Source organism: Pseudomonas sp. BP01 (genome assembly GCF_022760795.1).
GTDB classification, from domain to species: domain Bacteria; phylum Pseudomonadota; class Gammaproteobacteria; order Pseudomonadales; family Pseudomonadaceae; genus Aquipseudomonas; species Aquipseudomonas putida_Q.
In genome coordinates, this window is sequence record NZ_JAFBKA010000040.1 from 1 (window position 1) to 56,147 (window position 56,147).

General features: G+C 61.7%; 51 protein-coding genes, 1 tRNA gene and 1 pseudogene. 32 read left to right on the forward strand and 21 right to left on the reverse strand.

Annotated elements, in window-relative coordinates; all coding sequences use genetic code 11:
• Window positions 1-205: 205 nt before the first annotated feature.
• From JOY50_RS25475 to JOY50_RS25490, 4 genes are all read right to left on the reverse strand, one after another.
• Window positions 206-281, reverse strand: a tRNA-Phe gene (locus tag JOY50_RS25475).
• A gap of 90 nt (window positions 282-371) precedes the next feature.
• Window positions 372-644: an oxidative damage protection protein gene (locus JOY50_RS25480; protein ID WP_016484501.1), complete on the reverse strand. Its 273-nt coding sequence runs from the start codon at window positions 642-644 to the stop codon at window positions 372-374.
• Window positions 641-1,708 carry an A/G-specific adenine glycosylase gene (gene mutY / locus JOY50_RS25485; protein WP_243056046.1) on the reverse strand — a complete coding sequence of 356 codons (1,068 nt, stop codon included), beginning with the start codon at window positions 1,706-1,708 and terminating at the stop codon, window positions 641-643. The genes JOY50_RS25480 and mutY overlap by 4 nt, the downstream gene beginning before the upstream one ends.
• A complete protein-coding gene (locus JOY50_RS25490) occupies window positions 1,705-3,957 on the reverse strand; it encodes an AsmA family protein (protein WP_243056047.1) in 2,253 nt (750 codons plus the stop codon). Before JOY50_RS25490 ends, mutY begins: the two co-directional genes overlap by 4 nt.
• 286 nt (window positions 3,958-4,243) lie before the next feature.
• Between JOY50_RS25490 and JOY50_RS25495 the strand changes: the two genes are divergently transcribed.
• The 6 genes from JOY50_RS25495 (at window position 4,244) to hisF (ending at window position 9,248) form a co-directional block, all read left to right on the forward strand.
• On the forward strand, window positions 4,244-5,905 hold the full coding sequence (locus JOY50_RS25495; RefSeq protein ID WP_132842899.1) for an OFA family MFS transporter: 1,662 nt from the start codon (window positions 4,244-4,246) through the stop codon (window positions 5,903-5,905).
• A gap of 303 nt (window positions 5,906-6,208) precedes the next feature.
• Window positions 6,209-6,802, forward strand: a complete 594-nt coding sequence (gene hisB / locus JOY50_RS25500) for an imidazoleglycerol-phosphate dehydratase HisB (protein ID WP_023532883.1) — start codon at window positions 6,209-6,211, stop codon at window positions 6,800-6,802.
• The gene (gene hisH, locus JOY50_RS25505) at window positions 6,803-7,441 is read left to right on the forward strand and encodes an imidazole glycerol phosphate synthase subunit HisH (protein ID WP_138736476.1); all 639 of its coding nucleotides are present in this window, start codon (window positions 6,803-6,805) and stop codon (window positions 7,439-7,441) included.
• A complete protein-coding gene (locus JOY50_RS25510) occupies window positions 7,442-7,702 on the forward strand; it encodes a DUF2164 domain-containing protein (protein ID WP_138736477.1) in 261 nt (86 codons plus the stop codon). It begins immediately after the preceding gene.
• A 27-nt stretch (window positions 7,703-7,729) separates the two neighbouring features.
• Window positions 7,730-8,467, forward strand: a complete 738-nt coding sequence (hisA, locus tag JOY50_RS25515; RefSeq protein WP_016484508.1) for a 1-(5-phosphoribosyl)-5-[(5-phosphoribosylamino)methylideneamino]imidazole-4-carboxamide isomerase — start codon at window positions 7,730-7,732, stop codon at window positions 8,465-8,467.
• A 10-nt stretch (window positions 8,468-8,477) separates the two neighbouring features.
• Entirely contained in the window at window positions 8,478-9,248 is a 771-nt protein-coding gene (gene hisF / locus JOY50_RS25520) for an imidazole glycerol phosphate synthase subunit HisF (RefSeq protein WP_008091498.1), read from the forward strand.
• A gap of 117 nt (window positions 9,249-9,365) precedes the next feature.
• Here hisF and choV read toward each other — a convergent pair whose 3' ends face one another.
• The 3 genes from choV to JOY50_RS25535 all read right to left on the reverse strand — a co-directional run bounded on the left by choV (window position 9,366) and on the right by JOY50_RS25535 (window position 12,418).
• Window positions 9,366-10,544 carry a choline ABC transporter ATP-binding protein gene (gene choV / locus JOY50_RS25525; protein WP_243056048.1) on the reverse strand — a complete coding sequence of 393 codons (1,179 nt, stop codon included), beginning with the start codon at window positions 10,542-10,544 and terminating at the stop codon, window positions 9,366-9,368.
• Window positions 10,541-11,389 carry a choline ABC transporter permease subunit gene (gene choW / locus JOY50_RS25530; RefSeq protein WP_169725175.1) on the reverse strand — a complete coding sequence of 283 codons (849 nt, stop codon included), beginning with the start codon at window positions 11,387-11,389 and terminating at the stop codon, window positions 10,541-10,543. The genes choV and choW overlap by 4 nt, the downstream gene beginning before the upstream one ends.
• 81 nt (window positions 11,390-11,470) lie before the next feature.
• On the reverse strand, window positions 11,471-12,418 hold the full coding sequence (locus tag JOY50_RS25535) for a choline ABC transporter substrate-binding protein (protein WP_063423977.1): 948 nt from the start codon (window positions 12,416-12,418) through the stop codon (window positions 11,471-11,473).
• Window positions 12,419-12,871: 453 nt separating this feature from the next.
• Here JOY50_RS25535 and JOY50_RS25540 point away from each other — a divergent pair, with 453 nt between their 5' ends.
• The 4 genes from JOY50_RS25540 to JOY50_RS25555 all read left to right on the forward strand — a co-directional run bounded on the left by JOY50_RS25540 (window position 12,872) and on the right by JOY50_RS25555 (window position 16,603).
• Window positions 12,872-14,248 carry an L-serine ammonia-lyase gene (locus tag JOY50_RS25540; protein ID WP_243056049.1) on the forward strand — a complete coding sequence of 459 codons (1,377 nt, stop codon included), beginning with the start codon at window positions 12,872-12,874 and terminating at the stop codon, window positions 14,246-14,248.
• A 492-nt stretch (window positions 14,249-14,740) separates the two neighbouring features.
• Window positions 14,741-15,847, forward strand: a complete 1,107-nt coding sequence (locus JOY50_RS25545; protein ID WP_016484513.1) for a GlxA family transcriptional regulator — start codon at window positions 14,741-14,743, stop codon at window positions 15,845-15,847.
• Window positions 15,848-16,038: 191 nt separating this feature from the next.
• Window positions 16,039-16,353 (forward strand): sigma factor, encoded by a 315-nt coding sequence (locus JOY50_RS25550; RefSeq protein WP_405046013.1) that lies wholly within the window; start codon window positions 16,039-16,041, stop codon window positions 16,351-16,353.
• A complete protein-coding gene (locus JOY50_RS25555) occupies window positions 16,283-16,603 on the forward strand; it encodes an ATP-binding cassette domain-containing protein (protein ID WP_274089785.1) in 321 nt (106 codons plus the stop codon). The genes JOY50_RS25550 and JOY50_RS25555 overlap by 71 nt, the downstream gene beginning before the upstream one ends.
• Window positions 16,604-16,801: 198 nt before the next feature.
• Here JOY50_RS25555 and JOY50_RS25560 read toward each other — a convergent pair whose 3' ends face one another.
• Window positions 16,802-17,059: a hypothetical protein gene (locus JOY50_RS25560; protein WP_012316666.1), complete on the reverse strand. Its 258-nt coding sequence runs from the start codon at window positions 17,057-17,059 to the stop codon at window positions 16,802-16,804.
• Window positions 17,060-17,431: 372 nt separating this feature from the next.
• Here JOY50_RS25560 and JOY50_RS25565 point away from each other — a divergent pair, with 372 nt between their 5' ends.
• A complete protein-coding gene (locus JOY50_RS25565; RefSeq protein WP_243056050.1) occupies window positions 17,432-19,024 on the forward strand; it encodes a reprolysin-like metallopeptidase in 1,593 nt (530 codons plus the stop codon).
• A gap of 81 nt (window positions 19,025-19,105) precedes the next feature.
• Here JOY50_RS25565 and JOY50_RS25570 read toward each other — a convergent pair whose 3' ends face one another.
• The 4 genes from JOY50_RS25570 to choX all read right to left on the reverse strand — a co-directional run bounded on the left by JOY50_RS25570 (window position 19,106) and on the right by choX (window position 22,526).
• Window positions 19,106-19,579 carry a thioesterase family protein gene (locus tag JOY50_RS25570; RefSeq protein ID WP_138736479.1) on the reverse strand — a complete coding sequence of 158 codons (474 nt, stop codon included), beginning with the start codon at window positions 19,577-19,579 and terminating at the stop codon, window positions 19,106-19,108.
• 10 nt (window positions 19,580-19,589) lie between these two features.
• Window positions 19,590-20,555: an L-carnitine dehydrogenase gene (locus JOY50_RS25575; protein ID WP_243056051.1), complete on the reverse strand. Its 966-nt coding sequence runs from the start codon at window positions 20,553-20,555 to the stop codon at window positions 19,590-19,592.
• A gap of 18 nt (window positions 20,556-20,573) precedes the next feature.
• On the reverse strand, window positions 20,574-21,458 hold the full coding sequence (locus JOY50_RS25580) for a 3-keto-5-aminohexanoate cleavage protein (protein WP_132842916.1): 885 nt from the start codon (window positions 21,456-21,458) through the stop codon (window positions 20,574-20,576).
• A 123-nt stretch (window positions 21,459-21,581) separates the two neighbouring features.
• Window positions 21,582-22,526, reverse strand: a complete 945-nt coding sequence (choX, locus tag JOY50_RS25585) for a choline ABC transporter substrate-binding protein (protein WP_243056052.1) — start codon at window positions 22,524-22,526, stop codon at window positions 21,582-21,584.
• Window positions 22,527-22,672: 146 nt separating this feature from the next.
• Here choX and JOY50_RS25590 point away from each other — a divergent pair, with 146 nt between their 5' ends.
• Entirely contained in the window at window positions 22,673-23,617 is a 945-nt protein-coding gene (locus tag JOY50_RS25590) for a GlxA family transcriptional regulator (RefSeq protein ID WP_132842924.1), read from the forward strand.
• A gap of 127 nt (window positions 23,618-23,744) precedes the next feature.
• Here JOY50_RS25590 and JOY50_RS25595 read toward each other — a convergent pair whose 3' ends face one another.
• The gene (locus tag JOY50_RS25595) at window positions 23,745-24,146 is read right to left on the reverse strand and encodes a lysozyme inhibitor LprI family protein (RefSeq protein WP_132842927.1); all 402 of its coding nucleotides are present in this window, start codon (window positions 24,144-24,146) and stop codon (window positions 23,745-23,747) included.
• A gap of 283 nt (window positions 24,147-24,429) precedes the next feature.
• Here JOY50_RS25595 and JOY50_RS25600 point away from each other — a divergent pair, with 283 nt between their 5' ends.
• From JOY50_RS25600 to JOY50_RS25630, 7 genes are all read left to right on the forward strand, one after another.
• Window positions 24,430-25,407, forward strand: coding sequence for a dipeptidase (locus tag JOY50_RS25600; protein WP_019470203.1), 978 nt, complete (start codon window positions 24,430-24,432; stop codon window positions 25,405-25,407).
• Window positions 25,408-25,484: 77 nt separating this feature from the next.
• Complete coding sequence (locus tag JOY50_RS25605; protein WP_019470202.1) at window positions 25,485-26,015, forward strand: DUF5943 domain-containing protein; 531 nt, start codon at window positions 25,485-25,487, stop codon at window positions 26,013-26,015.
• Between the two features lie 15 nt (window positions 26,016-26,030).
• A complete protein-coding gene (gene dgcA, locus JOY50_RS25610; RefSeq protein WP_016484521.1) occupies window positions 26,031-28,091 on the forward strand; it encodes a dimethylglycine demethylation protein DgcA in 2,061 nt (686 codons plus the stop codon).
• A gap of 164 nt (window positions 28,092-28,255) precedes the next feature.
• Window positions 28,256-30,208 carry a dimethylglycine demethylation protein DgcB gene (gene dgcB / locus JOY50_RS25615; protein WP_243056053.1) on the forward strand — a complete coding sequence of 651 codons (1,953 nt, stop codon included), beginning with the start codon at window positions 28,256-28,258 and terminating at the stop codon, window positions 30,206-30,208.
• On the forward strand, window positions 30,208-31,440 hold the full coding sequence (locus tag JOY50_RS25620) for an electron transfer flavoprotein subunit alpha/FixB family protein (protein WP_243056054.1): 1,233 nt from the start codon (window positions 30,208-30,210) through the stop codon (window positions 31,438-31,440). Before dgcB ends, JOY50_RS25620 begins: the two co-directional genes overlap by 1 nt.
• A gap of 10 nt (window positions 31,441-31,450) precedes the next feature.
• Complete coding sequence (locus JOY50_RS25625) at window positions 31,451-32,221, forward strand: electron transfer flavoprotein subunit beta (RefSeq protein WP_132842933.1); 771 nt, start codon at window positions 31,451-31,453, stop codon at window positions 32,219-32,221.
• Window positions 32,222-33,154: 933 nt separating this feature from the next.
• Entirely contained in the window at window positions 33,155-33,991 is an 837-nt protein-coding gene (locus JOY50_RS25630) for an RHS repeat-associated core domain-containing protein (RefSeq protein ID WP_132842937.1), read from the forward strand.
• 82 nt (window positions 33,992-34,073) lie between these two features.
• Here JOY50_RS25630 and gbcA read toward each other — a convergent pair whose 3' ends face one another.
• Window positions 34,074-35,366 (reverse strand): glycine-betaine demethylase subunit GbcA, encoded by a 1,293-nt coding sequence (gene gbcA, locus JOY50_RS25635; protein WP_016484527.1) that lies wholly within the window; start codon window positions 35,364-35,366, stop codon window positions 34,074-34,076.
• A 308-nt stretch (window positions 35,367-35,674) separates the two neighbouring features.
• On the opposite strand from gbcA, the gene gbcB reads away from it, so the two are divergent.
• Window positions 35,675-36,775: a glycine-betaine demethylase subunit GbcB gene (gene gbcB, locus JOY50_RS25640; RefSeq protein ID WP_019470196.1), complete on the forward strand. Its 1,101-nt coding sequence runs from the start codon at window positions 35,675-35,677 to the stop codon at window positions 36,773-36,775.
• 131 nt (window positions 36,776-36,906) lie between these two features.
• On the opposite strand, the gene JOY50_RS29375 is transcribed toward gbcB, so the two are convergent.
• The gene (locus tag JOY50_RS29375; RefSeq protein WP_404943662.1) at window positions 36,907-37,779 is read right to left on the reverse strand and encodes a methyl-accepting chemotaxis protein; all 873 of its coding nucleotides are present in this window, start codon (window positions 37,777-37,779) and stop codon (window positions 36,907-36,909) included.
• A pseudogene (locus tag JOY50_RS29380) lies at window positions 37,762-38,532 on the reverse strand (MCP four helix bundle domain-containing protein); the annotation flags it as partial. The pseudogene JOY50_RS29380 and the gene JOY50_RS29375, both read right to left, overlap by 18 nt.
• A gap of 276 nt (window positions 38,533-38,808) precedes the next feature.
• Here JOY50_RS29380 and JOY50_RS25650 point away from each other — a divergent pair.
• The 3 genes from JOY50_RS25650 to mcpH all read left to right on the forward strand — a co-directional run bounded on the left by JOY50_RS25650 (window position 38,809) and on the right by mcpH (window position 41,462).
• Window positions 38,809-39,039 (forward strand): hypothetical protein, encoded by a 231-nt coding sequence (locus JOY50_RS25650; RefSeq protein ID WP_019470193.1) that lies wholly within the window; start codon window positions 38,809-38,811, stop codon window positions 39,037-39,039.
• Window positions 39,036-39,338, forward strand: a complete 303-nt coding sequence (locus JOY50_RS25655) for a cell division protein ZapA (RefSeq protein ID WP_016484532.1) — start codon at window positions 39,036-39,038, stop codon at window positions 39,336-39,338. The genes JOY50_RS25650 and JOY50_RS25655 overlap by 4 nt, the downstream gene beginning before the upstream one ends.
• Window positions 39,339-39,524: 186 nt before the next feature.
• Window positions 39,525-41,462, forward strand: coding sequence for a methyl-accepting chemotaxis protein McpH (gene mcpH, locus JOY50_RS25660; RefSeq protein WP_132842942.1), 1,938 nt, complete (start codon window positions 39,525-39,527; stop codon window positions 41,460-41,462).
• A gap of 105 nt (window positions 41,463-41,567) precedes the next feature.
• On the opposite strand, the gene JOY50_RS25665 is transcribed toward mcpH, so the two are convergent.
• Window positions 41,568-42,608: a low specificity L-threonine aldolase gene (locus JOY50_RS25665; RefSeq protein ID WP_019470190.1), complete on the reverse strand. Its 1,041-nt coding sequence runs from the start codon at window positions 42,606-42,608 to the stop codon at window positions 41,568-41,570.
• A 339-nt stretch (window positions 42,609-42,947) separates the two neighbouring features.
• Between JOY50_RS25665 and JOY50_RS25670 the strand changes: the two genes are divergently transcribed.
• From JOY50_RS25670 to purU, 6 genes are all read left to right on the forward strand, one after another.
• Window positions 42,948-44,201, forward strand: a complete 1,254-nt coding sequence (locus JOY50_RS25670; protein ID WP_138736484.1) for a serine hydroxymethyltransferase — start codon at window positions 42,948-42,950, stop codon at window positions 44,199-44,201.
• 15 nt (window positions 44,202-44,216) lie between these two features.
• Window positions 44,217-45,467, forward strand: a complete 1,251-nt coding sequence (locus JOY50_RS25675) for a sarcosine oxidase subunit beta family protein (RefSeq protein WP_016484536.1) — start codon at window positions 44,217-44,219, stop codon at window positions 45,465-45,467.
• A 14-nt stretch (window positions 45,468-45,481) separates the two neighbouring features.
• Entirely contained in the window at window positions 45,482-45,817 is a 336-nt protein-coding gene (locus JOY50_RS25680) for a sarcosine oxidase subunit delta (protein WP_016484537.1), read from the forward strand.
• Window positions 45,814-48,828: a sarcosine oxidase subunit alpha gene (locus JOY50_RS25685; RefSeq protein ID WP_016497630.1), complete on the forward strand. Its 3,015-nt coding sequence runs from the start codon at window positions 45,814-45,816 to the stop codon at window positions 48,826-48,828. Before JOY50_RS25680 ends, JOY50_RS25685 begins: the two co-directional genes overlap by 4 nt.
• Before the next feature lie 178 nt (window positions 48,829-49,006).
• Entirely contained in the window at window positions 49,007-49,639 is a 633-nt protein-coding gene (locus tag JOY50_RS25690; RefSeq protein WP_016484539.1) for a sarcosine oxidase subunit gamma, read from the forward strand.
• A 12-nt stretch (window positions 49,640-49,651) separates the two neighbouring features.
• Window positions 49,652-50,509 (forward strand): formyltetrahydrofolate deformylase, encoded by an 858-nt coding sequence (gene purU / locus JOY50_RS25695; protein ID WP_016484540.1) that lies wholly within the window; start codon window positions 49,652-49,654, stop codon window positions 50,507-50,509.
• Between the two features lie 31 nt (window positions 50,510-50,540).
• Here purU and JOY50_RS25700 read toward each other — a convergent pair whose 3' ends face one another.
• Window positions 50,541-50,891: a hypothetical protein gene (locus JOY50_RS25700; RefSeq protein WP_243056055.1), complete on the reverse strand. Its 351-nt coding sequence runs from the start codon at window positions 50,889-50,891 to the stop codon at window positions 50,541-50,543.
• A 181-nt stretch (window positions 50,892-51,072) separates the two neighbouring features.
• Window positions 51,073-51,954: an RHS repeat-associated core domain-containing protein gene (locus JOY50_RS29385; protein WP_405046014.1), complete on the reverse strand. Its 882-nt coding sequence runs from the start codon at window positions 51,952-51,954 to the stop codon at window positions 51,073-51,075.
• Between JOY50_RS29385 and JOY50_RS25705 the strand changes: the two genes are divergently transcribed.
• The gene (locus JOY50_RS25705; protein WP_238342123.1) at window positions 51,859-52,062 is read left to right on the forward strand and encodes a hypothetical protein; all 204 of its coding nucleotides are present in this window, start codon (window positions 51,859-51,861) and stop codon (window positions 52,060-52,062) included. The two genes, JOY50_RS29385 and JOY50_RS25705, sit on opposite strands and share 96 nt — an antisense overlap.
• 400 nt (window positions 52,063-52,462) lie before the next feature.
• Entirely contained in the window at window positions 52,463-53,662 is a 1,200-nt protein-coding gene (gene fdhA, locus JOY50_RS25710; RefSeq protein ID WP_016497631.1) for a formaldehyde dehydrogenase, glutathione-independent, read from the forward strand.
• 252 nt (window positions 53,663-53,914) lie between these two features.
• Here the strand turns inward: fdhA and JOY50_RS25715 are convergent, their stop codons facing one another.
• Window positions 53,915-54,616 carry an RHS repeat-associated core domain-containing protein gene (locus JOY50_RS25715; protein ID WP_243056056.1) on the reverse strand — a complete coding sequence of 234 codons (702 nt, stop codon included), beginning with the start codon at window positions 54,614-54,616 and terminating at the stop codon, window positions 53,915-53,917.
• A gap of 213 nt (window positions 54,617-54,829) precedes the next feature.
• On the opposite strand from JOY50_RS25715, the gene JOY50_RS25720 reads away from it, so the two are divergent.
• Window positions 54,830-55,405 (forward strand): DUF2780 domain-containing protein, encoded by a 576-nt coding sequence (locus JOY50_RS25720; protein WP_243056057.1) that lies wholly within the window; start codon window positions 54,830-54,832, stop codon window positions 55,403-55,405.
• 9 nt (window positions 55,406-55,414) lie between these two features.
• Here JOY50_RS25720 and JOY50_RS25725 read toward each other — a convergent pair whose 3' ends face one another.
• On the reverse strand, window positions 55,415-56,059 hold the full coding sequence (locus JOY50_RS25725) for an RHS repeat-associated core domain-containing protein (protein ID WP_405046015.1): 645 nt from the start codon (window positions 56,057-56,059) through the stop codon (window positions 55,415-55,417).
• Window positions 56,060-56,147: the final 88 nt, after the last annotated feature.

The window sequence follows — 56,147 nt, forward strand, 5'->3', positions numbered from 1 at the left end:
TCGTGGGCTCGGAGTTGTGTATAAGAGACAGCTCATGGAGGTCCTTGCTAGTCGATACGGATGTCCGTCTTCGATTATGAAGGTGAGCGAGTGATGGCTATTTGATGCTGGTCAATGAGCAAAAATCACAGACAACAAAAAACCCGCACTAGGCGGGTTTCTTGTTGTCGCTTCGGGTAACTTTGCAACCACCAGAAGCTGAAGGTGGTGCCCAGAGACGGAGTCGAACCGCCGACACGAGGATTTTCAATCCTCTGCTCTACCGACTGAGCTATCTGGGCGACGAGGTGAATTAAATAGATTTCCGGACCGCTCGTCAACGACTTTTTGAAAAAATTTTAAATTAATTCCGTCGCTTACGATTTTTGGGGTCATTCGGCCGGTGGAACGTAGCCTTCCGCCTGGGCGTATTCTTCGCCGGCGAAAAACTTGTCCATCTCTGCCTGAAGGAATTTGCGGTCCTCGGCGTTCATCATGTTCAGGCGCTTTTCATTGATCAGCATGGTCTGGTGCTTCTGCCAGTCGGCCCAGGCTTGCTGCGAGATGTGTTCGAAGATGTCCTGGCCCTTGGCGCCGGGGTAGGGCGGGCGCTCCAGGCCTGGCAGTTCTTCTTTGTACTTGCGGCACATCACGGTGCGGGTCATCGGGCGTCTCCTGCAATCAGTTCGTCGGCCGCGCGTTCAAGCAGCTTTTTCACCGGGGCAGCAAGGCCCAGGCGCGGCGGGGTGGCGAGGTTATACCAGAGCCAGTCGGCCTCGGCCACGTGCTCGCCGACCAAGTCGACGTGCACCAGCCAGGGCTCGATGGCCAGCTGGAAGTGGCTGAAGGTATGGGTCAGGCCTGCCATGGCCCGGCTGCCTGCCAGGCGCAGGCCGTGCTGATAGGCCAGGTCGTCGAGCTGTGCCAGGTCGTCCAGCTCCGGCAGGCTCCACAAACCACCCCAGAGGCCGCTGGATGGGCGGCGATAAAGCAGGATGGCGCCTTCGTGGTTGGCCAGCAGTGGCATCAGCGTGCGCCGTTGCGGCAGCGACTTGCGCGGCTTGGGCTCTGGGTAGCGGGTTTCTTCGCCGTGCAGGTGCGCCTCGCAGCCGCGCTGCAACGGGCAGATCAGGCAACTGGGCTTGCTGCGGGTGCACAGCGTGGCACCCATGTCCATCATGGCCTGGGTGTAATGGTTGGCGCGCTGCAGCGGTGTAAAACGCTCGGCCGTGGCCCACAGCTGGTTGGCCACCTTGGGCTCGCCAGGGTAGCCGGCCTGGGCGGTGTAGCGGGCCAGCACGCGCTTGACGTTACCGTCCAGGATCGGCGCGCGAATGCCCATGCTGATGCTGGCGATGGCGCCGGCGGTGGAGCGGCCGATGCCGGGCAACTCGGTGAGCTTCTCGACACTGAGCGGGAATTCGCCGCCATGTTGCTCGACGACGATCTTTGCAGCCTTTTGCAGGTTACGTGCGCGGGTGTAGTAGCCCAGCCCCGTCCACAGGTGCAGCACTTCGTCCTCCGGCGCCTCGGCCAGGGCCTGCACGGTCGGCAGGGCCTGCATGAACCGGTCGAAGTAGTTGAGCACGGTGCTGACCTGGGTCTGCTGCAACATGATTTCCGACACCCACACCCGGTACGGGGTGATGCCCTGTTGCCAGGGCAGGTCGTGCCGGCCGTGCTCGTCATACCAGTCCAGCACAGCGCTGGAGAACTGCTCGGGGCTCATCGCTTGAACAGCCCCTTGAGTGCGTCTTTTATTTCCGGGCTCACTTTGTCTCCGAGTTTCTCTTCGAGCTTTTCATCGATCTTGTCTTTCAGGCGGTCGCCAGCCAGCTTGGCGGCAACCTTACCCATACCGCCCTGGTCCAGGCGGCAGGCCTTGGCGCCGAGTTCCAGCGGGCCACGGCAGCGCAGGGGCACTTCAACACCCACATAGCGTTCGTTGACCTGGCAGGCCGGGTCCGGCATGGCGCGCTGGTCGCCTTCAACGATCACGCCGACGTTGTAGTCCATGCCCAGCACGCGCAGGTCGAGGTCGCCATGGCCGTTGACGGTCAGGCCCGGGATGCGCGCCTTGAGGTCTGGGTTGCTGGCAACGCCATTACGCACCACCAGGCTGCCGCGCAGTTCCTGGAACGGGGTGTCCTTGCCGCGTGGCTCGCCGCTCAGGGTCTTGCGGTTAAGGGTGGCGATGGCCTGGCACAGTTGCTGTTCCAGGTTGGCGTTGACCAGCACACCGTCATTGATGGTGAAGTTGGCGCTCCCGTTGAGGGTGTCGACCAGGGCTTTCTGGCTGTTGCCGGTGGCGGTCAGGTCGCTGGTCAGGGTCAGCAGGCCTTTCACCGGTGGTACCTGGTCCTTGCCTTCGGTCTTGATGAAGTGCTCTACCGGCACGCGCTGGATGTTGGTGTTCACACCCAGTTGCGGTACGGCAGGGCGCACGTCGACCGTGCCCTTGGCCTCGAAGGTGCCGTTGTACAGCTCGCCACGCAGGGTTTGCAGGGTCAGCAGGCCGCCCTGGCCGAGGGCCTTGAGCTGGGCGTCTGCGATCGGCAGCTTGTTCAGGGTCAGCGAGCCAAAGGCCAGGTCGGCTTGCAGGTCGAGAACGCGCAGGCGGTCGACCGGCAGCAGCTTGTCGTCGCTCCAGGCTACCTGCGTCGGGGCGTTGGGCAACGGTGTGGTGCCGGCACCGGCACCGGCCACGGCGCTGGCCTCTTGCTGCTTGACCTCGGCCTGGCGCGCGGCAGTGGCGCCCTTGGCCTCTTCGCTCTTGGCTGGCAGGTAGCGGTCTGCGTCGAAGGTATCGCCCTTCAGCTGCAGGCGCAGGGCCTGCTTGGCAAAGTCATCCACGGCCACACGGCCACTGAAGGTACTGTCGTCCAGCTTCACGGCCAGGTCTTCCAGGGCCAGGCTGTTGGCTGTGCCTTGCAGGCGGGTGACCAGCTCCAGCTTGGCGAAGGCTGCCGGGTCGTGGGTGGCAGGCAGCGGGCGGCCAATGCTGTCGAGGAAGGTGCGCAGGTTGAACTGGGCGATGGACAGGCCACCGCTCAGCTGTGGTGCCTTGTCCAGGTCACGCACATTCAGCTCGCCCAGGGCGCGCAGCTGGTTGGCCGAGACTTTCAGGCCGTTCCACGAGGCGACATTGGCGGCCAGGTCGACCAGTAGCTGGCCCTGGGCAGCGAAGGTCACCGTCTTGCCGCCGGTTGGCTCACCCGACGTTTCGCCCGACAGGCGCATGTCTTCGAAGTTGTAGCGCTTGAGTTTGCGGTCGAAGCGCAGCTCGCCGGCCAGCTCGGTGCGGGCCTTTACATTCGGCTCGCTGGCGCTGATGAAGGCGCTGGCCTTGAGCGGAATGTTCGCGCCTTCATGGACCGGGCCAGTGCTCAGCTGGATGCTCTCGGCGCTGTAGCTGTGGCCGGTCTTGGCATCGGTGTACTGCACACGGGCGTTGTTCACGGTCAGGCTGTCGATGTCCAGCTTGATGGCGCGGTCGTTGCTGTCGGCGGTGGCAGGCTTCTGCTCGGCAGGTGCCTGTACGGGTGCATCGGCGCTTGCACCGTTCTGCGCGGGCAGCGGTTTGCCGATGTCTTCCCAGTTGCCATGGCCCTGTTCGTCGCGGGCCAGGGTCAGGTTCAAGCCTTCGACGCGCACGTCGCTCATCTGCACTTCGCGGCGTAGCAGCGGCAGCACACGCACGGACAGGCCGAGCATTTGCAGGTCGGCGAACGGCTCCTTGGGTTTGGCCAAGGTGGCGATGCTTGCTTCGTGCAACTCCAGGCCCAGCCACGGGAACAGGCTCCAGCCGATGTCACCGTTAAGGGTCAGCTCGACGTGAGCCTTGTCCCGTGCCAGCTGGCGAATCTCGTCTTTGTAGTCGTTGGGATCAAAGAGGTGGGTCAGGGCGAAGCCCAGCGCCACGATGATCAGCAGCAACCCGAGAAGCCCCAGCCCCAGGATTTTGCCGAACGCTTTCATGGGCGAGTCCTTGTAGTCCGATAGTGAATTCACGCGGCAGAGTATAACGCCGCGGTGGTTGTCCCTGCTTATTCGACTAGAGATACAGGGCATTTCCTACGGTTGAAGCAGAGGGTACGGCTTTCGACAGCCAGGATTTTGCCAGTTCCGAATGTATGGCCGGTACAGCGAACATGACCGTTTCAGCCGAGCAAAAAATCACGATATCAGATTGCTTTCACGCCACTTGGCTCTGCTAATCTTGCGCCGCTTTGCGAGCACCCACCCTATAAGAAGGATCAGATCCATGACCAGTACCGTCGCGGCGGGGGCCTTGGCCAGTGCGCCAGGCTTCCTGTCGAAGGAGCGCATCATCGCCCGCCCGGGCTTCAACCGCTGGCTGGTCCCGCCAGCCGCCCTGGCCATCCACCTGTGCATCGGCATGGCCTACGGCTTTTCGGTGTTCTGGCTGCCTTTGTCGCAAGCCCTCGGTATTACCGCCCCCGTCGCCTGTGCGCCAGACATGGGCTTCATGGCCCGGATGTTCAGCGCCGAATGCGACTGGCCGATCTCGATGCTGAGCTGGATCTACACCCTGTTCTTCGTCTTCCTTGGCTGCTCGGCGGCGGTGCTGGGCGGTTGGCTGGAGCACGCCGGCCCACGCAAGGCCGGCCTGGTTTCGGCTTTGTGCTGGTGCGGCGGCATGCTGATCTCGGCCATTGGTGTAAAAACCCACCAACTGTGGCTGATGTGGCTGGGCTCCGGCGTGATCGGCGGTATCGGCCTGGGCCTGGGCTATATCTCGCCCGTGTCCACGCTGATCAAGTGGTTCCCGGACAAACGCGGCATGGCCACCGGCATGGCGATCATGGGCTTTGGCGGCGGGGCCATGGTGGGTGCACCGCTGGCCACCGCGCTGATGGGGCATTTTGGCAACGCGCACGAAGTGGGCGTATGGCAGAGCTTCGTCGCGATGGCGGCGATCTACTTCGTGTTCATGACGGCCGGCGCCCTGGCTTACCGCGTACCGCCGACCGGCTGGAAGCCCGAAGGCTGGACCGCCCCGGCGAAAAAAGCCGGTAACACCATGGTCACCGACCGCCATGTACACGTCAGTGTGGCGTGGAAAACCCCCCAGTTCGCGCTGATCTGGCTGGTGCTGTGCCTGAACGTGTCGGCGGGTATCGGTATTCTCGGCATGGCGTCGCCCCTGCTGCAGGAAGTGTTCGCCGGCAAATTGCTGGGTAACGAACTGACCTTCAGCCAGCTGAATGCTGCCCAGCTGGCGCAGATTGCCGCGATCGCCGCCGGCTTCACGGGCCTGTTGAGCCTGTTCAACATTGGCGGGCGGTTCTTCTGGGCGTCGTTCTCCGACTACATCGGGCGCAAGAACACCTACTTCGCCTTCTTCGCCCTGGGCGTTGGCCTTTACAGCCTGGTGCCGAACATGGGGCACCTGGGTAACGTGGCGCTGTTCGTGGCCGCGTTCTGCATCATCCTGTCGATGTATGGCGGCGGTTTCGCGACCGTGCCGGCGTACCTGGCTGACCTGTTCGGCACGCAGATGGTCGGCGCCATTCATGGTCGCCTGCTGACCGCCTGGGCAGCGGCGGGGGTGCTGGGCCCGGTATTGATCACTTACCTGCGCGAGTCTCAGCTGGCAGCGGGGGTAGAGCGCGCAGCGGCTTACGACATGACCTTGTACATCCTCGCCGGCCTGCTGGTACTGGGCTTTATCTGCAACATGCTGGTGCGCCCTGTGGCCGACAAGCACTTCATGAGCGATGCCGAGCTGGCGGCCGAGCGGGCGTTGAGCCATGACAAGGGCGCCGATGGGGCGCGGTCGCTGGAGTGGAAGGCGGCCCCGGGCAGCCTGGCGCTGGTGCTGCTGGCCTGGGCGGTGGTGGTCGTGCCGCTGGCCTGGGGTGTGTGGGTTACCTTGCAGAAGACCGCAGTGCTGTTCCATTGATGGGTGATATGGCCGGTTCCTGAAGGTCACTCGATCAGTTGTAGGAGCGGCCTTGTGTCGCGATGGGCTGCGCAGCAGCCCCAGCGTTTCAGCGTTTATGCATGGATCGCCGGGGCTGCTGCGCAGCCCATCGCGACACAAGGCCGCTCCTACAAAAAGCACCAAATGCACGGTTGTATAGACCTGTAGCGGCATCCAGCCCCCGTAATTGCTTGCTTTGCCATATGTCATCCGCGTTTCAAGCTGGCGCGTTCTGGGCCTATAATGGAGCCCTTTTCGCCCAATGATTTTGCGGAGCTGGTGATGGTCGAACGTAAGGCTTCCGTCGAGCGCAATACCCTGGAAACCCAGGTCAAGTGCTCGATCAACCTCGATGGCAGTGGCAAGGCCCGATTTGATATCGGTGTGCCTTTCCTTGAACACATGCTGGACCAGATTGCCCGCCATGGGCTGATCGATCTGGATATCGAGTGCAAGGGTGACCTGCATATCGACGATCACCATACCGTCGAGGACGTCGGTATTACCCTGGGCATGGCATTCGCCCAGGCCATCGGTGATAAGAAAGGTATCTTCCGTTACGGCCACGCCTACGTGCCGCTGGACGAAGCGCTGTCGCGCGTGGTCATCGACTTCTCCGGCCGCCCCGGCCTGCAGATGCACGTGCCGTATACCCGTGCCAGCGTTGGCGGCTTCGATGTCGACCTGTTCCAGGAGTTCTTCCAGGGCTTCGTCAACCACGCATTGGTAACGCTGCACATCGACAACCTGCGTGGCCACAACACCCACCACCAGATCGAAACCGTGTTCAAGGCATTCGGCCGCGCGCTGCGCATGGCTGTCACCCTCGACGAGCGCATGGCCGGGCAGATGCCGTCGACCAAAGGGTGCCTGTAAATGCAGACGGTAGCCGTAATCGACTATGGCATGGGCAACCTGCACTCGGTGGCCAAGGCGCTCGAGCACGTCGGTGCCGGCAAGGTGCTGGTCACCAGCGACGCTGCTGTCATCCGTGAAGCTGACCGCGTGGTATTCCCGGGTGTGGGCGCAATCCGCGACTGCATGGCCGAAATCCGCCGCCTGGGCTTCGACAGCCTGGTGCGCGAAGTAAGCCAGGACCGCCCGTTTCTCGGTATTTGCGTGGGCATGCAGGCGCTGCTTGACCACAGCGAGGAAAACGCCGGTGTCGACTGCATCGGCATGTTCCCAGGCCAGGTGCGTTTCTTCGGCAAAGACCTGCAAGAAGACGGCGAGCACCTGAAGGTGCCGCACATGGGCTGGAACGAAGTCAGCCAGACCATCCACCACCCGCTGTGGCACGACATCCCCGACCAGGCGCGTTTCTACTTCGTGCACAGCTACTACATCAATGCCGGCAAGCCGGGCCAGGTGGTCGGCCGCGGCCACTATGGCGTCGATTTTGCCGCTGCGCTGGCGGACGGCTCGCGCTTTGCCGTGCAGTTCCACCCGGAGAAGAGCCATACCCATGGCCTGCAGTTGCTGCAGAACTTCGTCGCCTGGGACGGGCGCTGGTAAATGAGCAGGTCGAAAGCCAAGGCCCCGGTCCTCACGTTGGCCCCCGAGCAGGAGCGCGATGCGCTCGACACGCTCAAGCGCTTCCTCGAAGACCGTTTCGAGCTGGAGCTGGGGTCGTTCGAGGTGGCCGAGGTGCTTGAGCTGTTCAGCAAAGAAATTGCACCCCTTTACTACAACAGGGCGATTGCCGATGTTCAGCTGCACCTCAAGGAGCGGTTCGAGAGCATCGAAAGCGATCTGTGGGCGCTCGAAAAGCCCTGAAACCCCAAGAACAGACAGGTTCCCAAGATGCTGATTATCCCCGCTATCGATCTGAAGGACGGTGCTTGCGTGCGCCTGCGCCAGGGCCGCATGGAAGACTCCACGGTATTTTCCGACGACCCGGTGAGCATGGCCGCCAAGTGGGTCGAGGGTGGCTGCCGCCGCCTGCACCTGGTCGACCTCAACGGCGCCTTCGAAGGCCAGCCGGTCAATGGTGAAGTGGTTACCGCCATCGCCAAGCGCTACCCCACCCTGCCGATCCAGATCGGCGGTGGCATCCGTTCGCTGGAAACCATCGAGCACTACGTCAAGGCTGGCGTCAGCTACGTGATCATCGGCACCAAGGCGGTCAAGCAGCCGGAGTTCGTGGCCGAAGCGTGCAAGGCCTTCCCGGGCAAGGTCATCGTTGGCCTGGATGCCAAGGACGGCTTCGTCGCCACCGACGGCTGGGCCGAAGTGAGCACCGTGCAGGTCATCGACCTGGCCAAGCGTTTCGAGGCCGATGGCGTCTCGGCGATCGTCTACACCGACATCGCCAAGGACGGCATGATGCAGGGCTGCAACGTGCCTTTCACCAAGGCACTGGCTGAAGCCACCCGCATTCCGGTCATCGCCTCGGGCGGCATCCACAACCTGGGCGACATCAAGGCCCTGCTGGACGCCAAGGCACCCGGCATCATCGGCGCCATCACCGGCCGTGCCATCTACGAAGGCACCCTCGATGTCGCCGAGGCCCAGGCCTTCTGCGACAACTACCAAGGCTGAGGACTGAACCATGGCACTGGCCAAGCGCATCATCCCTTGCCTGGACGTGGACAACGGCCGGGTGGTCAAGGGCGTCAAGTTCGAGAACATCCGTGATGCCGGCGACCCGGTGGAAATTGCCCGTCGCTACAACGAGCAGGGTGCCGACGAAATCACCTTCCTCGACATCACCGCCAGCGTCGATGGCCGCGACACCACCTTGCATACCGTCGAGCGCATGGCCAGCCAGGTGTTCATCCCGCTGACCGTGGGCGGTGGCGTGCGCACCGTGCAGGACATTCGCAACCTGCTCAATGCCGGTGCCGACAAGGTTTCGATCAACACCGCTGCGGTGTTCAACCCGGAGTTTGTGGGCGAGGCGGCGGACCGTTTCGGTTCGCAGTGCATCGTTGTCGCCATCGATGCCAAGAAGGTGTCCGGGCCAGGTGAAACGCCACGCTGGGAAATCTTCACCCACGGCGGGCGCAAGCCGACCGGGCTGGATGCAGTCGAGTGGGCGAAGAAGATGGAGGGCCTGGGCGCTGGCGAGATCCTGCTGACCAGCATGGACCAGGACGGCATGAAGAACGGCTTCGACCTGGGTGTTACCCGCGCCATCAGTGATGCGCTGGGCATTCCGGTGATTGCCTCGGGGGGTGTGGGTAACCTGCAGCACCTGGCTGACGGCATTCTGGAAGGGCATGCCAGCGCGGTGCTGGCGGCCAGTATCTTCCACTTTGGCGAGTACACGGTGCCGGAGGCCAAGGCCTACATGGCATCGCGCGGCATCGTCGTTCGCTGATCCATTGATTGGGGCTGCTTTGCAGCCCTTCGCGGGCACGCCCGCTCCCACAGGGATCTCTCCAAACCTGTGGGAGCGGGCGTGCCCGCGAAGGGCCGCAACGCGGCCCCAATTGCCTCAACCGTGGTTCTTGCCGAGCAACGCGTGATACAGCTCGGTATCCCCAAGAATCCCCACCACCCTGTCGTTATCCTGCAGCACCAGCTTGTTGCCGGTCTGATAACGAATCTGCAGCGCCTCGCGCATGCCGATGTCGGCGTGCACCACGGTCGGCCTGCGCTCCAGCAGCTCCACATCCTGCCCCGGTGCCCAGTTCTGCATGTCCAGCCCGTTCTGGCCCTGGCGTGCACGCTTGAGCGCGCCACCTTCGCCCAGGTCCAGCCACGAATCGATACCCGGGTCCAGGCACACCGAGCCATTGACCCGCTTGCACTTGTCCAGGCTGCGCATCAGGCTGCGGCCGCACAGCACGTTCAGCGGGTTGGTGTGGGCGACGAAGGTACGCACGTACTCGTCGGCCGGGTTGAGCACGATCTCTTCCGGCTTGCTGTACTGGATGATCCGCCCGTCCTTCATGATCGCAATGCGGGTACCCAGCTTCAGTGCCTCGTCCAGGTCGTGGCTGACGAACACGATGGTCTTGCTCAGCTTGGCCTGCAGGCCCAGCAGCTCGTCTTGCAGGCCCTGGCGGATTAGCGGGTCCAGTGCCGAGAACGGTTCGTCCATCAGCAGGATGTCGGCATCCATCGCCAGCGCCCGGGCCAGGCCCACGCGTTGCTGCATGCCGCCAGACAGCTCGTCCGGCTTCTTGTTGCGCCACTGGGTCAGGCCCACCAGCTCAAGCTTCTCGTCCACCAGCTTGCGCCGTTCCTTTTCCGGGCGGCCCTGCATTTCCAGGCCAAAGCTGATGTTCTCGCGCACCGTCAGCCAGGGCATCAGGGCAAACTTCTGGAACACCATGGCAATGCGCTTGGTGCGCATCATCTTCAGCTCGGCCGGGGTGCAGTGGGCAATGTCGATATGCTTGCCTTCGTGCTCGACAAACAGCTTGCCGCGGCTGACCGTGTTGAGGCCGTTGATGCACCGCAGCAGGCTCGACTTGCCCGAGCCGGACAAGCCCATCAGCACGCAGATCTCGCCCTTGTTGATATCGAGGTTGGCCTTTTCGACGCCGACCACCAGGCCCGTCTGCTTGAGGATCTGTTCGCGGGTCTTGCCCTGGTCCAGCAGCGACAGTGCCTCGCGCGGCTTGTTGGAGAAAATGACGTCGACGTCTTCGAAACGAATGATGCTCATGCCTCACCCCTTACCGGCAGTTCCGGTTGCTTGCAGATACGGTCGAGCATGATTGCCAGCAGCACGATCGCCAGGCCCGCTTCGAAGCCCAGGGAAATATCGGCGGTATTCAGTGCGTTGACCACAGGTTTGCCCAGGCCGTCGGCGCCCACCAGGGCGGCGATCACCACCATCGACAGCGACAGCATGATGCACTGGGTGACGCCGGCGGCGATGCTGGGCATCGCATGCGGCAGTTCGATACGGGTCAGCAGTTGGCGCCGCGAGCAGCCAAACGCCTTGCCGGCGTCCATCAGCTCTTGCGGGACGTCGCAGATGCCCAGGTAGGTGAGGCGGATTGGCGCCGCAATGGCGAACACCACGGTAGAGATCAGCCCCGGTACCACGCCCAGGCCGAACAGGGTCAGGGTAGGGATCAGGTAGACAAAAGTGGGCACCGTCTGCATCAAGTCGAGTACCGGGCGCATGGCGGTATAGAACATCGGTTTGTGCGCAGCGAGGATGCCTAGCGGCACGCCAATCACCACGCACACCACCGTGGCGAAGGTCACCTGCGCCAGGGTTTCCATGGTTTCCTGCCAGTAACCCAGGTTGAAGATAAGCAGGAATGACAGGGCAACGAATGCGGTCAGCCCCCACTTGCGCTGGATCAGGTGCGCCAAGCCGGCGAACAGGGCGATGAGGACGAAAGGGTTGAACCAGGTCAGGGCACTGGTGACGCCATGGATCATGAATTCCAGGCCTTGCGCGATGGCGTCGAAGTAATTCGCGCCGTTCTGGGTCAGCCACTCGACGAACGACGCGATGTACTGGCCCAGGGGTATTTTCTGATCGATAAGCATGATAGCGAGCTTCCACCTGCATAGATTGAAATCAACCCGGGGCAGGCACGGTCCTGCCCCGAGGTAGCGCTATTGCGTGGTGCGTTATTGCGCCAGCTTGGCCTTGGCCGCCTCAAGGCCGGGTTTGCCATCAACAGTGGTAACGCCGGCAAGCCAGGTGTCCAGCTTGCCGGGGTTGTCTTTAAGCCACTTCTTGGCGGCTGCTTCGGGTTTCATCTTGTCGTCCAGGACATAGCCCATCATGGTGCTTTCATCCTTGAGCTCGAACGACAGGTTCTTGAGCAGTTGGCCAACGTTGCTGCATTCCTGCGCGTAGCCCTTGCGGGTATTGGTCAATACGGTCGCCTTGCCGAAATCGGGGCCGAAGAACTCATCCCCGCCGGTCAGGTACTGCATCTTGAAGCGGGTGTTCATCGGGTGCGGTTCCCAGCCCAGGAACACGACCGACTCGCCACGTTTCTGCGCGCGGTCGACCTGCGACAGCATGCCGGCCTCGCTCGATTGCACAATCTTGAAACCGGCGTCCTTCAGGCCGAAGGCGTTCTTGTCGATCATGCTCTGGATGGTGCGGTTGCCATCGTTGCCAGGTTCGATGCCGTAGATCTTGCCGTCCAGTTCCTGCTTGAACTTGGGAATGTCGGCAAAATCCTTCAGGCCCTTGTCGTACAACGCCTGGGGCACGGCCAGGGTGTACTTGGCGTTTTCCAGGTTGGCGCGCACCGTTTCTACGGTGCCGGCGTCGCGGTACTGCTTGATGTCGTTCTCCATGGTCGGCATCCAGTTGCCGAGAAACACGTCCAGGTCCTTGCCGGTGGCCAGCGACTTGTAGGTCACTGGTACCGAGATCATGGTGGTGTGGGTCTTGTAACCCAGGGCTTCGAGCACAACGCTGGTGGTCGCGGTCGTGACTGTGATGTCGGTCCAGCCGACGTCGGAGAAACGTACCGTCTGACACTGCTCGGGTTCGGCGGCCTGGGCCAGCAAGGGCGTGGACAGCAACGCAACCAGCAACAGCGAGGGTGAACCTTTCATGGATGGACTCCTGAGATATTGTCTTCGGGTTCGCGTGGGTCGCCGGGCTTTCTGAGGGTCCGGTCGACCAGGCCTGCAGAGGGCAGGATGCGTGGCCGTGCTTTACGAGTCGCTTTCGATAATCCTCCAGCGCCGGGCAATCGCCTACTGGTAGGGTCGTATCCAGTACGGAACGGGTCGTATCCAGTAAGGGCGATGTCGCTTATGGGTTTATCCACCCCCTCGGCCGCATTTTTGCGTCACCTGGCCGCCGGAAAGCGGCGTGGCGAGGGCCGCTCGTTGAGCAAAAACAGCGCGGCGCGGCTGGACAAAAGTACGTCGGTTGCAGACGGCGAGGGGTGGGGTAAAAGCCCGATGATGCTGGCATTCAAGGCGGCCCGCTGTTTGAGCCTAGCAGTTGCCCCGCCCTGCGCATGGCGCGCAGAGACAAGCCCAGCAAGAGGTGATTCGACAATGGCCATCAGCGTGTTCGACCTGTTCAAGATCGGTGTCGGGCCCTCCAGCTCCCACACCGTCGGCCCCATGTGTGCTGGCGCCCTGTTTGTTCAGGGCCTGCGCGAACGCGGCGAGCTGGAACGTGTGAAACGGATCGAGGTGCGCCTGTATGGCTCGCTGTCGGCCACCGGTATCGGTCACGGCACCGACAACGCCACCATCATGGGCTTGATGGGCGAGTGGCCTGACGCCATTGACCCGACCCAGATCGTGCCGCGTATTGCCGACCTGCGCGAAACCAACACCCTGCAGCTGGACAGCCGCTTGCCCATCGAATTCGTCTGGGCCCGCGACATGCTGCTGCTGGACGAAAACCTGCCGTACCACCCCAACGCCATGACCCTGGTTGCCGAAGGCGAGCAGGGCGAGTTGCACCGCGACACCTACTACTCGGTGGGTGGCGGCTTTGTGGTCGATGCCGCCCAGGCCGCCAGCGGTGTGCTGGATGCCGACCAGACGGTGCTGCCGTACGATTTCAACAGCGCTGCCGAACTGCTACGCCTGTGCAAGCAAAACGACCTCAGCGTGTCGCAATTGATGATGGCCAACGAGAAGGTCTGGCGCAGCGAGGAAGAGATCCGCGCCGGCCTGCACAAGCTCTGGGAAGCCATGCAGGAATGCGTCAACAATGGCCTTAAATACGAAGGCACGCTGCCCGGCGGGCTGAACGTGCGCCGCCGCGCCGCCAAGCTGCACCGCAGCCTGCAAGAGATCGGCAAGCCCAACGTGATCGGCTCGACGATGAGCGCCATGGAATGGGTCAACCTGTTCGCCCTGGCGGTCAACGAAGAGAACGCCGCCGGTGGCCGCATGGTTACCGCGCCCACCAATGGCGCAGCCGGCATCATTCCGGCGGTGTTGCACTACTACATGCGCTTCAGCGATGAGGTGAACGAGTCCAGCATTGTCGATTACTTCCTGGCCGCGGCTGCCGTGGGCATCCTGTGCAAGAAGAACGCGTCGATTTCCGGTGCCGAAGTGGGCTGCCAGGGTGAAGTCGGCTCAGCCTGCGCCATGGCCGCGGCGGGCCTTGCCGAAGTGCTCGGTGCCACCCCGCCACAGGTAGAGAACGCCGCCGAGATTGCCCTGGAGCACAACCTTGGCCTGACCTGCGACCCGGTCGGCGGGCTGGTGCAGGTGCCATGCATCGAGCGCAACGCGATTGCTGCGGTAAAAGCCATCAACGCGGTGCAGATGGCGCTGCGCGGTGATGGCGAGCACTTCATCTCCCTCGACCAGGTGATCCGCACCATGCGCGATACCGGTGCCGACATGCACGACAAGTACAAAGAGACCTCGCGCGGTGGCTTGGCGGTCAGCGCTATCGAGTGCTGATTTCTACCAGGTTTGCTGGCCCCTTCGCGGGTGAACCCGCTCCCACAGGAGTTACGCAGTGCCTGTGGGAGCGGGTTCACCCGCGAAGGGGCCTTGGAAGGTTGAAGCAGGTGCAACACAACCACCAATGCCTCCTTATGGTGCGCCCGCCGCCTACCGATCGTCGGGTGTCGCTATCAGTGTGGGCATTGTCGGTGACACTCAAGAGTGTCGTTTCTGGGCAACTTACACTGCACGTGTCACCAAATTGCTCAGCCGTTACACGCACGGCGCCTAGCACGCCTGTTTTGCGACTATCAGCCAACTCGGCCGAAGCACCTGATTTGCCTGATGAAGGTGTCGTTTTCAGGTTTTTTTGGATAGCCGTTCAATTTCAGGCACGGCGTTTGCGTTGAGATTGGCAACCTACCCCCGGAAAATGACCGAGGGGTCATAACAAGAAATCAGTGCCCGCCTGAGGCACACCCTGCATTTGTGTGAGGAGAAATCGCGATGACGTCGTACACCTCCGGGACCCCAACCCAGAACCGCACAGCACCCCAGTCCATCGGGTTTCTTCTACTGGACAATTTCACCCTGATTTCCCTGGCATCGGCGGTCGAGCCGCTGCGTATGGCCAACCAGCTTTCCGGCCGCGAGCTGTATCGCTGGCACACCCTGACGGTGGACGGCGGCCAGGTCTGGGCCAGCGACGGCCTGCAGATCACCCCCGATGCGGCCATGCACAGCGCGCCGCCCATCGATACCGTGATCGTCTGCGGTGGCGTGGGCATCCAGCGCACGGTTACCCGCGAGCATGTCACCTGGCTGCAGGCCCAGGCCCGTCAGTCGCGCCGCCTGGGCGCGGTGTGTACCGGCAGCTGGGCCCTGGCGTGCGCCGGCCTGCTCGACGGTTTTGATTGCAGTGTGCACTGGGAGTGCCTGGCGGCCATGCAGGAGGCCTACCCGCGAGTGAACATGAGCACCCGCCTGTTCACCCTCGACCGTAACCGCTTCACCAGCTCCGGCGGCACTGCGCCGCTGGACATGATGTTGCACCTGATCAGCCGCGACCATGGCCGCGAGCTGTCGGCGGCCATCTCCGAGATGTTCGTCTACGAGCGCATCCGCAACGAGCAGGACCACCAGCGCGTGCCGCTCAAGCATATGCTGGGTACCAACCAGCCAAAGTTGCAGGAAATCGTCGCGCTGATGGAGGCCAACCTCGAAGAGCCGATCGACCTGGACGAACTGGCGGTGTACGTGTCGGTGTCGCGACGCCAGCTTGAGCGGTTGTTCCAGAAGTACCTGCACTGCTCGCCATCGCGCTACTACCTGAAACTGCGCCTGATCCGTGCGCGGCAGTTGTTGAAGCAAACGCCGATGTCGATCATCGAAGTGGCGTCGGTGTGCGGCTTTGTGTCTACCCCTCACTTCTCCAAGTGCTACCGCGAGTACTTCGGCATTCCGCCGCGTGACGAGCGCGTGGGTTCCAACACCGCGCAGCAGGTAGCGATGATGCCGATTCCGCAGGCCATGACCCTGTCGCCACACAGCGGGCCGATGGCGGCGCTGAGCCAGGCGCGCAACGAGTCGACCTTTGCCAGCGTAAGGCTCTGACACCGCGCCGGCCTCTTCGCGGGCACGCCCGCTCCCACAGGTACTGCGCATGGCTTGATGGCGATGCGGTCAATGTGGGAGCGGGCGTGCCCGCGAAAAGGCCGGCACTGGCAATAAAAATCCACCTGTTGATAATGATTCTCGACTACAGGTAGCATCGCCGCCCCCGAAACCCTCTGGCATACCACCCCGTGGCGGACGAAAAACTCCAGTTCTACCTGGCCCACCGGGCGGCATTGCTTGACTATGCCGCGCCGATCGTCGGCTGCCGCGCCCGCGCCGAAGACGTGGTGCAGGAGGCGTGGCTGCGCTTCAGCCGCCAGCAGGACGATGCCGACATTCGCCACCCGGCCAGCTACCTGTACCGCATCGTGCGCAACCTGGCCCTCGACCAGACCCGCCGTACCGCCACCGAAAAAGCCCAACCCAGACGACGTGCAGTTGATCGGTGTGCTGGGCAAGGTGGGGCTGGGAGCCCTGGTTGGGCAACTGGACAAGCAGGCTGAGTGGGAACGCTTGCTCTCCGGCGGGGAGCAGCAGCGGTTGAGCCTGGCGCGGGCGTTGCTGTACCGGCCGGATACCTTGTACCTGGATGAGGCGGCCAGCCAGCTGGATCTGGGCAGTGCCCGGGGTTTGATGGAAATGCTCAGGCGGGAGTTGCCGCGGTGTACGGTGGTGGGGGTGACACACCAGGAAGGGCTGGCACGGCTGTTTGACCGGACTGCAGAACTGGAGAAGCTGGCTGAGCCTGTGTAAGGCAGGCCTGGCCCTATCGCCGGCAAGCCAGCTCCCACAGGTACTGCACAGGCCTGGGGGCTTGAGTAATTCCTTTAAGGCAGGCCTGGCCCTATCGCCGGCAAGCCAGCTCCCACAGGTATTGCACAGGCCTCGGGCTTTGTGTAATCACTGTGGGAGCTGGCTTGCCGGCGATAGGGGCAGTACAGGAAAAATGAATCAGGCCCGCTTGTTGAAACTCGCCAGCGCTGGCAACAGCTGCTTGTCGATGGCCTGGCGCACCGCCGGCAGAATCGTCGCACTCCCGGTATACATCTGCTCGACCATACCCTTCAGCGCCCGCGCATTAGGCTCTGTCAGCCCACGTACCACCGCTTCGCAAGCCTGCTCGGCACTGGCGCCCGCCGGAATCTCGAACCCGCGTGCGCGCAGGTGGCCTGCCAGGTCGTCCTGATCAATCAAATCCGCATGCATCATGGCTGTTGTCCCTTTTATCGCTAAGAGAGTGCTGCTGTGATTTACGACCGATTCTGTGGCGACCGCGACATGCCCGCAACAACAAGATGTCGCCATGACTGCTTTGGCTAAGAACAGGTCGTTTACGGCTAAATCGCCTACCCGGCAAGCCAGCACACTGAAGCCATTCACGGTACCAGAGGGTTTGGTCACCCTCGCTCATGCACAGTGGATGTTGCTCGCTCTTGGCCCCGGACGCTCACGGCTTTCCGGGGCTATTTTTATTCCGCTTATTCCACCTGTACAACCATACACCTAGCATTTTTGCCAGATGACGGGCTGCAGAATTTTTTGCTCTTCTGTAGGGGATTGAATTCCAACGGAGCGGAAAGCGTGAATAAGAATATCTGTAAGGTCTTAGTGCTCGGGGCAATTTTGACCATGGCCTCGGCGTGCTCGTCATTGACCTCGTCGGACAATGGCACTTCAAGCGCGGTGCAGCAACTGTTTACGCTTGAACCAACGCCTGATCGCAATGCACTTCAGAAAACGGCCACAGGATACCTGGCTACTGTACTGGCTGATCCATCAACCCAAGAGATTACCTGGATCAAGGTAAACCCAGCGCTCGTCAGCAATGAAACTCAAGCGTTGGCAGTAACGCTATCAAACGGCAAAACGGCCGCGTTCAACCTTCGTGACTTCAATACCCTCACGGCGGGTATTGAAGGCTGGGTTGGTTACACGCCATCCACCTGGAAACAGACGCATGCGCCAGCGAGCTCTGCAGAGATGGACAACGACCCGTTTTATTACTTATCTATTGCCAAACAAGGCAGTCGTATAGTGGGCAATCTTGTAGTCGAAGGGCAGCGCTATCGAATTGACCCTGTCGGCGAGGGGCAATATGCACTGGTCAAAGTTGACGAGTCAAAGTTACCGCCGGAGGGTGAGCCCATCAGGGCTATCGAGGGATCAATCAAGGCCAGCCCAGCTTCGAGCGCGCCCGCCTCTACACACAGCATCATTAGGGTGCTTTTTGTCTCGACTAATCAATCGCGTACCAAGTATCCGGACTATCGGTTGCGCGTAGCGCAAGCGCTGCAGGATGCCAATCAATACCTAAGAAATAGTCAAGTTGAAGTTACCTATCAGTTGGCCGGATATTATGACGCAAACTACAACGAAACCGGTAGTTACGGCGCGCAGCTTGGTGAATTGAAGGGTGCCAATACCGACTTGGGCAGAGCTGTCTATCTGCAACGGGACGCGTTGAGGGCTGATCTTGTTTCAATGCTTTCGACATTCAGCGAAGTATGCGGTGTAGCTTATCAGCCCGCTTCCGGCAAGCAACTTGGTTACTCGGTATTCAGTTGCATAGGCGGCACGTTGGCGCATGAGCTAGGACATAACCTGGACGGGGGGCATGGGCTTGCAGGAACAGACCCGAGCAAAGGCTACAACCATGGTTATGAGCACGCTTCTCCGAAATTCCACACCATTATGCGGACATCCCACGGTGCGATCCCTTATTTTTCCAACCCGCGCATACAGCATCAAGGTGTAGCGATTGGTACCGTGCAAAACCATGACAATGCTCGCCGTTTCAACGAGTATCGGGAAACGGTGGCAAATTTTTACCCAGATCCTAGTCCTGAAATTCGCTTGCAGTTATATGGGACGAATGGCCGGGGTTGCTCCGTCCGTCTGAGTCCGGGTGGTAGCATTCTTCTCACATGGTTTACCGAATGCAAGGACAATGACGTGAATCCGGTAAGGGTTGAAGTGCGCGACTTTTACAGTGGTTCCACGCCCAGAAAACTATGTTTTGCGAATATTTTGTATACTGTAAATAGTTGCTATGAAGGAAGCAATTTTTCTGGAGATTTTGTTATCACTGATGTGCACTCCGGCAGTGGTAGGCCTGAGGGTTTTAGCTTTACAAAGAGACTGACAGGGCCAGTGTCTAGAGTGTCGTATGAGTGACTGATAGGGCTGTCCATGTCTGCCTCTAACAAATAAGGTGCCATGGTTCACCGCGTAGGTATGCACCATGGCGTCCAATAATTATTTACTCAAGGGAAGTCGTATGGTGCGTCCCAGATATTGAGGCGCACCCCCGTGCTGTTGTTCGACCAAGTATTTCAATTGTGCAATTGTTGTATTCCCAAAAGGCGCTGAGTGCGGGCCCGCCAGGTCCACGTGCAATAGCATCATCTCGCTAGCCGCCATCGCCTCAGTGAATCCCGCACGGTGCAGGCTGTGATAGACGTGAAGGCGTTTTCGATCAAAGCCGATGATTTGCGTCTGTACCCACACCTCGGTGCCGAGCTTTACCTCATGCAGGTAATTGATGTGGGCCTCCAGCGTGAACAATGAATGCCCACTCTGCCCACGGCTGTCGGCATCCAGGCCGATGCGTTCCATCAGCGCATCGGTGGCATAGCTGAAGATCAGCAGGTAATAGGCATCGCGCAGATGCCCGTTGTAGTCCACCCAGTCCTTCTGGACTTGGGTGCGGTAGGTGACAAGTGCGGGCATTGCTTGCTCCTCAATCGCCAAAGGCCATGCCGTGTTTGGCCTTGCTGGTCTTCACTGCCTCCAGCACCGCCAGCAGGGTGTCATCACGATAGCGCTCCAGCGCGGCGATGCTGCGTTCGCCCAGTTGCTCGGAGGTGCCGTCCACCACATCGTCGATCAACTTGTCGGTTAGCTCCGGCGCCGGCAGGTAGGTCCAGGGCAGCTTGAGGGCTGGCCCGAACTGCGACATGAAGTGGCGCATGCCCGCATCGCCACCGGCCAGGGTGTAGGTGAGGAAGGTGCCCATGAACGACCAGCGCAGGCCTGCGCCGAAGCGGATAGCATCGTCGATCTCGCCGGTGGTCGCCACGCCGTCGTTGACCAGGTGCAGGGCCTCGCGCCAGAGCGCTTCGAGCAGGCGGTCGGCGATGAAACCGGGCACTTCCTTGCGCACATGCAGCGGGCGCATACCCAGTGCGGTGTAGATGGTTTTTGCCGCCTCGATGGCTTCAGGCGCAGTACGGTTGCCGCCGACGATCTCGACCAGCGGCAGCAAGTACACCGGGTTGAACGGGTGGCCGACCACGCAGCGTTCGGGGTGGGTAGCCGACTCGTAGAATTCGCTGGGCAGCAGGCCTGAAGTGCTGGAACCGATGATGGCCTCGGGCTTGGCGGCGGCGCTGATTTTCGCGTGCAGGTCGAGCTTGAGGTCCAGCCGCTCCGGTGCGCTTTCCTGGATGAAATCGGCGTCGCGCACGCATTCTTCGATGGTGCTGACGAACTTCAGCCGGTTTTGTGATGCACCTTGCGCCAGGCCTTTTTTTTCCAGCGCTGGCCAAGCGTTGGCAATGCGCTTGCGCAGCGCTTGCTCGGCACCGGGCGCCGGGTCCCAGGCGACCACGTCCAGGCCGTGGGCAAGGGCGCGGGCAACCCAGCCGCTGCCGATTACGCCGCTACCCAAAGCGGCGAAGGTCTTGATCTCGGTGATGAAGGGCATATCAGTCTCCTGAAGTGATCAGCGGCGCTTGAGGTTCATTTTTTCCCGGCCTTCTGCCGGGGACAGGATGCGGCCACCCATGCGGGTGATGATCTCGCTCGCCCGTTCGACCAGTTGGCCGTTGCTGGCCAGCACGCCGCGGTCCAGGTACAGGTTGTCTTCCAGGCCGACCCGCACGTTGCCGCCGAGTAACACAGCTTGTGCAGCCATCGGCATTTGCATGCGGCCGATGCCAAAGCCGGCCCAGGTGACGTTGGCCGGCAGGTTGTCGACCATCGCCTTCATGGTGGTGGTGTCGGCCGGTGCGCCCCATGGAATGCCCAGGCACAGCTGGAACAGCGGGTCTTCGAGCAGGCCTTCCTTGATCATCTGCTTGGCGAACCACAGGTGGCCGGTGTCGAAGATTTCCAGTTCGGCTTTCACGCCCAGTTCGGTGATGCGTTTGGCGCCGGCGCGCAGTTGCGCCGGGGTGGAGACATAAATCGAATTGCCGTCGCCGAAGTTGAGCGTGCCGCAGTCTAGGGTGCAGATTTCTGGCAGCAGCGCCTCGACATGGGCCAGGCGTTCCAGCGGGCCGATCAGGTCGGTGCCCGGGCCGAACTCTAGGGGCGTTTCGCCCGGGCCGATTTCCAGGTCACCACCCATGCCGGCGGTGAGGTTGACGATGATGTCCACATCGGCTTCGCGGATGCGTTCCATGACTTCGCGGTAGAGGTTTACGTCGCGGCTGAAACGGCCGGTTTGCGGGTCGCGAACGTGGCAGTGGACCACGGTGGCGCCGGCTTTGGCAGCTTCGACGGCGGCTTCGGCGATCTGCTTGGGGGTGACCGGGACCAGGTGGCTTTTCGAGGCGGTGTCACCGGCGCCGGTGAGGGCGCAGGTGATGATGACGTCGTGGTTCATGGCGGGGTTCCTTGTGTTGTCTGTGCTGGCCCTATCGCCGGCAAGCCAGCTCCCACAGGGTTCGCGTGAACCCTGGGCGTAGGGAGAACCTGTGGGAGCGGGCGTGCCCGCGAAAGGGCCGGATCAGTTGGCAGTAAGCTTGAGGTTGTCCGCAGCCGGCTTGCCATCGAAGGTGGTCACACCCTCAAGCCAGCGCGCCTTGTCATCGGGGTGGTCTTTCAGCCACTGGCGGGCCGATTCCAGCGCATCCTTGTGGTCGAGCAGCGGCTGCATCATGCGGCTCTCGTCCTCGGCGCTGAAGTTCAGGTTGGCCAGCAAGCGGTGCGCATTGGGGCAGCGTTGGGCATAGTCCGGCGCGGTCACCGTCCACACCGTTGCGCGGCCTTCGTCCGGCCCCAGGGCGTCCTGGCTCTCGCCCAGGTAGGCCATGTCGATGTTCACATTCATCGGGTGCGGCGCCCAGCCGAAGAACACCACGGCCTCCTTGCGGCGCACGGCGCGGTCGACGGCAGCGAGCATGCCGGCCTCGCTGGACTCGACCAGCTGGAACTTGCCCAGGCCGAACTGGTTCTTGGTGATCATGGCCTTGATCTGGGTGTTGGCGCCGGAGCCGGGCTCGATGCCGTAGATCTTGCCGCCCAGCTCCTTCTCGAATTTGTGGATGTCGGCGAAGGTCTTCAGGCCTTTGTCATACAGGTACTTCGGCACTGCCAGGGTCGCCCGGGCATCTTCCAGGCTGGGCTTTTCCAGCACCTTCACCTGCTTGGCATCGATGAATGGGGTGATGGTCTGGGTCATGATCGGGTTCCAGTAACCCAAGAACATGTCCAGGCGCTTGTCGCGGATACCGGCGAAGATGATCTGCTGCGAGGCGCTGGTCTGTTTGGTCTGGTAGCCCAGGCCGTCGAGCAGCACCTGGGCCATGGCGCTGGTGGCGATGACGTCGGTCCAGTTGACCACGCCCAGGCGGACGTTCTTGCAGGCCGCATGCTCTGCGGCGAAAAGCGGGGAAGTGGCGATGCTGCTAAGGGCAAGGGTCAACAGGCTGCGGCGGATCAAGCTGTGCATGGTGGCTCTCCATCGGCAGTGCATATTGTTATGGGGTTCGGTCTCTCTGGGCCGTGTGAACACGCTACGCTGCACGCAGGGTGAAAAATCGCACCCTGGCGACCAACACTTGCACGGAGGCGACCACCTTTGCCGTGGAGCATGCAATGCTGCAAAACATTCACTTTCTGCTGTTGCCCGGGTTCTCGGCCATGGGCTTCATCAGTGCCCTGGAGCCGCTACGGGTAGCCAACCGGTTCAAGGGGCCGTCGTACCGCTGGCAGGTACTGAGCCTGGATGGCGGTGCGGTGCAGGCCAGCAACGGCATGTCGGTAAACGCCGATGCGGCCCTGGCCGCGGGCGAGCCTGCCGGCATTCTGCTGATCGTGGCCGGTTTCGATCCCCTGGCCTGTTATGGCCCGGCGCTGCAACAGGCGCTACGCCGCCTGGATCATGAAGGGGTGATATTGGGCGGCATCGATACCGGCGCCGTTGTACTGGCCGAGGCCGGCCTGCTCGACGGCCACCGCGCCACTGTGCACTGGGAGGCGCTGGAGGCGTTCAAGGAAAACTACCCGAGCCTGCAGGCCACCCAGGAACTGTTCGAGATCGACCGGAGGCGCATCACCTGCGCTGGGGGTACGGCGTCGATCGACCTGATGCTTGACCTGATTGCACAGGCTCACGGCAGCGAGCTGGCAGTGCAGGTGTCGGAACAATTCGTGCTCGGGCGTATCCGCCAGCGACAGGACCATCAGCGCATGCAGATTGCCAGCCGCTATGGCATCAGCAACAAGAAGCTGGTGAAGGTGATTGGCGAAATGGAGCGCAACACCGAGCAGCCGCTCAATACCCAGGTGCTGGCAGAAGCGGTGCAGGTGACCCGGCGCCAGCTGGAGCGGCTGTTTCGCGTGCACCTGGACGACACGCCCAGTGGGTTCTATTTGCGGCTGCGGCTGGACAAGGCACGGCAGTTGTTGCGCCAGACCGACATGAGTGTGCTGGAGGTGGGGGTGGCTTGCGGGTTCGAGTCGGCTTCGTACTTTACCCGCTGTTACCGGGCGCGGTACCAGCGTTGCCCGCGGGAGGACAGGTTGGCCAGGGCAGTTTGATTTCCTCTTGCACAGGCCCTATCGCCGGCAAGCCAGCTCCCACAGGTATTGCACAGGTTTTGAATGCTGTGGGGTACCTGTGGGAGCTGGCTTGCCGGCGATAGGGCCTGTGCAGGAAACAGGGATTTCACTGCTGGCCAATGGACTGAAGGTACTCCGACCGGTCATCACTGCGCTGCGCCACGCAAGTATCCCACGCCGCCTGGAACGCCTTGCTCCCCGCCTTTTCGGCATAGGTTTCGACCTTGCAATCGGCATCGCGCAACTGCGTCCACAGCTTTTCGGCTGCATCCATGCGCCCGATCAGGGCAGTGGCCTGGTCGCCTTCGTCGGCATATTGATCGCGGATGCGCTGGATCAAGTCATCGTAAGCCGACTTCAACTCCCGCTCGGCCGTCTGCTTGTTGAACGCCGCGCAGGCGTAGGTCTGCTGGTCGGTCTCGACGTTGTCGCACGGGGTGCTTTCTTCCTCGCCGGCCTGGGCGCCGGATACGACGGCCAGCAATACCAGCCATGCCAATAATTTCATCCCTTTTCTCCTCAACAGGCTGACGAATCGCAGGGATTCTCGCTCAGACGAAGGCGCGGTGGTAGCCACCTGTCCAAATGTTCATAAAGCAGCCAGAAATGTCGTTATCGAGACTGTCTCTCATCGCCAGAAGGCGTGCCAGAGGGCGTGTTGTCGCGCATTGACGCTTTCGGCAAACCCCCTGTCGTTTTTGCATCGGGGCGCCTTTGGGCACAGGCATATGCTGGCCCCAAAGCGCCGACACAAGGTTTGGCGCCAACATTCAATAAAAGGGGACAGCCTGATGAGCCCAGCCGAACTTCACGCCGACAGCATCGTCATCGACGGCCTGATCATTGCCAAATGGAACCGCGAGCTGTTCGAGGACATGCGCAAAGGCGGGCTGACTGCGGCCAACTGCACGGTGTCGGTCTGGGAAGGCTTCAAGGCAACCGTCGACCAGATCGCCGCCAGCCAGAAGCTGATCCGCGACAACGGCGACCTGGTGATGCCGGTGCGCACCACCGCCGACATCCGCAAGGCCAAGGAACTGGGCAAGACCGGCATCCTGTTCGGCTTCCAGAACGCCCATGCATTCGAAGACCAGATCGCCTACGTGGATGTGTTCAAGCAGCTGGGCGTGGGCATCGTGCAGATGTGCTACAACACCCAGAACCTGGTAGGCACCGGTTGCTACGAGCGTGACGGCGGCTTGTCGGGCTTCGGCCGCGAGATCGTGGCGGAAATGAACCGCGTCGGCATCATGTGCGACCTGTCCCACGTCGGCTCCAAGACCTCCGAAGAGGTCATCCTCGAATCGAAAAAACCGGTCTGCTACTCCCACTGCCTGCCGTCGGGCCTTAAAGAGCACCCGCGCAACAAGTCGGACGCAGAGCTGAAGTTCATCGCCGACCACGGCGGCTTCGTCGGCGTGACCATGTTCGCGCCGTTCCTTGCCAAAGGCATCGACTCGACCATCGACGACTACGCCGAAGCCATCGAGTACACCATGAACATCGTCGGTGAAGACGCCATCGGTATCGGCACCGACTTCACCCAGGGCCATGGCCAGGAGTTCTTCGAGTACCTGACCCATGACAAGGGCTACGCCCGTCGCCTGACCAACTTCGGCAAGATCATCAACCCGCTGGGCATCCGCACCGTGGGCGAATTCCCCAACCTCACCGAAACCTTGCTCAAGCGCGGCCACTCCGAGCGTGTGGTGCGCAAGATCATGGGCGAGAACTGGGTCAACGTCCTCAAGGACGTCTGGGGCGAGTAAGCCGCTCTCCAAGCCTGATAGCCCCTGCCAGCAACGCCGGGGCACCCACATAAAAATTTGTATGGAGTTGAGTTTCCATGGCCAAGATCGCCCCGCAATTGCCAATCGAAGTCGACAGCGAGACCGGTGTCTGGACCAGCGACGCCTTGCCGATGCTGTACGTGCCGCGCCATTTCTTCGTCAACAACCACATGGGCATCGAGGAAGTGCTGGGCGCCGACGCCTACGCCGAGATCCTCTACAAGGCCGGCTACAAGTCCGCCTGGCACTGGTGTGAGAAAGAAGCCGAGTGCCATGGCCTGGAAGGCGTGGCGGTGTTCGAGCACTACATGAAGCGCCTGTCCCAGCGTGGCTGGGGCCTGTTCGAGATCCAGGACATCGACCTGGACAAAGGCACCTGCAGCGTCAAGCTCAAGCATTCGGCGTTCGTGTACGTGTACGGCAAGGTTGGCCGCAAGGTCGACTACATGTTCACCGGCTGGTTCGCCGGCGCAATGGACCAGATTCTCGCTGCCCGTGGCAGCTCGATCCGCACCGTGGCCGAACAAGTCTACGGTGGGTCGGAAGAAGGCCACGAAGATGGCCTGTTCGTTACAAAGCCGTTGTAAGCCGGAGATAGCGTCATGGCATTCGAAGCAATGTTCCAGCCGATCCAGATCGGCAAACTGACCATCCGCAACCGCGTGCTCAGCACCGCGCACGCCGAGGTCTACGCCACTGACGGCGGCATGACGACCGACCGCTACGTGAAGTACTACGAAGAGAAGGCCAAGGGCGGCATCGGCCTGGCGATCTGCGGCGGCTCGTCCGTCGTCGCCATCGACAGCCCGCAGGAATGGTGGGCGTCGGTCAACCTGTCGACCGACCGCATCATCCCGCACTTCCAGAACCTGGCCGACGCCATGCACAAGCATGGCGCCAAGATCATGATCCAGATTACCCACATGGGCCGTCGCTCGCGCTGGGACGGCTTCAACTGGCCTACCCTGATGTCGCCGTCGGGCATCCGCGAACCGGTGCACCGCGCCACCTGCAAGACCATCGAGGTGGAAGAGATCTGGCGCGTCATCGGCAACTACGCGCAGGCTGCGCGGCGTGCTAAAGAGGGCGGGCTGGACGGCGTGGAACTGTCGGCGGTGCACCAGCACATGATCGACCAGTTCTGGAGCCCGCGGGTCAACAAGCGTACCGACGAATGGGGCGGCACGTTTGAAGGCCGCATGAAGTTCGGCCTGGAAGTATTGAAAGCCGTGCGCGCCGAAGTGGGCGACGACTTCTGCGTGGGCATGCGTATCTGTGGCGACGAGTTCCACCCGGATGGCCTCAGCCACGAGGACATGAAGCAGATTGCCGCCTACTACGACGGCACCGGCATGCTCGACTTCATTGGCGTGGTTGGTTCGGGTTGCGACACCCACAACACCCTGGCCAACGTCATCCCCAACATGAGCTACCCGCCAGAGCCGTTCCTGCACCTGGCGGCCGGCATCAAGGAAGTGGTCAAGGTCCCGGTGCTGCACGCGCAGAACATCAAGGACCCGAACCAGGCCACGCGCATCCTTGAAGGCGGCTACGTGGACATGGTCGGCATGACCCGTGCGCACATGGCCGACCCGCACCTGATTGCCAAGATCAAGATGGGCCAGATTGACCAGATCAAGCAGTGCGTTGGTGCCAACTACTGCATCGACCGCCAGTACCAGGGCCTGGATGTACTGTGCATCCAGAACGCCGCGACCTCCCGTGAATACATGGGTGTGCCGCACATCATCGAGAAGACCACCGGCGTCAAACGCAAGGTGGTGGTGGTTGGCGCAGGCCCGGCCGGCATGGAAGCAGCCCGCGTGGCCGCCGAACGTGGCCACGATGTGACCCTGTTCGAGAAGAAAGACCAGATCGGCGGGCAGATCACCATTGCCGCCAAGGCACCGCAGCGTGACCAGATCGCCGGCATCACCCGCTGGTATCAGCTGGAGCTGGCGCGCCTGAAAGTGGACCTGCGCCTGGGTACCGCTGCCAGCGTGGACGCCATCCAGGACCTGCGCCCGGACGTTATCGTGCTGGCGGTGGGCGGCCATCCGTTCGTCGAGCAGAACGAGCACTGGGGCGCTGCCGAAGGGCTGGTGGTCAGCAGCTGGGATGTGCTCGACGGCAAGGTTGCGCCGGGCAAGAACGTGCTGGTGTACGACACCATTTGTGAATTCACCGGCATGTCGGCAGCAGACTACATTGCCGACAAAGGCAGCCAGGTAGAAATCGTCACCGACGACATCAAGCCGGGCGTGGCCATGGGCGGCACGACCTTCCCGACCTACTACCGCAGCATGTACCCGAAGGAAGTGATCATGACCGGCGACATGATGCTGGAAAAGGTCTACCGCGAAGGCGACAAGCTAGTGGCGGTGCTGGAGAACGAATACACCGGCGCCAAGGAAGAACGCGTGGTCGACCAGGTGGTGATCGAGAACGGCGTGCGGCCTGATGAAGCGCTGTACTACGCGCTGAAGGACGGCTCGCGCAACAAGGGCCAGATCGATGTGGAGGCGCTGTTCGCCATCAAGCCGCAGCCGATCCTCAGCCAGCCGGGCGAAGGCTACCTGCTGTATCGCATCGGCGACTGCGTGGCCCAGCGCAACGTGCATGCGGCGATCTACGACGCCTTGCGGCTGTGCAAGGATTTCTGATCCAGCGCGCCTAAACGCCGTAGACCCCTGTGGGAGCGGGCTTGCCCCGCGAATGCGTCAGCACCAACAACGATGTTGTCAGGCCGGACGTCTTCGCGGGACAAGCCCGCTCCCACAAGGGGCATAGCGGCGCAAGAATTCAGCTGTTGTTGTGGGAGCCTCCCATGTTGAACACCCTTCTACCTATTCTGCTGTTCGCTGCCCTTGGCCTGGCGGTGCTCGGCGCCCTGCGCCGGGTGCGCATGTGGCGGCGTGGCCGGCCGTCCAAGGTCAACCTGATCGGCGGCCTGCTGGCCATGCCGCGCCGCTACCTGGTGGATCTGCACCACGTGGTCGAGCGCGACAAATACATGTCCAAGACCCACGTGGCCACCGCAGGCGGCTTCGTACTGTCAGCCGCGCTGGCCATTCTGGTGCACGGTTTCGGCCTGCAGAGCAAGATCCTTGGCTACGCGCTGCTGGTCGCCACGGTGATCATGTTCAGCGGTGCCATCTTCGTCTTCAAACGTCGGCTCAATCCGCCTTCGCGCCTGTCCAAAGGCCCGTGGATGCGCCTGCCGAAAAGCCTGCTGGTGTTTGCGGCAAGCTTCTTCATTGCCACTTTGCCGGTTGCCGGCATCCTGCCTGCCAACACCGGTGGCTGGGTGATGGTCGCGGTACTTGGCCTGGGCGTGCTGTGGGGCGTGTCGGAACTGTTCTTCGGCATGACCTGGGGCGGCCCTATGAAGCACGCCTTCGCCGGTGCCCTGCACCTGGCCTGGCACCGCCGTGCCGAGCGCTTCGGCGGCGGCCGTTCCACCGGCCTCAAGCCGCTGGACCTGGAAGACCCCAACGCACCGCTAGGCGTGGAAAAGCCGGCGGACTTCACCTGGAACCAGCTGCTGGGCTTCGACGCCTGCGTGCAGTGCGGTAAATGTGAAGCCATGTGCCCGGCCTTTGCCGCTGGCCAGCCGCTGAACCCGAAAAAGCTCATTCAGGACATGGTCATCGGCCTGGCCGGTGGCACGGACGCCAAGTTTGCCGGCAGCCCTTACCCGGGCCAGCCGATCGGTGAACATGGCGGTCATCCGCACCAGCCGATCGTCAATGGCCTGGTCGACGCTGAAACGCTGTGGTCGTGCACCACCTGCCGTGCCTGCGTCGAGGAATGCCCGATGATGATCGAGCACGTCGATGCCATCGTAGACATGCGCCGTCACCTCACCCTGGAAAAGGGCGCCACCCCGAACAAGGGCGCCGAGGTGCTGGATAACCTGATCGCCACCGACAACCCCGGCGGCTTCGCCCCCGGCGGTCGCATGAACTGGGCAGCCGACCTCAACCTGAAACTGCTGTCGGAGGTGAAAACCACCGAGGTGCTGTTCTGGGTTGGCGATGGTGCCTTCGACATGCGCAACCAGCGCACGCTGCGTTCGTTTGTCAAAGTACTGAAGGCCTCGGGCGTGGACTTTGCCGTGCTCGGGCTGGAAGAACGCGACAGTGGCGACGTTGCCCGCCGCCTGGGCGACGAAGCGACCTTCCAGCAACTGGCCAAACGCAACATCCAGACCCTGGCCAAGTACAAGTTCCAGCGCATCGTCACCTGCGACCCGCACAGCTTCCATGTGCTGAAGAACGAGTACGGCGCATTGGGCGGCGAGTACCAGGTGCAGCACCACAGCACCTACATTGCCGAACTGATCGCGGCCAACAAGCTCAACCTCGGCCAGCACAAGGGCGGCAGCGTCACCTACCACGACCCGTGCTACCTGGGCCGCTACAACGGTGAGTACGAAGCGCCGCGTGAAGTGCTCAAGGCGCTGGGTATCGAAGTGCGCGAGATGCAGCGCTCGGGCTTCCGTTCCCGTTGCTGCGGCGGTGGCGGCGGTGCGCCGATCACCGACATCCCGGGCAAGCAGCGTATCCCCGACATGCGCATGGACGACATTCGCGAAACCGAGGCCGAGTTGGTGGCCGTGGGTTGCCCGCAGTGCACCGCCATGCTCGAAGGCGTGGTCGAGCCGCGCCCGCAGATCAAGGACCTGGCCGAACTGGTGGCCGACGTGCTGATCGAAGAGGACGCGCCGTCTGCCGCAAAGCCGCAAACGGCTAAACGTGAACCTGCGGAGGTGCACTGATGAGCGACATTATCCGCCGCGACCCACGCGCCGAGTGGATCGCCCGTAACCGCCTGCATCCGCTGCACGCGGCCATGCAGACGCAACAGACCAGCTGGATGGGGCCCAACGGCCTCATTCGCAAGAACCCCCATGCGATTGCCGCAGGCTTCATCGGCCCGGCCGGCATCAAGCGCATCGACCGCAGCGGCGCCCAGCAGGGCACGGGTGTGGGCGGGCGGCGCACGGCGGCGGCGGAGGTCAAGCTGCCGCTGCACCAGGTGCTGGCGCCGGCGTTCTACATCGCCGTGGTGCCGGACATGGTCGGTGGCCGCCTGAGCAGCCACGACCGCGACTTGCTCGGCCTGGCCCACAGCCTGGCCGGCAGTGACGGCGCGGTGCTGGCGGTAGTCTTTAACGAGCACAAGGAAAGCAACTTTTCCACAGCCGGCGTCGACCGCCTGCTGGTCATCGAAGGCGAGGCCTTCGAGGGTTATGCACCGGAGCAACTGGTGCAGGGCCTGCGGGCTGTGGATAACCAGTTCACCCCGCGCCACTGGCTGCTGCCCGACAGCCGCAGCGGTGGCGGCGAACTGGGCCGACGCCTGGGCGCGGCGCTGGGCGAGCGCCCGGCCACGCGGGTGTGGCAGGTCAAGGACGGCCAGTGCATCGGCCGCGCCGGTGCCGGCCAGCAAGACCTGCAACGTGCCGTGCCGCGCCTGATCCTGGCGGCGGCCGAGTGCGCCGAGCCGGTCAGCGAAACCCGCCACGAAGCGTTGCCGGTGGAGTTGTCCACAGGCGTAGCGCGCAGCCTGTCGCGCATCGAAGACCTGGGCTCGGTGGCCGTGGACCCGGCCACCATTGCCATGGCCGAGGCCGAGTTCATCATCTCGGGCGGCAACGGGGTCAAGGACTGGGACCTGTACCACCAGGCCACCGCAGCCCTTGGCGCCACCGAAGGCGCCTCGCGGGTGGCGGTGGACGACGGCTTCATGCCGCGCAACCGCCAGGTGGGCGCCACCGGCACCTGGGTCACCGCACGCGTGTACGTGGCTGTGGGTATCTCGGGTGCCATCCAGCACCTGCAGGGTATCGGCGCTTGCGACAAGGTGGTGGCGATCAACATGGACCCGGGTTGCGACATGATCAAACGGGCCGACCTGTCGGTGATTGGCGACAGCTCGGCGATTCTCAAGGCATTGATCGAGGCTGTGGACAACTACCGCAGCGGCGGCCAGCGCGACGCGGCATAAGGGCACGAGCATGAGTACGAAAGTGATCAGCCTGGTTTCCATCGGTGCCCACCCAAGCTCTGGCCGCGCCCGCCGCGCCGAGCAGGATGCCCGCGCTGTGGAGCTGGGTTTGCAGCTGGCTGGGGATAACTTGCAGGTGGTGCATGCCGGCAACCCACAGGAAGAAGCATTGCGCGCCTACCTGGGCATGGGCCTGGACCATCTTGACGTGCTGGAGCAGCCGGCCGGTGCCGATGTGCTGGGCGTGCTGGGGGATTACCTGCGCGACGCCGGAGCACAGCTGGTGCTGACCGGTAGCCAGGCCGAGACGGGTGAAGGGTCGGGCATGTTGCCATTTCTGCTGGCCGAAAAACTCGGTTGGCCGTTGATCGTGGGTTTGGCCGAAGTGGAGTCGATAGAAAACGGCACCGCCCAGGTATTGCAGGCCTTGCCGCGGGGTCAGCGGCGCCGGCTGAAAGTGCGCCTGCCGTTGCTGGCGACTGTGGATAACGCTGCGCCCAAGCCGCGCCAGAGCGCATTCGGGCCCGCGCGACGTGGTGTGCTGGCGGCGCGTAATGTGGCCATTGTCGAAGATGAGTTGTTGGCCGATGCCGAGTTGCAACCGGCCCGTCCTCGGCCCAAGCGCCTGAAGGTGATCAAGGCCAAGAGCGGTGCGGACCGCATGAAAGCAGCAACGGCCAAGGCCAGTGGCGGCGGTGGCAAGGTGCTGAAGGATGTTTCGCCACAGGAAGGCGCCGAGGCCATCCTCAAGCTGCTGGTGGACGAAGGCGTGCTGCGCTAAGGCCTTTACTGGCCTCATCGCCGGCAAGCCAGCTCCCACAGGATCACCACTGCCTACGGGTTCAGTGCAATACCTGTGGGAGCTGGCTTGCCGGCGATTGGCCCTGACAGGCTAATGTTGTTCCCTGACCACATTGAACGCCCAGCAGCCCAATGCCTCGGTCACAGGATTGAATGACACCCGCATCCCCCTCGACAACCCCACATTCACCGCTGCGCAGCGTAGAACCAGGAATTCCCGGGTTTGACCTTCGACGCTGATCACCCCAATCCCCCGCCCTTCGTCGAACCACTTCACAGTGCCCTCCTGGCAGCTGTGCATAAGTCACTCCTGGATAATGCCAAAGTAGTAGCCATTACCCCATCACATCGCTGCATTTCACGAAACTGGCAGAAATATCAGGTACGCCTGTGTTTTGCCCACGGAATCTGTTCGCCAAGGTGTGGATAAAGTGTTGGTGCATGGCTAGGGGCCATATATGACGTGGCTTACAGAGTTTTGATCATAAACTGATCAGCTCCGAGCTGGCTCCTCAGACACAAATATGCGTACCTCTGGCTGGTTTTGCCCACAATGGCTGTTAGCGGGTCTGTGGATAATCTGTTCGGCACTACCTGAAAGCCGCGCAGGTCATGGCTTGTGAGGAGTTGATTAAAAAATGATCAAATTGGGGCGAATACCTCCTGATCCATGATTATCAAGGCCTTGAATCGCTTATCCACAGAACAAAGGCTGCATTGCCGCGTTTTGCTCACAAACTCTGTTAGTGGCTCTGTGGACAAGGTGTATGAACATCGCTGTAGCCCAGAAAGCGCGGAGCCTTGACGGGATTGGTTGAATAGTGACCAGTTGCCGGCCTGTTATTTTTGCCAGTACGCAAACGCAACGTCCCTCATTACCCTGTCCACACGCTCCCGTGAATTGTGGATAACCATGACGACATTCCTGCTAAGCATCGACCGCCAGCACTCTGTATTGGGTAGGGGACGTCACGAGGCGCGCGCTTTTTCGCCTTACGGTGCCTTGAGCACCGCACTACTACCAGGGCTGGCTTTCTGTGGTCAGCATCCGGATCCGCTGACCGGCTGTTATCCGCTGGGCAATGGTCGCCGCTTCTACAGTCCGAGCCTGAGGCGGTTCATCAGCTCTGACTCGCTAAGCCCGTTCGGCAAGGGAGGTATCCAGGCATACGCCTATTGTGGTGGCGATCCCGTGAATCGCCATGACCCGAGCGGGGCCTTCTGGGGTGTCGTGCTCAGAATCGTTGGCGTGGCGTCCAGCGGTGCTACGTTGTTCGGCTCGTTGGCACGTACTGCCAAGAATGTAGTGGGGCGCAGGGCCGCTTTCCGGGCCAACAATAACCCTGCGGGGGGAGGCGGGCATGTGCCCTCCGTGCACCATCAGGAGCTGCCTCATGCATCCAGGGTCTCGAATCAGCAGTTTTTCATAACCGGGAGCGCTGGGGTAGCTGGGCAGTTGGCTGCTGCGATCTCTGGTGTGACGCCTGCCTTCCAGACAGCGACAGATGTATTGGGCGTGGTGAATTCAGTCACCAACCTGAGCGGCGGTTCGATAGGTAACTTTGCTGCAGCACGTGAGGTTGCGAGTTACTTGTGGGCAAACCCGCGTGAAATTCCCGTGGTCGCTCTGGAGACTTTCATGGATGTGACGATGGTGGAGGAGATGTTCGCTAACGCGGGCAGGGGGTTTACAGCAGTAGCGGCAAGGATAAGGTCAGCGCGCCCGACCCCGCATGACGTCCCCGTGTAGCGGCAGGCCAAGGTATCCAAACGTCGGCTGACGCGCTCCAACTCGCCAGGCAAGTGGAGCGCGGCAGGCTAACGCTAAATACTCACTGCGCCTTCACCTCTTTCAGGTATGGAGCAGGCTCTGCGCCCAAATTGGCCAACACGCGGTCACTGTACCAATCAATGAAGTTCACCACACCAAACTCGTAGGTCTTCGAGTAAGGCCCAGGCTGGTACGCCGTGGAGTTGATCCCACGCTGGTTCTCTTCCGCCAAACGGCGGTCCTGGTCGTTGGTGGCGTCCCACACCTTGCGCATGCGCTCAGGGTCGTAGTCGACACCTTCCACGGCGTCCTTGTGCACCAGCCACTTGGTGGTGACCATGGTTTCCTGGGCGCTGATCGGCCACACGGTGAACACGATCATGTGGTCGCCCATACAGTGGTTCCAAGAGTGCGGCAGGTGCAGGATGCGCATCGAGCCCAGGTCAGGGTTCTTGATGCGGCCCATCAGCTTCTGGCAGGCCTGCTTGCCGTCCATGGTCATCGATACCGTGCCTTTTAGCAGCGGCATGCGCACGATACGGTTACGCAGGCCGTGGCTCTTGTGCAGGTACGGGATTTTTTCGGCTTCCCAGGCGGCGGCCGAAGCGGCCACGTGGTCCTTGAATTCCTGGCTGGCGCGCGGGTCGTTGGTGTCGTCCCACTCCAGCAGGGTTTGCAGCAACTCCGGGTGCGAACCGCTGCAGTGGTAGCACTCGCGGTTGTTTTCCAGCACCAGCTTCCAGTTGGCCTTTTCCATCAAGGTGGTGTGCACCGCCACCTTGGTGTTCTCCATGTCGTACGGTTCCATATAGTGTTCCAGGGTGGCCAGGAACTCGTCGATGGCAGGCGGGTTTTCTGCCAGGCTGATGAAGATGTAGCCGCCGGCCACCTTCACGTGTACCGGCTTCAGGCCGTATTCCTTCATGTCGAAGTCGGCGCCCATTTCGGTGCCGGCGAACAGCAGGCGGCCGTCCAGTTCATACGTCCACTGGTGGTAATGGCAGACCAGCTTGGCCACTTTGCCTTTGTCGCTTACGCACAAACGCGAACCACGGTGGCGGCAGACGTTATGGAAGGCGTGCACCTTACCTTCGGCACCCCGTACCACCAGGATCGGATTCTTGCCGATCTGCAGGGTTATGTAGTTACCTTTCGCCGGAATTTCGCAAGTCATGCCGGCGATCAACCATTCTTTCTGGAAGATCTCCTGCATGTCGATCTGGAACAGACGCTCGTCGGTGTAGAAAGGCTGGGGCAGCGAGTAGGTGCGCTCGCGGGTCTGCAGCATCTCGGCGGTCGCCTTGCGTGCAGGTTCAAGTGGATCGCCCAGGCTCAGGGTTGCGGTGACGTCCATCGTGTATTCCTCGGGGCCGTGTGCGGCCGGCAAAAGGTGGCTAATCGTTGTTGTTGCCGCAAGGCTGTTTTCAGCGGCTCTTTGTTTAAACAGCTGGCGTGTTTATTTGCCGTGGAGTGTGCGTCCGAAGCTGCTACGAACCGTATCCATGGGCGACATGGCCGATTTGAATTACGACGCGCCAGCCCTTGTAGTGCGGGGCTGGTCGCGATAAGCACGCCGATGTCGCTGGCAGGAATGTATGCAGTCGCAAGCTTGCGCATTATCCGAGCCATAAAAAGCCCAATAGTCGGCTGCTGGAGATGAACATGTCCGATACCTTCCTCAATCCGGTCACCACCCAGACCTGGGCCAACGGCCGCCACATCGTGCGCTGCGTCAAGGTCATCCAGGAGACCTGGGACGTGCGCACTTTCTGCTTCATGGCCGATCAGCCGATCATGTTCTTCTTCAAGCCCGGGCAGTTCGTCACCCTGGAGCTGGAGATCGAAGGCAAGCCGGTGATGCGTTCCTACACCATTTCCAGTTCGCCGTCGGTGCCGTACAGCTTCTCGATCACCGTCAAGCGCGTGCCGGGCGGCCTGGTGTCCAACTTCCTGCACGACACCATGCACGAAGGCGCCGAGCTGCCGGTGCACGGCCCGGTGGGGTTGTTCAACGCCATCGACTTCCCGGCGGGCAAGGCGCTGTACCTGTCGGGCGGTGTGGGCATTACCCCGGTCATGTCGATGGCGCGCTGGTTCTACGACACCAACGCCAATGTCGACATGGTGTTCGTGCACAGCGCCCGTTCACCGAAAGACATCATCTACCACCGCGAGCTGGAACAGATGGCTTCGCGCATCCCCAACTTCAGCCTGCATATCATTTGCGAGAAGCATGGCCTGGGCGAACCATGGGCGGGGTACCGCGGTTACCTGAACCAGCGGCTGATGGAGCTGATTGCCCCTGACTACATGGAGCGCGTGGTGTTCTGCTGCGGCCCGACGCCTTACATGACGGCGGTCAAGCGCATGCTCGAAGCGGTCGGTTTCGACATGAAGAACTACCACGAGGAGTCGTTCGGCGCGACGCCACCTGAGGCCAAGGCCGATGCAGTGGAGCACGCCGAGCAGGCGGCCGATGCACCGGAGCTGGATGTTTCCGACCTCAACCTGGTGGAGTTCATCGGCAGCGACAAGAGCATCCGCATCGCCCCGGGCGAGACCGTGCATGCGGCGGCGGCCAAGGTTGGCCTGATGATCCCGAAAGCTTGCGGCATGGGCATCTGCGGCACTTGCAAGGTGCTGAAGCTGGGTGGCGAAGTGGAGATGGAGCACAACGGCGGCATTACCGAAGAGGATGAAGCCGAGGGCTACATCCTGTCGTGCTGCAGCGTGCCGAAAGGGGATGTGCGGATCGATTACTGATCCACTGATCCGAGATTGCAGGGGGCTGCTTCGCAGCCCATCGCCGGCAAGCCAGCTCCCACAGGTACTGCACACGCGGTCGATGTGGGAGCTGGCTTGCCTGCGATGGGCCGCAAAGCGGCCCCAACTTTTCAGGTGCGGAAACGGGCTACCAGACCATTAAGGTCAACCGCCAGGCGCGACAGCTCAGCACTCGCCGCACTGGTCTGATGCGCCCCGGTAGCACTCTGCACCGACAGGTCATTGATGTTCACCAGGTTGCGGTCCACTTCCCGCGCCACTTGTGCCTGCTCTTCCGCCGCGCTGGCAATCACCAGGTTACGCTCGTTGATCTGCGCCACTGCCCCGGCAATGGTATCCAGCGCCATGCCCGCGCCACGGGCGATGTTCAGCGTCGACTCGGCACGTTCGGTGCTGGTGCGCATCGATTCCACCGCCTCTTCCGTACCGCCTTGAATGCTGCCGATCATCCGTTCGATCTCGCTGGTCGACTGCTGGGTACGGTGCGCCAGTGCGCGCACCTCGTCCGCCACCACGGCAAAGCCACGGCCTGCTTCACCGGCACGGGCTGCCTCGATCGCGGCGTTGAGTGCCAACAGGTTGGTCTGGTCCGCAAGGCCACGGATCACATCCAGCACTTTGCCGATGTCACGCGACTGTTCGGCCAGGTGCGTGATCAACTTGGCAGTGGCCTGCACATCACCGCTCATGCGCTCGATGGCGCCCACGGTCTCCATCACCAGGTCACGACCGTCGCCAGTAGAACGGCTGGCTTCACTGGAGGCTTCCGAGGTGCTCACGGCATTGCGCGCCACCTCTTCCACAGCGCTGGTCATTTCAGTGACGGCAGTGGCGGCCTGTTCAATCTCGTTGTTCTGCTGTTGCAGGCCACGGGCACTTTCGTCGGTGACGGCATTCAGCTCTTCGGCGGCTGAGGCCAGCTGGGTGGCAGAGCCTGCGATCTGCTGCAGGGTGTCGCGCAGCTTGTCCTGCATGCGGGCCATGGCGCGCAGCAGGCGCGCGGCTTCGTCGGTACCTTCGGCGCGGATGACATGGGTCAGGTCACCATCGGCGACTTGCTCTGCGCACTTGAGTGCCTCATCGATCGGCTTGACGATGCTGCGGGTCAGCAGGAAGGCGCAGGCGAAGGTCAGCACGGTAGCCGCAACCAGCAGGCCGATCACCAGGGCAAAGGCCGCAGCGTATTGGCTGGCGGCTTTCTCGTTGGTGGCGCGGGTCTGGTCGGTGTTGATGCGCACCAGCGTGTCCATGACCTTGTTGATCTGTTCGGAATTGGCCAGCAGGTCGCGGTTGAGCAGGTCGCGCAGTTCGTCGACGCGGTCGGCCTGGCTCAGGCTGCGCATGCGCGATTCCAGTTGGCGGTACTGCTCAAGCAACTGGCCGTACTGTTCGAACGCGGCCTGTTCGTCGGCGGCGCCGATCATTGGCAGGTAGGCCTGGCGTGCGCGGTCGATCTGGCTGTTGCGCTGGGCCAGCAGGTTGAGGGTATCGCTTTGGATTGCAGGCTCGCGGTTGGTCAGCAGGCGGTAGGAGAGGGTGCGCATGCGCAGGTTGAGCGCGGTGATTTCGTCGAGGATCTTGATACTGGGCACACTGACTTGCTCGATGGCCACGCCCGCCTGGCGGATGTTGCCCATCTGCACCAGCGAGAAGATACCGAGGCCGAGCATCAGCAGGCCGATAAGCGCGAAGCCGAGCAGCGCGCGCGGGGCGATATTCATGTTACGTAAAGACATGGAGAGGAGGATCCAGGCAAGGGATAAAGAGTGCGCAAAGTGCGACAAAACATGACTTGCCGGGCTATCGGTCGTGACTGGTCAGTCTTGAGTGCAACCCGCAAAAATTGTGAGGTAGCTAACCTTTTCCTGACCGGCGGTTGACCCAGGTCGGAACAAGGGGGTGATTACCCTGTCAATCTGCGGGCCAGACACCTTGTGAATCCGATTTTTAATGGCGATGGGCCGCGCTTTTCTTTATCGTGTGCGCCCCTCGCAACAACCTGAGATAGACCCATGCTGGAAGCTTCCCTGAATCAAATCGAGCAACTGGTCAGCGACCTGATGCAGAAAAACGCTCAACTCACCGAGCAGAACGCTGCCCTCGGCACGCAACTGGCCCAGGCAAAGGAAGAGAACGAAACCCTGCAGCTGTCGCTGATGGAGCAGGAAGAGAAGAACGGCAGCACCGCCGCCCGCCTGCAAGCCCTGGTTGATCGCGCCAGCGCTGGCGTTGTTGGCGCATGAGATTGCAAGAGCAGCCGGTCAATGTGGTGTCGATTCTCGGCATCGACTATTCGATCAAGGCGCCCGAAGGCCAGGAAGAAACCCTGGCCCAGGCGGTGCGGATGCTCAACACCGCCCTGAACGAAACCAAGCGTCAGTACCCGACCCTGATCGGGGACAAGCTGCTGGTGCTGGCTGCCCTTAACCTGTGCTCCAAACAGGTTGAACTGCAGAAAGAACATCAGCAGACCCTTGCGCGTACCCAGGCGCAGATCGACGCCACGGTGGACGCCATCGTTCGGACCATTGCAGAGTCCTGATCGATAGCTGAAAGGCCCAAGGCCGCTCCTCCAAGGGTTATGCGTTCCCCTGTAGGAGCGGCCTTGTGTCGCGATGGGCTGCGCAGCAGCCCCAAAGCCCCAACTCATTGTTCCAGGTCACTGGATTAACTGGATACGCAAGTGTATACACTTCACCCAAAACAATAATGTGCGGGGGAGTAGGGCATGCGTATCTGGCGTAAAAGCATCCAGTGGCAGTTGATCACCAGCATGGGCGCCGCCTTGCTGGCCAGCATCCTGGTGGTGGTCATCATTTTCACCGTGGCGCTCAACCGCCTTACCGACCGCTACCTGGTCGACACTGCCCTGCCCGCCAGTGTCGAGGCCATCCGCAATGACATCGAGCGCATGCTCGGCCAGCCACTGGTGGCTGCGGCGGACATTGCCGGCAACACCCTGCTACGCGACTGGCTGGCGGCCGGTGAAGACCCCGCGCACGCTGCAGCATTCATCGAATACCTGGACGCCGCCAAACAGCGCAACCGAGCCTTCACCACCTTGTTTGCCTCGACCGAAACCGGCCACTACTACAACGAGAATGGCCTGGACCGCACCCTCAGCCGTAGTAACCCCAAGGACAAGTGGTTCTACGGCTACATCGACAGCGGCGCCGAACGGTTTATCAATATCGACATTGACGGTGCCACCGGGGAGCTGGCGCTGTTCATCGATTACCGCGTGGAAAAAAATGGTCAACTGGTGGGCGTGGCCGGCATGGGCCTGCGCATGACCGAGCTGTCGAAGCTGATTCACGACTTCAGCTTTGGCGAGCATGGCAAGGTCTTCCTGGTACGTAACGACGGCCTGATCCAGGTGCACCCGGACGCAGCTTTCAGCGGTAAGCGCCAGCTCACCGAGCAGCTCGGTACGGACGCTGCCAAGGCCGTGATGACGGGCGGCGAGGGCCTGCGCAGCAGCCGTTTCAGCCGTGACGGCGAGCGTTACCTGGCTCTCGGCCTGCCCCTGCGCGACCTCAACTGGACCCTGGTAGCCGAGGTGCCGGAGTCGGAAATCTACGCACAAATGCATCAGGCGGTATGGCTGACCAGCCTGATCGGTGGCGCCGTGGCCCTGGTGTCGCTGCTGCTGGTGGTGCTGCTGGCGCGGGGCCTGGTGCGCCCTGTGCGCCGCGTCACCGCTGCGCTGGTACAGATTGGCAGTGGCGCAGGCGACCTCAGCCACCGCCTGGATGATTCGCGCGAGGACGAACTGGGTGACCTGGCCCGGGGTTTCAACCGCTTTCTCGACAGCCAGCGCAGCCTGATTGGCGAGGTGTTGCAGACTTCCGAACGGCTGCATCGGGCGGTTGAGCAGGTGACCCAGGTGGTGGACAACACGGCAGAACGCTCAGGGCGGCAGCAGGAAATGACCGAAATGGTTGCCACTGCCGTACACGAAATGGGCCTGACTGTGCAGGACATTGCCCGCAATGCCGGTGATGCGGCGCAGGCCTCGCAGTCGGCACGGGATGAGGCCTTGCAGGCGCGCGAGGTGGTACGGCGTTCGATTCAGGGCATCGAGGGCATGTCGGGCGACATCGGCAAGGCAGCCGATGCAGTCAGCCAGTTGGCCGACGAAGTCGCCTCTATCGATGAGGTTCTGGCGGTTATTCGCAGCATTTCCGAACAAACCAATTTGCTGGCACTGAACGCCGCCATCGAGGCTGCGCGGGCAGGGGAAATGGGACGCGGGTTTGCTGTGGTGGCCGACGAAGTGCGCACGCTGGCGCGGCGCACTCAGCTGTCCACCGACGAAGTGCAACAGATGATCCAACGCTTGAAGCAGGGCGCGGGTTCGGCGGTGAGCTCGATGCAGGCGGGGCAGCAGGCGACCGGCAGTGGCGTTGAATCGAGCCAGCGCACCGGGGCGTCGCTGGGTGCGATTACCGACCAGGTGGAACACATCAGCGACATGAACCATCAGGTGGCCACGGCGACCGAGGAGCAGTCGGCGGTGACCGAAGAGATCAACCGCACGGTGCAGGGCATCTCTGACCTGGCGCGGGAGACGGCGGCAGAGGTGCAGGGCTGCCGCGAGGAGTGCCAGGCGTTGCGTGGTTTGGCTGATGACCTGGCGCGGCAGATGGGTGGGTTCAGGCTCTAGATCGGTGTGGGCTTCATCGCCGGCAAGCCAGCTCCTACAGGATCACCACAGGCCTGAGCGTTGTGTGGTCCATGTTGGAGCTGGCTTGCCGGCGATTGGGGCCTGTCAGGCGGTGATGATGCTGCGGATATCCGCCGCCAGCTCGCGCACCCGCTCTTCCTCGGTATCCCAGGAACACATGAACCGTGCCCCGCCGCTGCCGATAAAGGTATAGAACCGCCACCCCTTGCCGCGCAGCGCTTCAATCGCAGGCTCCGGCATTTGCAGGAACACCCCGTTGGCCTCCACCGGGAACATCAGCTCCACCCCCGGCAAGTCACTCACCAGCGACGCCAGCAGCTGCGCGCAATGGTTGGCGTGGTTGCCATGGCGCAACCAGGCGCCATCTTCCAGCAGGCCCACCCACGGCGCCGACAGGAAGCGCATTTTCGACGCCAGTTGCCCGGCCTGCTTGCAGCGGTAGTCGAAGTCCTCGGCCAGTTGGCGATTGAAGAACAGGATCGCCTCGCCCACCGCCATGCCGTTCTTGGTGCCGCCAAAGCACAGCACATCGACGCCGGCCTTCCAGGTCAGCTCGGCCGGGCTGCAACCCAGGAACGCGCAGGCATTGGTAAAGCGCGCGCCGTCCATGTGCAGGTTCAGGCCCAGCTCCTTGCAGGTGGCGCTGATCGCCTTGAGCTCATCGGGGCGGTACACGGTGCCCACTTCGGTGGCCTGGGTGATGGTCACCACGCGTGGCTTGGGGTAGTGGATGTCCTGGCGCTTGAGGGCAACCTCCCGAATCGATTGCGGGGTCAGCTTGCCGTTGACGCTGGCCGCCGTCAGCAGCTTGGAACCGTTGGAGAAAAACTCCGGCGCGCCGCATTCGTCGGTTTCGACGTGGGCGGTCTCGGAGCAGATCACGCTGTGGTAGCTCTGGCACAGCGAGGCCAGGGCCAGGGAGTTGGCGGCGGTGCCGTTGAAGGCGAAAAACACCTCGCAGTCGGTTTCGAACAGGTTGCGGAAGTATTCCGAGGCGCGCTCGGTCCACTGATCGTCGCCATAGGCGCGGTCGTGGCCGTGGTTAGCCTTTTCCATCGCCGCCCAGGCTTCGGGGCAGATACCGGAATAATTGTCGCTGGCGAATTGTTGGCTCTTATCTGTCATGACACGGTCCTGTGAACGACGCAGAACAGCACTCTAAACCATCGATTCAGCGGTTGCCTATACAAGCTGTGTATCGGCTGATTTTCAGCTTTGGCTGTACAGGCCCTATCGCCGGCAAGCCAGCTCCCACAGGTACTCCACAGGGCTTGAGGACGCTGCAATTTCTGTGGGAGCTGGCTTGCCGGCGATAGGGCCAGAGAACCCAGTGCAAAACGAATGTCGTAAACGCGCCATTGCAAGGCGTGCGCAGGCATCTGACCCGACCCGGCCAGTCATACCATCGCCACAAAGGGCCACAGTGCCCCACGACAAAAAACGATCGCTGCCGGGAGATACACGATGTTCAGCAAGCAAGACCAGATCCAGGGTTACGACGACGCACTGCTGGCGGCGATGAATGCCGAGGAACAGCGCCAGGAAGATCACATCGAGCTGATCGCCTCGGAGAACTACACCAGCAAGCGCGTCATGCAGGCCCAAGGCAGCGGCCTGACCAACAAGTACGCCGAAGGCTACCCGGGCAAGCGCTACTACGGCGGCTGCGAGCACGTGGACAAGGTAGAAGCCCTGGCCATCGAGCGCGCCAAGCAGCTGTTCGGTGCCGACTACGCCAACGTCCAGCCGCACTCCGGCTCGTCGGCCAACGGCGCCGTCTACCTGGCCCTGCTGCAGGCCGGTGACACCATCCTTGGCATGAGCCTGGCCCACGGCGGCCACCTGACCCACGGCGCCAAAGTGTCGTCCTCGGGCAAGCTGTACAACGCCGTGCAGTACGGCATCAACACCCACACCGGCCTGATCGACTACGACGAAGTCGAACGCCTGGCGGTCGAGCACAAGCCGAAAATGATCGTTGCCGGTTTCTCGGCCTACTCCAAAACCCTCGACTTCCCACGCTTCCGCGCCATTGCCGACAAGGTGGGTGCGCTGCTGTTCGTCGACATGGCTCACGTAGCCGGCCTGGTTGCCGCTGGCCTGTACCCGAACCCGATCCCGTTCGCCGATGTGGTGACCACCACCACCCACAAGACCCTGCGCGGCCCTCGTGGCGGCCTGATCCTGGCCAAGTCCAACGAAGAGATCGAGAAGAAGCTGAACGCCGCTGTATTCCCGGGCGCCCAGGGCGGCCCGCTGATGCACGTGATTGCCGCCAAGGCCGTGTGCTTCAAGGAAGCGCTGGAGCCTGGCTTCAAGGCCTACCAGCAACAAGTGATCGAAAACGCCCAGGCCATGGCCCAGGTGTTCATCGACCGCGGCTACGACGTGGTGTCCGGTGGTACCGACAACCACCTGTTCCTGGTCAGCCTGATCCGCCAGGGCCTCACCGGCAAAGATGCCGACGCCGCCCTGGGCCGCGCGCACATCACCGTCAACAAGAACGCCGTGCCGAACGACCCACAGTCGCCGTTCGTCACCTCGGGCCTGCGCATCGGCACCCCGGCCGTCACCACCCGCGGCTTCAAGGTTGCGCAGTGCGTGGCCCTGGCCGGCTGGATCTGCGACATCCTCGACAACCTCGGTGACGCAGACGTCGAAGCCGATGTGGCGAAGAACGTCGCGGCGCTGTGCGCAGACTTCCCTGTTTACCGCTGAGTGGAGTAAACGACCATGCAACGCTACTCGGGCTTCGGCCTCTTCAAACACTCCCTCAGCCACCACGAAAACTGGCAGCGCATGTGGCGCACGCCAACCCCTAAAAAGGTGTACGACGTGGTCATCGTCGGCGGTGGCGGCCATGGCCTGGCCACGGCCTACTACCTGGCCAAAGAGCACGGCATCACCAACGTTGCCGTGATCGAGAAAGGTTACCTGGGCGGCGGCAACACCGCCCGTAACACCACCATCGTGCGTTCCAACTACCTGTGGGACGAGTCGGCGCAGCTGTACGAGCACGCCATGAAGCTGTGGGAAGGGCTGTCCCAGGACATCAACTACAATGTCATGTTCTCCCAGCGCGGCGTGTACAACCTGTGCCACACGTTGCAGGACATTCGTGACTCCGAGCGCCGCGTCAGCGCCAACCGCCTCAACGGCGTCGATGGCGAGCTGCTGAACACCGCCCAGGTCGCGGCCGAAATCCCGTACCTGGACTGCTCGAAGAACACCCGTTACCCCATCCTTGGCGCAACCGTTCAGCGCCGTGGTGGCGTAGCCCGCCACGACGCCGTGGCCTGGGGCTATGCCCGCGCTGCCGACGCCCTGGGCGTGGACCTGATCCAGCAGACCGAAGTGATTGGTTTCCGCAAGGAAAACGGCGCGGTCATTGGTGTGGAAACCAACAAAGGCTTCATCGGCGCCAAGCGCGTTGGCGTGGTCACCGCCGGTAACTCCGGGCACATGGCCAAGCTGGCCGGCTTCCGCCTGCCGCTGGAATCGCACCCGCTGCAAGCGCTGGTATCCGAGCCGATCAAGCCGATCATCGACAGCGTGATCATGTCCAACGCCGTGCACGGCTACATCAGTCAGTCCGACAAGGGCGACCTGGTGATCGGTGCCGGTATCGACGGCTGGGTCGGCTACGGCCAGCGCGGTTCGTACCCGGTGATCGAGCACACCCTGCAGGCCATCGTCGAGATGTTCCCCAATCTCTCGCGCGTGCGCATGAACCGCCAGTGGGGCGGCATCGTCGACACCTCGCCGGACGCCTGCCCGATCATCACCAAGACCCCGGTCAAGAACATGTTCTTCAACTGCGGTTGGGGCACTGGCGGCTTCAAGGCGACCCCGGGTTCGGGCAACGTCTTCGCCGCGAGCCTGGCCAAGGGCGAAATGCACCCGCTGGCCGCGCCGTTCTCCATGGACCGTTTCTACAACGGCGCACTGATCGACGAACACGGCGCCGCCGCCGTCGCCCACTAACCGGAGACACCGTCATGTTGCATATTTTCTGTCCCCACTGCGGCGAGCTGCGCTCCGAAGAAGAGTTCCACGCCTCTGGCCAGGCGCACATCGCCCGCCCGCTGGACCCTGCCGCCTGCTCCGACGAGGAGTGGGGTACCTACATGTTCTACCGTGACAACCCACGCGGTATTCACCATGAACTGTGGGACCACGTTGCCGGCTGCCGCCAGTACTTCAACGTCACCCGCGACACCGTGACCTACGAAATTCTGGAAACCTACAAGATTGGCGAGAAGCCGCAAGTGACCGCCAACGGTAAAGCTGCAAACGCACCGTCGACCGTCAAAGGCCAAGGGGAAAAAGTATGAGCCAGACCTATCGCCTCGCCAGCGGCGGCCGCATCGACCGCAGCAAGGTCCTGAACTTCACTTTCAACGGCAAGACCTACCAGGGTTATGCCGGTGACAGCCTGGCCGCTGCGTTGCTGGCCAACGGCGTCGACATCGTTGGCCGCAGCTTCAAGTACTCGCGCCCACGCGGCATCATCGCTGCCGGTACCGAAGAGCCGAACGCCATCCTGCAGATCGGTTCCAGCGAAGCCACCCAGATTCCGAACGTGCGCGCCACCCAACAGGCGCTGTACGCAGGCCTTGTTGCCACCAGCACCAATGGCTGGCCTAACGTCAACAACGACGTCATGGGCATCCTCGGCAAGGTGGGCGGCAGCATGATGCCGCCGGGCTTCTACTACAAAACCTTCATGTACCCCAAATCGTTCTGGATGACGTACGAGAAGTACATCCGCAAAGCTGCAGGCCTTGGCCGTGCACCGCTGCAGAACGACCCGGACAGCTACGACTACATGAACCAGCACTGCGATGTGCTGATCGTCGGCGCCGGCCCTGCTGGCCTGGCCGCTGCACTGGCTGCTGCGCGCAGCGGCGCCCGTGTGATCCTGGCTGACGAGCAGGAAGAGTTTGGCGGCAGCCTGCTCGACAGCCGCGAAACCCTCGACGGCAAGCCTGCCGCCGACTGGGTCAACGCCGTGATCAAAGAGCTGGAAGGCCTGCCGGAAGTGACCCTGCTGCCACGCGCCACGGTCAACGGCTACCACGACCATAACTTCCTGACCATTCACGAGCGCCTCACCGACCACCTCGGCGACCGCGCCCCGATCGGCCAGGTACGCCACCGTGTGCACCGTGTACGCGCCAAGCGCGTGGTACTGGCGCCCGGCGCCCACGAGCGCCCGCTGGTGTACGGCAACAACGACGTACCAGGCAACATGCTGGCCGGTGCTGTTTCCACCTACGTGCGCCGCTACGGCGTGGCCCCGGGCCGCAAACTGGTGCTGTCGACCAACAACGACCACGCCTACCGCGCCGCGCTGGACTGGCACGACGCTGGCCTGCAAGTGGTCGCCATCGCCGACGCCCGCCACAACCCACGTGGCTCGCTGGTTGAAGAAGCGCGTGCCAAAGGCATCCGCATCCTCACCTCCAGCGCCGTGGTCGAGGCCAAAGGCAGCAAGCACGTGACCGGCGCCCGCGTGGCGGCCATCGATGTGCAGGCGCACAAAGTCACCAGCCCAGGCGAAACCCTTGAGTGCGACCTGATCGCAACCTCCGGTGGCTACAGCCCGATCGTGCACCTGGCTTCGCACCTGGGCGGTCGCCCGGTATGGCGTGACGACATCCTCGGTTTCGTACCGGGCGATGCCCCGCAGAAACGCGAGTGCGTGGGTGGTATCAACGGCGTCTACGCCCTCGGTGACGTGATTGCCGATGGCTTCGAAGGCGGCGTTCGTGCAGCCACCGAGGCAGGCTTCAAAGCCTCTGTCGGCACCCTGCCAAAAACCGTGGCGCGCAAGGAAGAGGCCACCGTGGCGCTGTTCCAGGTGCCGCACGACAAAGGCAGCAAGGGGCCGAAGCAGTTCGTCGACCAGCAGAACGACGTGACCGCCGCCGGTATCGAACTGGCCACCCGTGAAGGCTTCGAGTCGGTCGAGCACGTAAAACGCTACACCGCGCTGGGCTTCGGTACCGACCAGGGCAAACTGGGCAACATCAACGGCCTGGCCATCGCCGCCCGTTCGATCGGCATCACCATTCCGGAAATGGGCACCACCATGTTCCGCCCCAACTACACGCCGGTCACCTTCGGCGCCGTAGCGGGCCGTCACTGTGGTCACCTGTTCGAGCCCGTGCGCTTCACCGCCCTGCATGCCTGGCACGTGAAGAACGGCGCCGAGTTCGAAGACGTCGGCCAGTGGAAGCGCCCTTGGTACTTCCCCAAAGCCGGTGAAGATATCCATGCCGCCGTGGCCCGCGAGTGCAAGGCCGTGCGCGACAGCGTAGGCCTGCTGGACGCCTCGACCCTGGGCAAGATCGACATCCAGGGCCCGGACGCGCGCGAGTTCCTCAACCGCATCTATACCAATGCCTGGACCAAGCTGGACGTGGGCAAGGCCCGCTACGGCCTGATGTGCAAGGAAGACGGCATGGTCTTCGACGACGGTGTAACCGCCTGCGTTGGCGACAACCACTTCATCATGACCACCACCACCGGCGGCGCCGCCCGCGTGCTGCAGTGGATGGAGCTGTACCACCAGACCGAATGGCCGGAGCTGAAGGTGTACTTCACCTCGGTCACCGACCACTGGGCCACCATGACCTTGTCCGGCCCCAACAGCCGCAAGCTGCTCAGCGAGCTGACCGACATCGACATGGACAAGGAAGCTTTCCCGTTCATGACCTGGAAGGAAGGCAACGTCGGCGGCGTGCCGGCCCGCGTGTTCCGTATCTCGTTCACCGGTGAGCTGTCGTACGAAGTCAACGTGCAGGCCAACTACGCCATGGGTGTGCTGGAACAGATCATCGAGGCCGGCAAGAAGTACAACCTGACCCCGTACGGCACCGAGACCATGCACGTACTGCGTGCCGAGAAGGGCTTCATCATCGTGGGCCAGGACACCGATGGTTCTATGAACCCGGACGACCTGAACATGAGCTGGTGTGTGGGCCGCAACAAGCCTTACTCGTGGATCGGCCTGCGTGGCATGAACCGCGAAGACTGCGTGCGCGAGAACCGCAAGCAGCTGGTAGGCCTGAAGCCGGTCGACCCGACCAAGTGGCTACCGGAAGGCGCCCAGCTGGTGTTCGACCCCAAACAGCCGATCCCGATGGACATGGTTGGCCACGTTACCTCCAGCTACGCGTCCAACTCCCTGGGCTATTCGTTCGCCATGGGTGTGGTCAAAGGCGGCCTCAAGCGCATGGGCGAGCGTGTCTACTCGCCGCAGGCAGATGGCAGCGTGATCGAGGCGGAAATCGTGTCTTCGGTGTTCTTCGATCCGAAGGGTGAGCGGCAGAACGTTTGACTCCGGGCCCTGTGCGGGCAGGCCAGGCCTATCGCCGGCAAGCCAGCTCCCACAGGATCGATGCAGCTTTGAAGGTGGGTGCAATCCCTGTGGGAGCTGGCTTGCCGGTGATAGGGCCGGTAGCCACCACACAGAAGCTGCGTCGCATCGACGAACAAGAATTCAAGGCAGGTAAGAAATGAGCGCTATCAACGTCTTCCAGCAAAACCCCGGCGCCGAGGCCAAGGCCCAGTCGCCACTGCACCACGCCGACCTGGCCAGCCTGGTTGGCAAAGGCCGCAAGAACGCAGGCGTGACCCTGCGTGAACGCAAGTTCCTTGGCCACCTGACCCTGCGTGGCGATGGCCACAACCCGGAATTCGCCGCCGGCGTGCACAAGGCCCTGGGCCTGGAGCTGCCAGTGGCCCTGACCGTGGTCGCCAACAACGACATGTCGCTGCAATGGGTCGGCCCCGACGAGTGGCTGCTGATCGTGCCCGGTGGCCAGGAGCTGGCAGTCGAGCAAAAGCTGCGCGCAGCCCTTGAAGGCCAGCACATCCAGGTGGTCAACGTCAGCGGCGGGCAAAGCCTGCTGGAACTGCGCGGCCCGAACGTGCGCGAAGTGCTGATGAAATCCACCAGCTATGATGTTCACCCGAACAACTTCCCGGTGGGCAAGGCCGTAGGTACCGTGTTCGCCAAGTCGCAACTGGTGATCCGCCGTACCGCCGAAGACACCTGGGAGCTGGTGATTCGCCGCAGCTTCGCCGACTACTGGTGGCTGTGGCTGCAGGACGCTTCGGCCGAATACGGCCTGAGCATCGAAGCTTAAGGAGAGCAGAACATGAGTCGGGCACCGGATACCTGGATTCTCACCGCCGACTGCCCGAGCATGCTCGGCACCGTCGACGTGGTGACGCGTTATCTCTTCGAGCAGCGCTGCTACGTGACGGAGCACCACTCCTTCGATGACCGGCAGTCGGGGCGCTTCTTCATTCGCGTCGAATTCCGCCAGCCGGACGATTTCGACGAAACGGGCTTCCGTGCCGGCCTGGCCGAGCGCAGCGAAGCGTTCGGCATGGCCTTCGAGCTGACCGCACCCAATCACCGCCCCAAGGTGGTGATCATGGTGTCCAAGGCCGACCACTGCCTGAACGACCTGCTGTACCGGCAGCGCATCGGCCAGCTGGGCATGGACGTGGTTGCGGTGGTGTCCAACCACCCCGATCTCGAACCCCTGGCGCACTGGCACAAGATCCCTTACTACCACTTCGCCCTCGACCCCAACGACAAGGCGGGGCAAGAGCGCAAGGTGCTGCAGGTGATCGAGGAAACCGGTGCCGAGCTGGTTATTCTCGCCCGTTACATGCAGGTGCTGTCGCCCGAGCTGTGCCGGCGCCTGGATGGCTGGGCGATCAATATTCACCACTCGCTGTTGCCGGGTTTCAAGGGCGCCAAGCCTTACCACCAGGCGTACAACAAGGGCGTGAAGATGGTCGGCGCCACGGCGCACTACATCAACAACGACCTCGACGAAGGGCCGATCATTGCCCAGGGCGTCGAGGTGGTGGACCACAGCCACTATCCGGAAGACCTGATTGCCAAGGGGCGGGATATCGAATGCCTGACCCTGGCGCGGGCTGTGGGGTATCACATCGAGCGGCGGGTGTTTCTGAATGCCAACCGCACCGTGGTGCTGTGAACAATAGGGTCGTCAGGTACGGACGACCCTATTATTCTTTCTCGTAGCCGATCTGAACCTTCAGGGTGCCGCCATCGACGAAGGTCCAGGTCTTGCTGATGATGCGGTAGTCCACATCGCTGTCATCAGTCTCTTGAGTGTAAGTGTCGCCGACTTTCATGTACGACTCCGCTTGCGCTTTGCTGAATTGGAAAGCCGAATCCGCATAGCCAGGGCCACCTTCAGTGAATACGGTGACCTTCAGCATCTGCGAGGTGTTTTCTCGCCAGCTTTTGCGGGTGACCCGGGTCGGACCAGGCGCCCCAGCGAAAACGATTTCATCGTCGACGCTCATCGTGGCCAGTGCGATCTTCTTCTCGATATCTGATTTGAATTCACTCATCACTAACGCTCTTGTAAGTTTGACAGTAAGCCAATGCTAGGTTTCGGGCCGAGCCTTTGGCTACTGGCAGAAATGCCAGGTCGTGTGATGAAGCGCTGCCGCTAAATAGCATCTTTTTGTCGCATCCAGTCACCGGCCACGCGCAAAAAAAACCTCAGATGAGGGGTTTTTTTGCACTTCATTAATCGAACCGTCGGCTGTAGTAAGAGCTACCTCTCAAACCCCGTGCACGTTGCTCCAAGTAGGAGAGGGTGGGGCTGGCAGGGGGACTGCCCGTCGGTGTTGAGTCTGTTGAAGTGTCTGTTAACAACGAGGATTCGGAAGACCAGCGGGGCGCTCGAGACACCGTGCCTGGCTGATGACGTGGCAGAACGCTCGCTGGCGAAGCCGATTGATTGTGATGCACAGAAGGCAAGTCGGGGAGCAAACGACCATGGGTTGCGCCCGTGGGCCAAGGAGGAGAAGCGTTCACCCCAGCTGGGACTATGCTCGGTGTCTCTATGAGAGCGGGCGCCGGTAGCGCTTGCTGTGGTGTCTGAATGCTTGAGTGGGGGGCTGTCACTGGCCTTGGCCTTGGGCTTGGCGCGACGGCCGCTTCCTGCCGAGATGGCCGAGGTAGGGATGAACCCATGAACATCCTTCCGTTAGAAGCGGTGAAAGGCAATGGGCGATGGCGGAGTCCAAGAAATTTGATAATGGCTTTTGCGAGCATGGGCAGGCGGATATGGCCTGACGGGTCGACGTGGTTGACGGGGTCACCTCGGCAATAACAGTAAGTGTTCAGTCCTCCCACTGAAAAAGGGCCCCAGCTATCTGGCGCGCAAAAGCGCATGAGTGTCGAGTTGAAGCCGCGGTAACCATTGCCTAACAATGACCCTGTAATAGCGTGGTCATAACGCTCGCCATTGAACCCAAGCAGCGTCAGGGGAGAAGGCAAGGTGGGGGCATGGCCATAACTTGAGTAGGCGTGAGTCTCCTCTTCCTCTTTGCTATCCACCTGCAGCACAGACCCTTTGTCGTCCGTTGCCAGCAGCCCGGCGCTGGAAGCTTCGCCGGCCTGCACCTCGGCCAGCGGCATCGCGGCATTGCGGAAGATAGCGCGGTGCTGGTCGCCGTGTTTGACGGTGATCAGCTTGTCGCCTTGGTAGAAAAACTGGGTGTTGCTCAATGATACGCTCATGGCTTCGGATCCTTGAGTGCTGTACGTCGAGTATCGGGTGGGTTATCTACAGGCGCTGGCCGTGAATCTTTTTCAGTTTTGAACAGTCGCCAGATTAATGAAACTGGCAAAAGTAACAGGTGCCGCCGGGGCATTCGCTTGCGCCCTTGCCCCGGCATTGGGCCTATCAGTGCATCATTCCGGCTCCCACAAGGTCTGTGGGAGCCGGCTTGCCGGCGATTGGGCCCACCCCTTTGGGCCTGCCGTAAAAAGGTATCTCCCTGTCGCTTCCAGTCACTGCGACATCGCCCATCAGGCCCACAATTCACTGCATTCCAGTAACACAAGCCGCCCATGGATGGCGGCGCGTTCAACCACCGCTGCATAAATAAAAATCAAGCGAGGTAAGAGCATGTCTGGCAATCGTGGAGTGGTATATCTCGGCGCCGGCAAGGTCGAAGTGCAACACATCGACTACCCGAAAATGCAGGACCCGCGTGGCAAGAAGATCGAGCACGGCGTCATCCTGAAGGTGGTCTCCACCAACATCTGCGGCTCCGACCAGCACATGGTCCGTGGCCGCACCACTGCCCAGGTCGGCCTGGTTCTGGGCCACGAAATCACCGGTGAAATCGTCGAGATCGGGCGGGACGTCGAACGTCTGAAAATCGGCGACCTGGTGTCGGTGCCGTTCAACGTTGCCTGCGGCCGCTGCCGTTCCTGCAAAGAGATGCACACCGGTGTCTGCCTTACCGTAAACCCGGCCCGCGCCGGCGGTGCCTACGGCTACGTCGACATGGGCGACTGGACCGGCGGCCAGGCTGAATACGTGCTGGTGCCATACGCCGACTTCAACCTGCTGAAACTGCCGGACCGCGACAAGGCCATGGAGAAGATTCGTGACCTGACCTGCCTGTCCGACATCCTGCCCACCGGCTACCACGGTGCCGTGACTGCCGGGGTTGGTCCAGGCAGCACCGTTTATGTAGCTGGCGCCGGCCCGGTCGGCCTGGCTGCGGCTGCCTCGGCCCGCCTGCTGGGCGCCGCCTGTGTCATCGTCGGCGACCTCAACCCGGCCCGCCTGGCCCACGCCAAGTCCCAGGGCTTCGAAGTGGTCGACCTGTCCAAGGACACCCCGCTGCACGAGCAGATCATCGACATTCTCGGTGAGCCGGAAGTGGACTGCGCCGTCGACGCCGTTGGCTTCGAAGCCCGTGGCCATGGCCACGAAGGTGCCAAGCATGAGGCGCCGGCTACCGTGCTGAACTCGCTGATGCAGGTTACCCGCGTTGCTGGCAACATCGGTATCCCGGGCCTGTACGTGACCGAAGACCCGGGCGCGGTAGATGCCGCCGCCAAGATTGGCGCGCTCAGCATTCGCTTTGGCCTGGGGTGGGCGAAGTCGCACAGCTTCCACACCGGCCAGACCCCGACCATGAAGTACAACCGCCAGCTGATGCAGGCGATCATGTGGGACCGTATCAATATTGCTGAAGTGGTGGGGGTACAGGTGATCAACCTGGATCAGGCGCCGGAAGGGTATGGCGAGTTTGATGCGGGTGTGCCGAAGAAGTTTGTGATCGACCCGCACAAGATGTGGGGCGCGGCGTGATGCCGTGATATAGCGAAAAGCCCCTCAACATGGAGGGGTTTTTTATGGCTGCTTGTCTGACCTTGCACGACAAGCACCGAGCCATCTGATCGGTGGCCAGCAGCCCGCTGGAGTGCGAGCTTTCATGCTGACGTTTGTTCATGTTCTGTCCAATATGACGCGGGAGGTCTTGCCATTTTTAAACAGCCTCCCGCTCAGTGACACTCGCAGAAATAAAGGTTTCAGCTGTTTATCCCCAGTTGTACGATGGTGTCATTCCGCAAAGCGGACCGTACGCATTCTTGAACCGACAGATGTTTGGGACGGTGCTGTTTCATTGGGGAAGAGCTCGCCATAAGCTGGAAGCGGTTCCGGTACAGGCTGGCTCCAGAGCCTGTCTCTCTTTTTTATTTGATGTTTGAGGTCCTGTGCCAAGAAAGGTGCTGTACGATCATTCATACGCTCGGCGATGTCTAATTCCACTTCGAGATTCTCGATTTTGGTGTGGGTTTTCCTAATTGCCCTTTTTGTAGGCTTCGGGAATTTACTGAAAGTCTCTGTATAGCTCGGTGGAGAAGGCTCGTTTGCAGCAAGTGCAATTGCCGGTTCACTGGTAGTGCGTTGCGCAAGTGGCATGGGGCTGGGGCGTGGCTGTCGGGTTCCACTGCGTAGGCCAAGCCTTTTACCTATTCCTTTGAAAACGCTACGCCAGCTGTGTCCGGTCGGGTCAATTCGGTTTACAGGGTCGCCTGCGCAGTAGGAATATGCGTTGAAGCCGCCTTCTTCGAAAGGGCTTTTCACATCGACCGAAAAAAACCTCATCAATGAAGGTGAATACAATCGATAGCCGGCGCCGAGGAAATATTGTTTAAGGGGTTCGAGCACACATTCACCGTTGAAACCTGTTAATGAACCAGGTATTGGCAAGGCGTAGCCGTAGGGTGTGTAGCGAACAATACTCATTTTTGCTTTCATCGTTAAACACTCGGTTTTGGTTGGCATTTATCGCGTGCACTCAGAATTCATTGCAGTATCAGAGAGATCGCTTCACCCGGCTACTAGCAAAAATAACAGGCGAGTTTCCCCCAGTGGACGCAATTTGACCGACAGCCGGCCCGGAACATTCCACCAACTCCAACGTCCAATGCCTCGTTTTCCAGGCCATCCCGGCCCACGAGGTCCCTACCGATGAAAGCATTCACCTTGGCAACCCTGATGACTCTGGCCGCAAGCCCGGTGTTCGCCTTTAACCTCAGTGACGCCGCCAACGCCGTGTCCGCGATGCAAACTCAGAAGCAGCAGGGCCAAGTACAGGCACCCGAGGCCCAGGCCAATCTGCTCAACACGTTGGGCAGCGAACTGAAGATCACCCCCGAACAGGCCGTTGGCGGGGCAGGGGCGATGTTGGGACTGGCGCGCAACAACCTCAGCAGCGATGACTACGGCCAGCTGACCCAGGCAGTGCCGGGGCTGGACCTGCTGGCCGGTGCGAATGCGTTGGGCGGGTTAAGTGGGTTGGGCGATTTGCTGGGCAAGAACAGCGAAAGCCAATCGGCTTTGAGCAACGCACTGGGCAACAACGTGGAAAACCGCAGCGACCTCGACAGCGCGTTCAAGGCGCTGGGGATGGATACCGGGATGATCGGGCAGTTTGCGCCGTTGATCCTGCAGTACCTGGGGCAGCAGGGGATTGCCGGGTCGTTGTTGCAGAATCTGGGTAGTTTGTGGACAACGCCAGCAGCGGCCACAGCACCGTCGGTGTGAGTTTGCGACCTACCAGCGAATCTCTTGCAGGCGATGCTGGATGCTATCTTTTTCAATCATTACTGCTTGGAGGCTTTGATTCATTGAAGTAAGGCGGCGCCGATAAGCAGGGAAGAGGTTGTGTTTTCTGTATTTAAGTCGAGTGGCAGGGTTCCAGAGGTGCTCGAGGTCGCTATTGAGTAACTCATTAAAAGTGTTCAGGCGATCCAGTTGGTTGATAAGTGTTTTTCGTTCCTGGAAATGCTTGTAGTGAGCCGAGTATTTTCTTTCAAAGAGGGTGCCTTCTTCAACGTTGACGCTCTTCGCCTTTTGATAGGCATTGACCAGAGCAGGCTCGGCCTGGGCCGTTGCGGGGCGCCGCCGCTTGTTGATGGCTGCCTGCAATTGCGCAACCGTCGGGGCGTGCCCTGAGCCGTCTTGATAATTTACCGGATCATTCTTGCAATAGGCATAGGCATTCAGCCCGCCTTCCAGAAATGGGCTGAGATCGTCGGGTCTCTGAAAGCGCATCAAGACCTGGCTGTAGCTGCGGTAGCCCTGGCCCAAGGCATATGTGTGGGTGGGCGGGTCATATCGCTCACCATTAAAGCCAAGCATGCCCCGGCTGCCTTTGTGTGAATCGCCCCTGGTTTCGTAGACACCTCCAAGCCTCATAATGAGGCCCAAATAGGAGGTGCCATGAGTCGTCAGCGTTACCCTGAAGAATTCAAGATCGAAGCGGTCAAGCAAGTGACCGAGAAAG

Coding starts and splice junctions, on each gene's coding strand:
- JOY50_RS25690 (WP_016484539.1), top strand. CDS start 49,007: ATGAGCGCTATCAACGTCTTCCAGCAAAACCCCGGCGCCGAGGCCAAG.
- dgcA (WP_016484521.1), top strand. CDS start 26,031: ATGGCATTCGAAGCAATGTTCCAGCCGATCCAGATCGGCAAACTGACC.
- JOY50_RS25715 (WP_243056056.1), bottom strand. CDS start 54,616: ATGAAAGCAAAAATGAGTATTGTTCGCTACACACCCTACGGCTACGCC.
- JOY50_RS25495 (WP_132842899.1), top strand. CDS start 4,244: ATGACCAGTACCGTCGCGGCGGGGGCCTTGGCCAGTGCGCCAGGCTTC.
- purU (WP_016484540.1), top strand. CDS start 49,652: ATGAGTCGGGCACCGGATACCTGGATTCTCACCGCCGACTGCCCGAGC.
- JOY50_RS25590 (WP_132842924.1), top strand. CDS start 22,673: ATGCTGCAAAACATTCACTTTCTGCTGTTGCCCGGGTTCTCGGCCATG.
- JOY50_RS25480 (WP_016484501.1), bottom strand. CDS start 644: ATGACCCGCACCGTGATGTGCCGCAAGTACAAAGAAGAACTGCCAGGC.
- JOY50_RS25665 (WP_019470190.1), bottom strand. CDS start 42,608: ATGACAGATAAGAGCCAACAATTCGCCAGCGACAATTATTCCGGTATC.
- JOY50_RS25510 (WP_138736477.1), top strand. CDS start 7,442: ATGAGCAGGTCGAAAGCCAAGGCCCCGGTCCTCACGTTGGCCCCCGAG.
- JOY50_RS25545 (WP_016484513.1), top strand. CDS start 14,741: ATGACGTCGTACACCTCCGGGACCCCAACCCAGAACCGCACAGCACCC.
- JOY50_RS25560 (WP_012316666.1), bottom strand. CDS start 17,059: ATGATGCATGCGGATTTGATTGATCAGGACGACCTGGCAGGCCACCTG.
- JOY50_RS25580 (WP_132842916.1), bottom strand. CDS start 21,458: ATGAACCACGACGTCATCATCACCTGCGCCCTCACCGGCGCCGGTGAC.
- JOY50_RS25570 (WP_138736479.1), bottom strand. CDS start 19,579: ATGCCCGCACTTGTCACCTACCGCACCCAAGTCCAGAAGGACTGGGTG.
- JOY50_RS25655 (WP_016484532.1), top strand. CDS start 39,036: ATGAGATTGCAAGAGCAGCCGGTCAATGTGGTGTCGATTCTCGGCATC.
- JOY50_RS25625 (WP_132842933.1), top strand. CDS start 31,451: ATGAGTACGAAAGTGATCAGCCTGGTTTCCATCGGTGCCCACCCAAGC.
- JOY50_RS25680 (WP_016484537.1), top strand. CDS start 45,482: ATGTTGCATATTTTCTGTCCCCACTGCGGCGAGCTGCGCTCCGAAGAA.
- JOY50_RS25630 (WP_132842937.1), top strand. CDS start 33,155: ATGACGACATTCCTGCTAAGCATCGACCGCCAGCACTCTGTATTGGGT.
- JOY50_RS25540 (WP_243056049.1), top strand. CDS start 12,872: ATGGCCATCAGCGTGTTCGACCTGTTCAAGATCGGTGTCGGGCCCTCC.
- hisH (WP_138736476.1), top strand. CDS start 6,803: ATGCAGACGGTAGCCGTAATCGACTATGGCATGGGCAACCTGCACTCG.
- mutY (WP_243056046.1), bottom strand. CDS start 1,708: ATGAGCCCCGAGCAGTTCTCCAGCGCTGTGCTGGACTGGTATGACGAG.
- JOY50_RS25725 (WP_405046015.1), bottom strand. CDS start 56,059: ATGAGGCTTGGAGGTGTCTACGAAACCAGGGGCGATTCACACAAAGGC.
- JOY50_RS25575 (WP_243056051.1), bottom strand. CDS start 20,555: ATGCCCTTCATCACCGAGATCAAGACCTTCGCCGCTTTGGGTAGCGGC.
- JOY50_RS25720 (WP_243056057.1), top strand. CDS start 54,830: ATGAAAGCATTCACCTTGGCAACCCTGATGACTCTGGCCGCAAGCCCG.
- JOY50_RS25685 (WP_016497630.1), top strand. CDS start 45,814: ATGAGCCAGACCTATCGCCTCGCCAGCGGCGGCCGCATCGACCGCAGC.
- dgcB (WP_243056053.1), top strand. CDS start 28,256: ATGTTGAACACCCTTCTACCTATTCTGCTGTTCGCTGCCCTTGGCCTG.
- hisB (WP_023532883.1), top strand. CDS start 6,209: ATGGTCGAACGTAAGGCTTCCGTCGAGCGCAATACCCTGGAAACCCAG.
- JOY50_RS25595 (WP_132842927.1), bottom strand. CDS start 24,146: ATGAAATTATTGGCATGGCTGGTATTGCTGGCCGTCGTATCCGGCGCC.
- mcpH (WP_132842942.1), top strand. CDS start 39,525: ATGCGTATCTGGCGTAAAAGCATCCAGTGGCAGTTGATCACCAGCATG.
- JOY50_RS25490 (WP_243056047.1), bottom strand. CDS start 3,957: ATGAAAGCGTTCGGCAAAATCCTGGGGCTGGGGCTTCTCGGGTTGCTG.
- JOY50_RS25620 (WP_243056054.1), top strand. CDS start 30,208: ATGAGCGACATTATCCGCCGCGACCCACGCGCCGAGTGGATCGCCCGT.
- choV (WP_243056048.1), bottom strand. CDS start 10,544: ATGAGCATCATTCGTTTCGAAGACGTCGACGTCATTTTCTCCAACAAG.
- hisF (WP_008091498.1), top strand. CDS start 8,478: ATGGCACTGGCCAAGCGCATCATCCCTTGCCTGGACGTGGACAACGGC.
- JOY50_RS25650 (WP_019470193.1), top strand. CDS start 38,809: ATGCTGGAAGCTTCCCTGAATCAAATCGAGCAACTGGTCAGCGACCTG.
- hisA (WP_016484508.1), top strand. CDS start 7,730: ATGCTGATTATCCCCGCTATCGATCTGAAGGACGGTGCTTGCGTGCGC.
- JOY50_RS25675 (WP_016484536.1), top strand. CDS start 44,217: ATGCAACGCTACTCGGGCTTCGGCCTCTTCAAACACTCCCTCAGCCAC.
- JOY50_RS25600 (WP_019470203.1), top strand. CDS start 24,430: ATGAGCCCAGCCGAACTTCACGCCGACAGCATCGTCATCGACGGCCTG.
- JOY50_RS25700 (WP_243056055.1), bottom strand. CDS start 50,891: ATGAGTGAATTCAAATCAGATATCGAGAAGAAGATCGCACTGGCCACG.
- choX (WP_243056052.1), bottom strand. CDS start 22,526: ATGCACAGCTTGATCCGCCGCAGCCTGTTGACCCTTGCCCTTAGCAGC.
- JOY50_RS25535 (WP_063423977.1), bottom strand. CDS start 12,418: ATGAAAGGTTCACCCTCGCTGTTGCTGGTTGCGTTGCTGTCCACGCCC.
- gbcB (WP_019470196.1), top strand. CDS start 35,675: ATGTCCGATACCTTCCTCAATCCGGTCACCACCCAGACCTGGGCCAAC.
- gbcA (WP_016484527.1), bottom strand. CDS start 35,366: ATGGACGTCACCGCAACCCTGAGCCTGGGCGATCCACTTGAACCTGCA.
- JOY50_RS25605 (WP_019470202.1), top strand. CDS start 25,485: ATGGCCAAGATCGCCCCGCAATTGCCAATCGAAGTCGACAGCGAGACC.
- fdhA (WP_016497631.1), top strand. CDS start 52,463: ATGTCTGGCAATCGTGGAGTGGTATATCTCGGCGCCGGCAAGGTCGAA.
- JOY50_RS25670 (WP_138736484.1), top strand. CDS start 42,948: ATGTTCAGCAAGCAAGACCAGATCCAGGGTTACGACGACGCACTGCTG.
- JOY50_RS29375 (WP_404943662.1), bottom strand. CDS start 37,779: ATGGCCCGCATGCAGGACAAGCTGCGCGACACCCTGCAGCAGATCGCA.